We start from the raw sequence: 55964 nt of genomic DNA, 5'->3' as shown, positions 1-55964 counted from the left end.
GCAAGTCGACGTTGCTGAACGCGCTGGTAGGCCAGGCCGTCGCCCCGACCGACGCCACCGAGTGCACCCGCGTCGTCACCTGGTACCGCGACGCCGCTACCCCCACGGTCACCGCGCACGCGGTCGACGGCTCGCGCGCGAATGTGATCGTGCGGCGCGGCAGCGGCGCGCACGGACTGACCTTCGACCTGAACGGTCTGAGCTGGGATGCGCGCGGTCCCCGGGCGGTGGACCATCTCGAGGTCGGGTGGCCGTCGGCCGCGTTGTCGCAGACCACGATCATCGACACCCCTGGCACGTCGTCGCTGTCGCGTGAGGTGTCGCTGCGCACCGCGCGACTGCTCACTCCCGCCGATGTCGAGGATGATTCGCGGGCCGCGCCGCTGTCGGTGTCCGGTGCCGATGCCGTTGTCTATCTGTTGCGCCGTCTCGATGCCGCCGACGTGCGTTTTCTCGAGCAGATCGGTGCGGGCGCCGGTGGTGCGGGGCCACTCGGTGTGATCGGGGTGGTGTCGCGCGCCGACGAGATCGGCTCCGGTCGTATCGACGCGCTGCATTCGGCTCGCGATGTCGCCGCCCGGTTCGCCGACGAGCTGGAGCGAACCGGCTTGTGCCAGGCGGTGATTCCGGTGGCCGGGCTGCTCGCGTTCGCCGCGGCGACCCTGCGACAGCCGGAGTTCGCGGCGTTCGAGGCGCTGTCCACGGTGCCCGCGGAGGATCTCGGGATCGCGTTGCTCTCGGCGGACCGATTTGCTCGCGCCGATGTCGCGCTGCCGGTCGATCCGGAACTGCGTGCGCAGCTGGTCGATCGCTTCGGTTTGTTCGGAATTCGCATGGCCACCATGCTGATTCGGCTCGGCGCCCGCGATTCTTCCGCGCTGGCGGCGGAATTGGCGGCTCGCAGCGGCATCGAGGAACTGCGCTCGGTCTTGGAGGTCCAATTCGGCCAGCGCGCTGAGGAATTGAAGGCGCATTCGGCGCTGAGCACGCTGGACCGGATCCTGGCCGCCTACCCCGGTACCGAAGCCGATCGCCTGCGGCCGCGCGTGCGTGCTCGGCTCGCCGATGTGCACGGTTTCACCGAACTCCGGCTGCTCGGGCGCCTGCGCACCGACGAATTGCCGTTGCCGCCACCGGTACTCGCCGACCTGTACCGCATGCTGGGCGGCGCCGGCGTGGCGGCGCATCTACGCCTCGGGCTGCCTGCGGAGGCCGACCCGAATTCGTTGCGTGCCACGGCGTTCTCCGCCGTCCGCACCTGGCGTGCCCGAGCGGCCCACCCGCTGGCCGACCGATCGACCGCCACTGCCTGCCGCGCCGCGGCCCGCAGCGCCGAGGGAATTCTGGCCGAGCTCCCTCAGTCGCGGACCACCTAGCCGGTCAGAGGAAGTAGGCGGTTCCCGAGGAGCTTCCGGTCCCGTACCCCAGGCTCTTCGCGAACTCCCGAATCGCGATCAACGCGTTCCCCACCGGCCCCGGGTCACTGCACGATCCCCCGACCGACGAGAACGTGCACCCGTCATCGGCCACGGCGACGCCGCTGTCGGCCACGGCGCTCCCGGCGGAGGCGACCATCCCCCCGCCGGTCAGGGCGGCGATCACGGCCACCCCGCCGAACGCCCGCTTCCACTGAACCTTGCCCATCGATGCACGCATGCTTCCGAAACTAGTGTCCGGCAAGACTGTTCGCAGCCCTATCGTTGCCCCGAATAATCGGGGCAACGAGCGCTGATCACTCACCCAGTGCCGGCACTACCTCCTCCGCGAGGTACTGCTCGATCCCGCGCCCGGCGCGCTGCGCCTGGATCACGGTGGCGCCGTGCTCCTGAGCCGCAGCCGTCAATTCCTTCCGGGACTCGGCTTCCACCCCACCTCCGATCACCAGCAGGCGAACCTGTTCACGCTCGAGGATCGCGAGCGCCTCGTCGTCGGTGGTCGACCCGAGGACGCGATATCCGAGCCCGCCCACATAGCCGAGCGCGGCATCGACAACTTCGCGCCCGCGCCCGACGGTCAGCAGATCAACTGTGTACATGTGCTTCCACCCTTCATGTTTCATACTGTGACGATTTCCGGCTCATCATCGAGCACGCGCTGTTCCAGCTTTGCCTCCTTCGGCAGTGCGAAGAATCCGAGACACACCAGCAGCAGCATCCCGGCGCCGTAGAACAGCGTGTACCGGAATGTCTGAGCGAAGTTCACCGCGTTGGCCTCGGTGCCCGCTTCCGCGAGTACGCGCGAAACCGCCGCGTCGCCAACAGGATTCGACTGACAACTAGGGGGTGTCACGGCCGGGTCCTCTTCCGCCGACCGGTCGTGCACGCATGCCGCGAACCCGGCCACGATCTGATCCTGGAGCTGTACCGGCATTCCTTCGAGGGCCAGCTCGGCCCGGATCTCGGGCGTCACTGCGGCCACCCCGAGATCGGAATCCCGGTCCAGCGCGGTGAAGAACAGCACGCCGACCAACGCGACGCCCAGCGCGGTTCCCAACTGCTGTCCCGTGTTCAGCAGTCCGGAAGCCGACCCCGCCTCCCGTACCGGCACTTGACCGAGCAGCAGGTCCAGCGTGGGCGCCACCACCATCCCGAACCCCGCACCGGTGATCACCAACGGCAGCGCCATCTGCCAGGAAGTGAACTCGCTCCCGTATCGCACACCCATCGCGCCGTAGAGCGCGAACCCCGTCGCATTCACCAGCGCCCCGGCCATCAACACCCGCCGTCCGTACCTGGCGGCCAGCACGCCGACCGAAAGCCCCGCTCCCACCCCGGCACCCACCGCGAACAGCGCCGAGGTGAGCCCGGCCCGCAGCGGCGACCACCCGAGTCCACCCTGCATGAACAACGTCCACACCAGGAAGAATCCACCCATGGCGATCCAGAAGAGCAGCCAGGTCCCCAGCCCGATCGCGAACGGCCGCGACCGGAACAGTCCGAGGTCGACCAGCGGCGAACGCCCCTTCCGCGCAAGGCCGCGCTCGTAGAACAGGAACCCGGCGAACACCGTGAGAGCCGCACCCATCATCACGAAAGTCCATGCGGGCCAGTCGAGTCGACGTCCTTCGGTCAACGGGTAGACCAGCAGCAGTACCGCGGATACCGACAGCGCCATGCCGACCGGGTCGAGCCGGGGCGGTCTGGCCGACTTCGAATCGCTCATCACGAACCATGCCGCGATGAACCCCGCGATGCCGACCGGAATGTTCACCAAGAAGATCGGCCGCCAAGCCAGCCCGAACAGGTCGGCCTGCACCAGCACGCCGCCGAGCGCGAGACCGACCGCGGAGGCCGACCCGCCGACACCGCTGTAGAGGGCAATCGCTTTGGCTCGCTCCTCCTTCGGGAATGTCGTCTGGATGATGGCCAGGATCTGGGGCACCATCAACGCTCCCATCGCACCCTGCGCGAAGCGGGAGCCGATGAGCACGGTGGGATCGGTGGCCAGCCCGCACGCCGCCGAGGCGATCGTGAAACCGGCCATGCCGGTGAGGAACACGCGTTTGCGACCGTAGATGTCGCCGAGTCGGCCGCCGGTGATCAGCACGGCGGCGAAGGCGAGAACGTAAGCCGCGATGATCCATTCGAGCTGCGAGTACTCGGCGTGCAGGTCGTTCCGGATGCTCGGCACGGCCACATTGACGATCGTCACGTCGAGTAGATCCATGAAGCCGGCGGCCAGCACCACCGCGAACGCGATCCAGCGCCGCGGATCCGGGGCGGGGGGAGTGGGGGAGGTAGTCACGAGAGTCTCTCTTCGAGTAGGGGACCTCCAAACTATGCACCTCGAGTGATTATCAATCAATAGGGCAATCATGAATGGTGCGTTAATCGGCGTATCGTAGGGGTGTGACCGACCCGACGCAGCTGTCGACCCACGCCGGATTCCTCCTCGGCCAACTGGGCTTCCATACCGCCTACCGCTTCAGCGATCTACTGGCGCCGCTGGGCATCAAGCCCCGCCACTTCGGCATGCTGAAACTCCTGAGCGCCCACGACGGCCGCACGCAGCAGGAACTCGGCGAGGCGCTGGAAATCCACCGCAATGTCATGGTCGGCCTGGTGGACGACCTGGAGAAACGCAACCTCGTGGAACGCCGCCGTCACCCCAGCGATCGGCGCGCGTACGCGCTCCACCTCCTGCCTGCCGCCCATGCCCTCCTGGCCCGAGCCGAGCAGCGGGTAGCTGAGTTGGACGCCGAACTCCTGTCTCCCCTGTCTCCCGAGGACCGCGCGCTCTTCCTCGATCTCCTGCGCCGAACCGCCGAGGGCAACGGCCTTCGTCCCGGCATCCATCCCGGCCTCACCCGATAGCCCGCCGATGGTCTTCGGACCGTCACGATCGCGCATCGGGGGCTGCAGTTGAGCGCACTCGTGGCAAGAATGGCTCGGGGGCCGGGAAATTTTTTCGGGTGGCGGGAATGAATCGCCGCAGCTACTGGTTGTGCTGATCAACAACATGAGCGGACCTGACTCAACTTCGGGTTGACTCACGGTGGATCTCGAAGGCAGGATTGAGCCCACTGCGCTCAGCGTTGCAATAACCGAACGTCAAACAGGAGGAAACCACTATGGCTCGTGCGGTCGGAATCGACCTCGGGACCACGAACTCCGTCGTCGCCGTGCTCGAAGGCGGCGAGCCGGTCGTCGTCGCGAACTCGGAAGGCTCGCGCACCACCCCCTCGATCGTCGCCTTCGCGAAGAACGGCGAGGTTCTCGTCGGTCAGCCCGCGAAGAACCAGGCGGTCACCAACGTCGACCGCACCATCCGCTCGGTCAAGCGCCACATCGGCACCGACTGGAACGTCGAGATCGACGACAAGAAGTACACGCCGCAGGAGATCTCCGCGCGCACGCTGATGAAGCTGAAGCGCGACGCCGAGGCCTACCTGGGCGAGGAGATCACCGACGCCGTGATCACCGTCCCGGCCTACTTCGAAGACGCCCAGCGTCAGGCCACCAAGGAAGCCGGCCAGATCGCCGGTCTCAACGTGCTGCGCATCGTCAACGAGCCCACTGCGGCCGCGCTCGCGTACGGCCTGGACAAGGGCGACAAAGAGCAGACCATCCTGGTCTTCGACCTCGGTGGCGGCACCTTCGACGTCTCGCTGCTGGAAATCGGCGAGGGCGTCGTCGAGGTCCGCGCGACCTCCGGTGACAACCACCTCGGTGGCGACGACTGGGACGAGCGCGTCGTGTCCTGGCTGGTCGACAAGTTCAAGGCGTCCTCGGGCATCGACCTGACCAAGGACAAGATGGCCATGCAGCGTCTGCGTGAGGCTGCCGAGAAGGCCAAGATCGAACTGTCCTCGGGCCAGAGCACCTCGATCAACCTGCCCTACATCACCGTCGACGCGGACAAGAACCCGCTGTTCCTCGACGAGCAGCTCACCCGCTCGGAGTTCCAGAAGATCACCTCTGATCTGCTGGATCGCACCCGCGCGCCGTTCCAGTCCGTGATCAAGGACTCGGGCCTGAACGTGGCCGATATCGACCACGTCGTGCTCGTCGGTGGCTCCACCCGCATGCCCGCCGTCTCCGAGCTGGTCAAGGAACTGACCGGCGGCCGTGAGCCGAACAAGGGCGTGAACCCGGACGAGGTCGTCGCCGTCGGCGCCGCACTGCAGGCCGGCGTGCTCAAGGGCGAGGTCAAGGACGTTCTGCTGCTCGATGTCACCCCGCTGTCGCTGGGCATCGAGACCAAGGGTGGCGTGATGACCAAGCTCATCGAGCGCAACACCACCATCCCCACCAAGCGCTCGGAAACCTTCACCACCGCTGACGACAACCAGCCTTCGGTGCAGATCCAGGTGTTCCAGGGTGAGCGCGAGATCGCCTCGCACAACAAGCTGCTGGGCTCCTTCGAGCTCACCGGCCTGCCCCCGGCCCCGCGCGGCGTGCCGCAGATCGAGGTCACCTTCGACATCGACGCCAACGGCATCGTGCACGTCACCGCGAAGGACAAGGGCACCGGCAAGGAAAACAAGATCAAGATCCAGGACGGCTCCGGTCTGTCCAAGGAAGAGATCGACCGCATGGTCGCCGATGCCGAGGCGCACGCCGCCGACGACAAGGCGCGCCGTGAAGAGGCCGAGACCCGCAACCAGGCCGAGTCGCTGGTGCACCAGACCGAGAAGTTCATCAACGAGCAGAAGCTGAGCGAGGGTGGCGCACAGGTCTCCGCCGATCAGCTGGCGAAGGTGGAGAACGCGGTCGCCGAGGCCAAGCAGGCGCTCGAGGGCACCGACATCTCCGCGGTGAAGTCGGCCGTGGAGAAGCTGGCCACCGAGTCGCAGGCCCTGGGCCAGGCGATCTACGAGGCCAGTGCCGCCGCCGACGCGCAGTCCGGCAACGGCGCGGGCCCCAGCCAGGCCGATGACGATCAGGTCGTCGACGCGGAGGTCGTGGACGAGCCGGTCGACACGGACAAGAAGTGACCGAGGCGAACTCCTCGGAGCAGGAGTTGGTCGAGGAAATCCTGGACGACACTGCGGACGAGAACGCGGAGGCCGCCCCGGCGGACTCCGCCCTCGACGCCGAAGTCGTCGAGCCGGAGCACGACGAGCTGGCCGAGCGCACGGCCGACCTGCAGCGGTTGACCGCGGAATACGCGAACTACCGCCGCCGGGTCGAGCGTGACCGGCAGGCCAACATCGATGCCGCCAAGGCGTCGGTGGTCACCGAATTGCTCGCGGTGCTGGACGATCTGGATCGGGCGAGGGCGCACGGCGACCTCGACTCCGGCCCGCTGAAGTCCGTCGCCGACAAGCTCGAGACCGCGCTCACCAAGCAGGGTCTGGTCGAATTCGGTTCCGCCGGTGACCCGTTCGACCCCACGCTGCACGAGGCAGTGCAGCACGAGGGTTCGGGCGCCGACCCGGTGATCGGCATCGTCATGCGCAAGGGCTATCGGTTCGGCGACCGGGTGCTTCGGCACGCGCTGGTCGGGGTAACCGATGCCGAGGCCGCGGGGGCATCGGATCCGGATGCCGGCGACAGTCAATAAGAACGCGAAAGGAGGAGATGCCCGGTGAGCCAACGGGAGTGGATCGAAAAGGACTTCTACAAGGAGCTGGGTGTCTCCTCCGGCGCCTCGCAGGACGAGATCAAGAAGGCCTACCGCAAGCTCGCCCGCGACCTGCACCCGGACTCCAACCCGGGTGACACCAAGGCCGAGGAGCGGTTCAAGTCCGTGAGCGAAGCCAATGCGGTGCTGTCGGATCCTGCCAAGCGCAAGGAGTACGACGAGACGCGCCGCATGTTCGCGGGCGGCGGCGGTGGCGGACGAGCCTACGGCGGCGGGTTCAATCCCGGTGCCGGCGGCGGCTTCTCGCAGGACTTCAACATCGGTGACATCTTCGGTCAGGCCGGTGGTACCGGCGCCGCGGGCGACGGCGGGCTCGGCGATCTGCTGGGCGGGCTGTTCAACCGGGGTGGCGGCGGTGGCCGGGCGGCGGCTCGTCCGCGCCGCGGCTCCGACGTGGAGACCGAGACGACCCTGGGTTTCCGTGAGGCCGCCCAGGGCGTCACCGTTCCGCTGCGGATGACGAGTCCCTCGCCGTGCACCACCTGTCACGGCAGCGGTGCCAAGCCGGGCACCAGCCCGCGCGTGTGCCCGCACTGCAATGGTGCGGGCGTGGTCAGCCGGAATCAGGGCGCGTTCGGTTTCAGCGAGCCCTGCGACGACTGTCGCGGCACCGGGTCGATCATCGACGACCCGTGCACCGATTGCTCGGGCACCGGTATCCAGAACCGCACCCGCACCATCACCGTCCGGATTCCTCCGGGCGTCAGTGACGGTCAGAAGATCCGGCTGGCCGGTCAGGGCGAGGCGGGTCTGCGCGGTGCGCCTTCGGGCGATCTGTATGTCACCGTGCACGTCAGCCAGGACAAGGTCTTCGGCCGCCAGGGCGACGACCTCACCCTGGTGCTCCCGGTGAGCTACAGCGAATTGGTACTGGGGACAACAGTTTCCGTACCGACGCTGGACGGCCGGGTCGGCGTGAAGGTGCCCCCGGGCACCGCCGACGGGCGTATCCTGCGAGTTCGCGGTCGTGGCGTGCCCAAGCGCGGCGCGGCGGGCGGCGCCGGTGACCTGCTGGTCACGGTGAAGGTCGCGGTGCCGCAATCGCTCGACTCCGACGCCACCGATGCGCTCAAGCGCTATCAGGAGGCGGAGAAGGCCAGTGGCTTCGAACCGCGTGCAGGATGGGCGGGTGCTTGATGATGTCCGATGATCCGAAGTCCGTTTCGGGTGCTACCGCGCGTGCCGAGTTCTTCATGATCTCGGTGGCGGCTCAGCTGGCGGGGATGCACGCGCAGACGTTGCGTACCTACGATCGGCTGGGTTTGGTCACCCCGCAACGGACCTCGGGTGGCGGACGCCGTTATTCGGCCCGCGACGTCGAGGTGCTGCGCGAGGTGCAGCGCCTGTCGCAGGACGAGGGCGTCAATCTCGCCGGCATCAAGCGCATCATCGAGCTCACCAATCAGGTGGAGGCGTTGCAGCAGCGCGTCGAGGAGATGAGCGCGGAGATGGAGCGGTTGCGGGCGGGCTACCGGCCCGATCTGTCGCCGCCCGCGCGCAGTACCGCGCTCGTGGTGTGGCAGCCACGGCATCGGCGCTGAGTCGTCTTCGATTCGACGAGCCTCCGGTTCGCCCATCCGCTGTGGTGGATGCGAGCCGGGGGCTCGTTCGTCTCCGGTCAACCCCCGGCGACCGGCTGGTGACTCTCCAGCAACTCACTTATTCGTGATCTTGCTGATCGGAAGTCGCGTCGCGGCGCGCTGAGGTGGGGATTTATCACCGTGGACGTCCAAAAGTTTGCTGTCCGGATGCTGAATTCGGACCAATCGGAAGGCAATTCGCTCCCGGTTACCAGCCACTCCGGTGCGCCTACCATGCGTGTCATGGCTCGGCGCGCCGGTTTGCCGCATGCGGTCGACGTAGCGGAAGGGTCGCTCTACCAGGGCCATTGGTCACCAATTGTCTGATATTCCTGGTGGTTTCGAGAATCGTGAGCGGCTGTTCACCCGCAATTAACGGGCTTGAGGTATGTTTTCATGAGAAACTACTGGGAACCGCCTGGTATTTCGCGAATTACATGCGTGATGTTTAAGAGTACGATTCCTAAGCTGGCAAACCTCGCCTAGACTTCTCGCATCGGCTGCTGACGAGTGTCCTCCCAGCCCGTCACTCGCCGGCGCGGCTAGCGTTCGATGGCGAAACGAGGTTGTGACACATATGGATTCGCGGACTGTCGCTTTGATCCGTACTACGTTCAAGGCGGTTGCTGCGGAAGAAGGTGGACCCGAGAAGCTGTCGAGGTCGTTCTACTCGATCCTCTTCACGGACTACCCCGGTGTCCGCGACTACTTCCCGGCTGCCATGGATTCCCAGCGCGACCGGCTCGTCACGGCGATCTCCTACGCCCTCGACCGGCTGGAGGAGCCCGACAAGCTGCTGCCGTTCCTGGCCCAGCTCGGTCGCGACCATCGCAAATACGGCGTGCAACCGGCGCACTATGTGGCCGTGGCCAACTCGCTGAAATCCGCCATGCGCTTGTTCGCCGGTGCGGAGATGTGGACCGACGAGGTCGCCAGCGCGTGGGACGAAGGTCTGGCCACCATCAGCGGCGCGATGATCAGCGCCGCCGACAAGGAGACCACCCCGGCTACCTGGACGGGCACCGTCGTCGAACATCGCGAGGTGCTGCGCAATCTCTCGATCGTCCGGGTCCAGCTCGACGTGCCGATGCAGTACGCCGCCGGTCAGTACCTCAGCGTGCAGATCCCCTCGCGGCCACGGATGTGGCGCTATCTCTCACCCGCGAACCCGGCCAATCCCAACGGCGAGATCGAGTTCCACGTTCGCGGCGTGCTCGGCGGGTGGGTCAGCCCCGCCATGGTCGCGCACACCGCCGTCGGTGATCAGTGGGCGCTCGGCTCGCCGCTCGGCGGTCTCGGCGTACCGCGCAACACCAAACGCAAGATGCTGATGGTCGGTTGTGGCACCGGCATCGCCCCCCTGCGCGCGCAGATCATGGCGATGGCCCAGCGCCGGGTCAACCCGAAGGTGCACCTGTTCGTCGGCGGCCACCACCCCTGCGATCTCTACGACCTCCAGGTCCTGAGCCAACTCGCCATCGCCAACAAATGGCTCACCGTCACCCCCGTCACCGAGAGTGACGAAAACCCCTGGTGGTACTACGACTCCGGCGACCCCCAGCCGGATCTACCCGGCCTGGAACCCCGCATGACCGGCCAAATCGGCAAGGTCGTCGCCAGCTACGGCCCCTGGGCAGACCGCGACGTCCAAATCGTCGGCTCCCCCTCGATGGTCCAGACCACCAAGTTCCGCCTGATGGCGGCCGGTACCCAAGCCCAGTCGATCCGCCACGACCCCTTGTTCTGACCCGCGGGCTTGCCGCGAGCCCGTGGTCCTCAGGCGCCTTCGGAGATGATGTTGGCCGGGGGAGTTCCCGCTTCGATCAGACGGTCGACGGTGGTGCGGACCATCGCGGGCGAACCGCAGACCAGGACTTGGTGTTTGGTGAACGGGCCGTGGGCTGCGGCGACGTCAGCGAGGGTGCCGTGGAGCATTTCCTCGAGTCCGAAGCCCACGTCGGAGCGGGTCTGCTCGTGCCATTCATCGCGCACCGCAGGATCTTCCGGGCTTTCGACAACCGGAATGACCGAAAGCCACGGCAATTCGCCCGACAGCAGGAACAGCATGTCGTTGGCGTAGAGGTCGCGGGGTGAGCGGCCACCGAAGAACAGGTAGGTGCGCGGCGGAGTGTCACGACGGGCCAGGTCCAGGATCTGAGCGCGCATCGGCGCCAGCCCGGTACCGCCGGCGATCATCACCACCTCGACAGCGTCGGGATCGACCGCGAAAACCCCGTGGGGGGCGTTGATTCGCCACTGATCACCGGGTTTGGTGTCGGCGACGATGGAACTCGAACACCACCCGCCGGGCACCGTGCGCACATGGAACTCGAGCTTGCCGTCCAGCGAGGGCGGCAGCGCGGGGGAGAACCGCCGCCGCACCCCCGGATGCTGCGGCACCTCGACCTCCACCGAACCGCCCGCCTCGAACGGCACGAAATCGCCGATCAGCCGGATCACGGCGAGGTCGTGGCGCAGGCGGTGGTGACCGACGACGGTCGCCGTCCAGGCGGGGTCAGGAAAAGCGTTGCTCATCAGCCTCTTTCGCGATGTCGCGGGCGGGTTCAGACGGGGTCGGCGGCGATGATCTCGAGCGGTGTACCGGCCCGCTGGAGCGCGTAACGGGTGTTGGCGATCATCGACGGCGATCCCGCGATCTGGATCTGACGATCCGACCACGCGCCGAAGCTGGTCACCACCGCTCCCAGATTACCGACCAGGCGGCGCGGCATGCCCATCGGCGTCGCACCCGAATCCTGGGGATACCACCAGGGATTGGTGTGTTCCTCGCACACCGGCACCACGGTCAACCACGGATTGGACTGCGAGAGCTGCCACATGTTGTCCACGTCGTAGAGGTCGCCGGGATAGCGCCCGCCGATGAAGAAGTGCACGCGCGGATTGATCCCGCGCTGGCTCATCTCGATCAGCTGTGCCCGCAACGGCGCGATGCCCGTGCCGGAGCCGATCATCAGCACATCGCGGCCCGACTCCCGGTCCACGTGCAACCCACCGAGCGGCCCGGCGATCTTCCACCGGTCCCCGACCTTGGTGTCGTTGACGATCGCCGGGCTCACCCAGCCGCCACTGATCCGCCGCACATGGAATTCGATCTCGCCATACGGGTTCGCGGGGATGGCGGGGGAGAAGTAGCGCCACATATTCGGCCGCTGCGGCACCGCGACCGGCACATACTGTCCGGCCTTGAACGGAATGGGTCCGTCGGCCTGTAATCGCACGATCGCCAGATCGTCGAGCACCCGCCGGTGACCCACCACGGTCGCGTCCCAGTACGGCTGCGAGGTGTCCTCGTTGGCGCCGATCGCCATCGACGCCGAGATCAGCAGCGTGATGTCACGCCAGCCCTCATCGAGTTCTCTGGTCCAGCGATTGCCGTGGAAGGTTCGCAGCGCCGCGAGCAGCGCGCGTCCGGCCAGATCGTAGTGGTCGGCCTCGACCCCGTACTTGCGATGGTCGCGGGCGAGTTGCTCGAGGAAGCGCTGGGCGCGTTCGAAGTCCTCGAGATGGTCGAGGACGAACTGTACCGCCGTCGTGATCCGCTTGGCCTGCATGTCCATGGCAGGCGGAAACAGCTCACGCAACCTCGGATCCTGCGCGAACAGGTGACCGTAGAAAGCGCTGATCAGCCGCTCGGACCCACCGGGTGTCTCCGACACCCCGCGGAAATCGGCGCGGACCAGCGCAAGCGAACGCGCATCCACGTCGTCAAGCTCCATTTCTCTGCAATTGCCGCAATGTGGCTCACCCGTCGGTGCCGCCGTCCCCAGTATCCCCCGAAACCGTCGTCTCGGTGCAGGGATGCTCGTCACGCCCGTTCCCAGCCGCACGGATCGTAAACCCCACGTCTGCGATCAGCACGATCTCCCCATCATCGATACGCGTCGGTGATCTTGCGGGTCGCGCGCGAAGGTGCGTGAGAATCGAAGGATGGCGAGCGACAACTTCATGGAGATTCACGATCCCGAACTTCTGGCCAGGGGTGAACGGGTTCTCGGGGCCGAGTTCACGGCGATGCACGAGCGAGTTCTGCAGGTCAGCGCGTTGACGTCCCGTCTCAACGGTCTGCCCTTCGACGACGAGACCGGAAAGGCGGCGCTGCTGGGGGAGATCCTCGGCCGTCCGCTCCCCGCGGGTCTCACGATCTACCCGCCGTTCTATACCGATCACGGTCTGAACCTGGACCTGGCCGAGCGTGTGTTCATCAATCAGGGCTGCACGTTCCTCGACTACGCCGGAATCCGGTTGGGCCGGGGCGTGATGGTCGGCCCGAAGGCCACCTTCATCACCATGGGCCATCCCGTCGATCCGGAGGAACGGCGCCGATTCCTCACCGGTGCGCCGATCGACGTGGCGGACAACGTGTGGATCGGCGCGGGCGCGATGATTCTGCCCGGCGTCAGCATCGGTCGCGACGCGGTGATCGCCGCGGGTGCGGTCGTCGCGGACGACGTCCCGGCGAACAGCTTGGTGGCCGGTTCCAAGGCGGCTGTGCGTCGACGCTGGTAGTTCGGCCGTCGTGTTGCCCACGGAACGCCTGCGCTGACACCGCGTCAGCCGGTGACCTTCTGCACCGCCGCCTGCCGTGCCCCTTCGTCGACCTCCCCGATCTCGAACCCCTTGCCCACGATGTGCTGGACCAGCGCGGCCTCCGGCGGCAGCCCGTACTTGCGCAGGTAGTAGGGAACAGCGCCCGGCCAGACGAACGCGCCGTCGGTGTGGAAGTTCAACGGCACGTCGCGCTGGGTGGGGTCGAACTCGTCGGCGTCGTGGCCGCGGGCGCTCAGAATCACCGGCGCGTGCTCGAGGTAGGACAGCACCTGATCCTGGATATCGGAGTCCACCGCCGACCGGTTCACCACCGGTTTGCCCTCGGGATTGCGCCCGTCGAACGGCGCCGAAAGTCGAAGTTCGCTCATGCTCCGACAACTTACGCGGCCCCGGCTCTGGTCGGTTGACCGTGCTAATGTGCCTGGTCAAGGCAGTACTCGGCCGGAAGGGGTGGGGATGAAACGCGCAGGTACGGCGATGGTGGTTGCCGGTTTGGCGGTTGTCGGGCTGGTCGGGTGCGACTCGGGGGAGTCGACGTCGAAGGGGGCGACGACCACGGCCAAGCCGGTGTTGTGGAATCCGTGCACGGAGATTTCGGATGCTGCGTTGACGGAGGCTGGGGTTGATCCGGCTACGGAGGAGAAGGGTGTCGCGGGGGTTCCGCAGTCGGGGTGGGAGATCTGTGGATGGGAAGGTTCCAGCTACGCCCTGACCGTCTATACGACAGACAAGCCGGTCAGCTATTTCGAGCAGAAGCCGGGGAACATCAACTTCGCCGACGTCACCATCGCGAATCGGCAGGGGCGCCAATTTCGGGTACAGGGTGACACTCGAAACCTATGGTGCGATGTTGTCTTCCCGTCCGAACAGGGTGTCGTTCAGCTCGCGGTTGGTAATTCGGCAATCGCCGACGGACCGTTGGAGGACCCATGTGTCTACCTCCAGCGCGCCGGCGCCCTGCTAGTGCCGACGTTCCCGAAGTAGGGGCTGGGAATGGCGGGCGATACCCCATACAGCCAGTTGGTCGGTCAGGCGAGGGCCGGTGAGGTCTACCTGAACGACGAGGCTGCCGCATTCCACATGTTCAAGGCCTGCGATACGCGACTAGCCGACCTCCAGAAGCTGATCGGTGTCACCCAGCGCGTGCAGAACGTCACCGGGTTCGGTGATTTCGACATTGCCAGGCAGCTCGAGGCCAAATTCCGCGCTCAAGCAGTCGGCGAGCCGAACTCGATCTACGAGGTCATTCTCCAGGACATCGAGGCGGTGAAGCAGTTGCGCGAGGTCTTCTCCATCTCCTTCAAACGCATTGCGGGCAAAGACATCGAGAACGCCAACGCTCTCGACTACGTCACTGGGCAGGTGAGCTGAATGACCGGCATGCAGAGCATCAGCGGCGTCGACCTACTCGGTAACCTCCGAAACTTCGTCATGTCCCCGTTCTCGGGCGACGACGGAGAACTCGACAGCTCCGAAATCGCTGATATCCAGAACCAGTACAACACCCAGCGTGATCGCAACCGCCAGAAGGCCGGCGATCTCGGTTTCGACGGTGACTACCGCCCGACTGTGGTGACGAGGAACGACCTGTTCCCCGGCACCGTCGAGGAGCTGCGCGCCAAGGTCGACAAGATCGATCTCAACGCTGTCAACGACCTGATCGGCGCCTGGAACGAAATCTCCACGCGCAACAGCACTTCCCTGGACGAGTTCGGCAAGCAAATAGCACGGGGCATGTCCCCCGACGTCTGGGCAGGTTCCGCAGCGAACGCGGCAGCGCAAACTGTTGCGGCATATGACGCTACGGGAAAAAAGGTCACCACCGCCGCCGCGCTCACCAGCACCAAACTGGACGAACTCCGCACCGGCCTCGAACCGACAAAACGCCTCGTCCCCCACGAGCCCGAGCACCGCAGCGGTCTCGACAATGTCGGAGCCCTGCTCACCGGCCGTGGGTGGCGCAATGATGATGTCGCGCAGGAGAACGCGCGAGTCGAAGCCGTGCGCATCCTCCAAACCGTCTACGCCCCGGTCATTTACGAGTCCGACAACAAAGTCCCGGTGATCCCCATCCCGAAGACCGTCGAAGACGGCGGCGGCGAGCCTGAAAAAAAGAGCAGCACAACACAATCCACCACTCAGGGTTCTACTACGCAGCCCACTACCCAGGCGACGACGACGCAGCCCACCACCCCGGCGTCGACCACTCCCACCACCGAACCGGACGACACCGACGACTCCACAGACGATTCGACCACCCCCGAATCGACCACTCCCGAGTCGACGGAGCCGGGCTCGACCACCCCCGCCTCGACCACCCCGAGCTCGACCGTCCCCGGTTCGGGCTCGCCGTCCGGATCGCCGAGCGGCGCAGGCTCGCCCGGCGGTGGGTCGCCGGGTTCGGGCACGCCGGGCGCGGGAACGCCGGGTGGTGCGGTGGCCGGAAGCCCCACCTCTACCGGCGGCGCCGGGGGCCGTGGCACCGGCGCGGGCACAGCGGGCCGTTCCGGTATGCCCGGCATGATGAGCCCCGGCGCGGGCAAGGGTGGCGGCAAGGACGACGAATCGACCAAGGGAATCCCCGACTACCTCATCACTCAGGAGAACGGTGACGAACTCACCGGTCTGGACACCCTGCCCAAGATGGTCCCGCCGGTCATCGGCGCCGACTAGTCGCCGATCCTGATGGAACAGAGTAGATCTCCCGTGCGTACCTGGCATTTCACCGCGTTAGATTTCCGCACCCTGTGGGAAGCCGCGGGCCGCGACGTCCTCCCGTACCCACTGCATCACCGCCATACCGACGTCGAAACCCACGCCGAGGTCCTGCGCCTGCGCAGCAAGGCCGCGGAGAACCTGATGGCCGAGTTCGACAGTGATCTCGACCGTGCCATGGCCGCCCTGCTCGCCCCGCACGCCCGCGTCGAAGTGGCGGGAGCGTCCAAGGGCGTCAAAACGATCCGGGCCCACGGCGGCGCCCGCGATACTTACGCCTCCCTCGCCGTCCAAGCCCCCGGCGACGAGACCAACCCCGGCGACATCACCCTCCACCTTTTCGACCCGGACGCACTGGCCGCCGCCGTCCTGTCCACCCTCCCCAAAGTCGCGCCCGGCAAGGGCCGCGAAATCCGGGTCACCGCAGCGGAACTCGCGGCCCCTCGCCCGCACGTCCGCGACCGCTGGAACCCCACCCCCCGGGAACAACTCGAATCTTTCCTGGCCAAACCCACCACCACCCTCACCCACATCGGCGTCTACGCCCACGGCAGCGTCGACAACCGCCACACCGAAGGCCGCGACGACTTCCAACTCCACGACATCCCCGGCGACGGCCGCTACGTCTTCTACGGCGAAACCACCTTCATCGCCAAACCCACCACCCCCGCCCGAATCCAATCCACCCTCGCCACCATCCTCACCACCACGGCCACCAAGGCCCGCACCGGCACGTATCTCCCCCGCTGAGCCGGTCAGCGCCGACCGGGTCGCATCGCCGCCGTCGCTTCGCGAAGTGCGCGTTGGATATTGCCGCATTACCAAACGCCAGGAAGCTGTCGGCCGCCCGTGGATCAGATGGCGAGGACGGTTTTTCCGCGTGCGCTGCCCTGGCCGAGGACGGCGGGAGCGGCCTCCAGTGGGACCGTCATCTGCACCGGCACCACCACATCACCGGCGGATACCCGGGACAGCAGGCGGCTCAATTCTGGTGAGCGGCCTTTGGATTCGAAGTTTCCGCCGGTGATGTCGCGGTCGCGCAACATGGCTTCGTCGGCTGCCCAGATCGTCGAGTAGGCGTGTCCGCCGCGCCGGACGAGCGTGGCGTGCGAGGCGAAATCGCCTGCTGAGCTGACCAGGTCGAACAGGACGTCGATGCCGTCGGGGTGGGTGAAGCGCACGGCGTCGGTGATGCTCGAGTCCTGGCGGGTGGCCGGGTCCGGATCGTCGACATTCGGGTCGGCGGGGCGGATCTGGGTGTAGTCGACAGTCTCGGCCGCGCCGAGGCGCGCGACCTGGTCGGTGGCGTCGCCGCGGGCGGTCGCGATCACATGGCCGCCGGCGATATTGGCCAGCTGGACGAGGAAGGAACCCACACCGCCGGTCGCGCCGACGATCAGCACTGTCTGGCCGGGCTGGATATGCGCGGCGTCCACCAGATCCTGGGCTGTCACGCCGGCGACCGGCAGCGCCGCCGCGGCCACCGTGGTGACGCCGTCGGGGATGGGGACGAGGGTCGCGTCCTCGGGGACCGTGGCGTACTGCGCCCAACTGCCGTGTCCCGCAGGCGCGGTCAGGAATTTGCCGACCACCTTGTCGCCGACCTTGAACTTGGTGACGCCCGTGCCGATCGCCGAGACGGTGCCCGCGCCGTCGACGCCGAGGATCATCGGGAAGTCGGTGGGCATCTTGCCCTCCAGGATGCCGTCGGCCATTTTCAGGTCGAACGGGTTGACCCCGGCCGCGTCGAGCGCCACTTGAACCTCGCCGGGACCCGCGTCGGGTACCGGGACATCGGCGAGCTCGGGTGTGGCGCCGAACTTCTGAACCACGATCGCGCGCATGGGGGTGAACTCCTCGCATCGGGGGTGAGCCGGGCATCGCAATCCTAGGCGGATAGCCGTTCGACATGCGGTGATTGGTCGTCTTCGGTGGTGTCGCGGCGTACCGTGAAGCGCGGATTCGCAGTCGGTGAAATTTTTTGTAGTTGAGCGGAACAGGCTCAACTTTGTGAGCGTTGAACAAGTCGATATCGGACACACACAAGGGAGATTCGTGGACTCGTTCAATCCCACCACCAAGACGCAGGCGGCATTCAACACCGCCCTTCAGGCCGCCGCGGCGGCGGGCAATCCGGAGATCCGTCCGGCACACTTGCTGGTGGCGTTGCTGGATCAAACCGACGGCATCGCCGCACCGTTGCTCAAGGCCATCGGGGTCGATCCGGCGACAGTCGAACGTGAGGCAGGTGCCCTCGTCGACCGCCTGCCGCGTGCCACCGGCGCCACCACCAAACCGCAACTTGGCCGTGAGGTCCTCGCCGCGATGACCGCCGCCCAGCAGCTCGCCACCGAGCTCGGCGACGAGTTCGTCTCCACCGAAAACCTGCTGGTCGGGTTGGCTGAAGGTGATTCGGATGTCGCTCAGCTGCTACGCAAGCACGGCGCAACCCCGGAGGCCCTGCGCGACGCGTTCACCGCGGTCCGCGGCGGCAGTGGCCGGGTCACCTCTGCCGATCCGGAAGCCGGCTACCAGGCGCTCGAGAAGTACTCCACAGACCTCACCGAGCTGGCGCGCGCGGGCAAACTCGACCCGGTGATCGGGCGCGACACCGAGATCCGGCGCGTGGTGCAGGTACTGAGCAGGCGCACCAAGAACAATCCCGTCCTCATCGGCGAACCCGGCGTCGGCAAGACCGCCATCGTCGAAGGGCTGGCGCGGCGCATCATCGAAGGCGATGTGCCGGAGTCGTTGCGCAACAAGAAGGTTGTCTCGCTCGACCTCGGCGCGATGGTGGCGGGCGCCAAGTATCGCGGTGAATTCGAGGAGCGGCTCAAGGCCGTGCTCGACGACATCAAGAACAGCGCGGGCGAGATCATCACCTTCATCGACGAGCTGCACACCATCGTCGGCGCGGGCGGCACCGGCGACTCGGCGATGGACGCGGGCAACATGATCAAGCCGCTGCTGGCCCGCGGTGAGCTGCGGCTGGTCGGCGCGACCACCCTCGACGAGTACCGCAAGTACATCGAGAAGGACGCCGCGCTCGAACGGCGATTCCAGCAGGTGCTGGTCGGCGAGCCGTCGGTGGCCGACACCATCGGCATCCTGCGCGGCATCAAGGAGCGCTACGAGGTGCACCACGGCGTGCGGATCACCGATTCCGCGCTGGTGGCGGCGGCGACGCTCTCGGACCGCTACATCACCTCGCGATTTCTGCCCGACAAGGCGATCGACCTGATCGACGAGTCGGCTTCGCGGCTGCGGATGGAAATCGACTCGCGGCCCGTCGAGATCGACGAGATCGAGCGGGCGGTGCGGCGCCTCGAGATCGAAGAGGTGGCGCTCGAGAAGGAGACCGACGCCGCGTCCAAGCAGCGGCTGGAGAAGCTGCGCCAGGAATTGGCCGACGACCGCGAGAAGCTCAGCCAGCTCACCACCCGCTGGCAGAACGAGAAGAACGCGCTCGATTCGGCGCGCGGGCTGAAGGAGCGACTGGAGGCCATGCGCGGCGAGTCCGAGCGGGCAGAGCGCGACGGCGATCTCGGCAAGGTCGCCGAGCTGCGCTACAAGCGCATTCCCGACTTGGAGAAGGAACTCGCCGACGCCGAGAAGGCCAGTGCCGGGGCGTCCGACGGTGACGTGATGCTCAACGAGGAGGTGACGCCCGACGACATCGCCGATGTTGTCTCGGCGTGGACCGGGGTGCCGGTAGGCCGGATGCTCGAGGGCGAGACCGCCAAGCTGCTGCGGATGGAAACCGAGGTCGCGGGCCGCGTCGTCGGGCAGGAAGAAGCGGTGCAGGCCGTGTCCGACGCGGTCCGCAGGGCGCGCGCCGGTGTGGCCGATCCGAACCGTCCGACGGGCTCGTTCCTGTTCGTCGGCCCGACCGGTGTCGGCAAGACGGAGCTGGCGAAATCGCTCGCCGACTTCCTGTTCGCCGACGAACGCGCCATGGTGCGTATCGACATGAGCGAGTACAGCGAGAAGCACTCGGTGGCTCGCCTCGTCGGCGCGCCGCCCGGATATGTCGGCTACGACCAGGGTGGCCAGCTCACCGAAGCGGTGCGCAGGCGACCGTATTCGGTGGTGCTGTTCGACGAGATCGAGAAGGCGCACCCGGACGTCTTCGACATTTTGTTGCAAGTTCTCGACGAGGGCAGGCTCACCGACAGCCAGGGTCGCACGGTCGACTTCCGCAATACGATCCTCATTCTCACCTCCAATCTCGGCGCCGGTGGCGACCGCGATCAGGTGATGGAGGCGGTGCGGCGCGCGTTCAAGCCGGAGTTCATCAACCGGCTCGACGACGTGGTGATGTTCCACGCGCTCGACGCGAAGCAACTGGAGTCGATCGTCGACATCAACCTGCGTCAGCTGCAGAAACGGCTCTCACAGCGCAGGCTGACCCTCGATGTCACCGAGGAGGCCAAGCAGTGGCTGGCCGTGCGCGGCTACGACCCGGCCTACGGCGCGCGACCGCTGCGCAGGCTGATCCAGCAGGCCATCGGCGACAGCCTGGCCAAGGAACTGCTCTCCGGTTCGGTCGCCGACGGTGACACGGTGAAGGTGAGTGTGGACGACGCCACCGACAAGCTCGTCGTCGAAGGCGAAGTTGTCCACAGCTCGTGATTTATCCACAGCCCGGTGCGTAGGGACCTCCCAAACGCACCGGGCTGTCCTACCCTGGAGCCCATGACGAACCCGAACGATCCGTGGGGGCAACGCCCGGAGGATTCGCCGACCGAACGGCTGGGTTCGCCGGGCACCGACTCGACCACGCCGTACGGAGGCAATTCGTTCGACGAGTGGGGGCAACCGTCGAACCCGACGCAGGCGTTGCCGCCGCACGACGCGCAATGGGGTGACTACGAGAGTGGTTATCCGGCAGCTCAACCACCGCCGCAGCAGGCGCCGCCGGGGTACGACCAGGGTTACCAGGCGCCGCCACCCGGCTACGGCCAGGGCTATCCCGCCGCGCCGCCGCCGGGGTATCCACCGCGGCCGCAGGACGGTGACCAGGAGGAACCTCCCAAACGTCACATCGGTTTGTGGATCGCGCTCGGCTTGGGCGTGCTGGCGTTGATCGCGGTCGGCGGGGTGCTCGCCGGTCTCGTGCTGAGCGGTAACGACTCGGGCGGCAACACCGCATCGGCACCGACGACGAGCCAGCTGCTCGTCCCGCCGACACCGAAACAAACCACGCCGGGTTCTCCGCCGAGCACGAGCGGGCTCCCCGGCTTGCCCGGTCTCGGCGGCGGCGAAGATCTCGGCGCCACCATGGGCAGTATCACCGCCAATACCGGCACCGAGATCACCATGAGCACCCTCGGTGGATCCGATGTGCGAGTGCTGATCGACGATGCCACCCAGGTGATCTCGCTGACCAGCACGAAGGCGAGCGAGCTTCCCGTGGGCGACATGGTTATGGTGCAGGGCGACAAGAACCCAGACGGGTCGATCCACGCCAAGATCATTATCAGTACGGCGTTGCCGGGCGGCCCCCGATGAGCGACCCGCGCGTCGAATCCCCGGTGCTACCGGGCAATCACGGCGACGGCTGGATAGGCTAGGCGACGATGACGGCTATGTGGTTCGGGTTAGCAGCGATCGCACTCGTGGGTGCGGTCGTCCTGCTGTATTTCGATCGGGTCCAGCGGCAGCGCACCGGACACGCGAGACAGGTGTGGGCGAAGTCCCAGGGCTACACCTACGTGTCGGTGGAGCCCGCGCTCGCCTCGACGTGGCGCCGTGGCGCGCTGGCCAAGCTCGGCTATCTCTCGGCGGTCGACGTGGTCTCCGGTATTCGCAAGGGCGAGAAGTTCGTGCTCTTCGACCTGGAGGACGCCGCGACCCTGGTGGCCGTGCGACGCCAGATCGGCTCCGAGATCGATGTCGACATGCGGCTCAAGACCGCCGCGCCGCCGAAGGACCACGATCTGGAACTGCTCGGCGCCATCGGCGACCGGGTCGTGTTCGCCACCGACCCCGAGATCGCGCGCCACGCGGTGGACCAGCGGATGGTCGGCTTCATCGAGTCGCTGTCCGACACCGTGCAGATGCTGTGGAGTGAGGGCAACTGGACCCTCGGCATGCTCCCCGTCGGCAGCGGATCCAAGGATTGGGAGACCGCCATCGACGTGGTGCTCCGCCTATCCGGCCTGCTGCACGTGCTGCCCCCGGTGGCCGAGCCGAACGAGTTCACCCGGCCGCGGTCGAGTGCCAATCTCGCACCCGGTTTCCGACCCGAGTACGACGACGAAGACGACGATCGCGAATTCGCCGCGGGCCGTGCGGAATACGCCGACGTGGAAGAACGTGGCCGCGCCCGTTTCCCCGGCCCCGACGAACTCGACTCCGATGACGAGCCCTTCGCCCCGCGTGGTTCCGCGGCCCGCCTGCCCGATGACGACGAGCCCTACCGTGGCGCCCGCTTCCCCGAAGTCGACGCGCCCTCCGCGCCGCGTGGCTCCGCGACCCGCGACGTAGACGATCGCGCACCGATCGGCGGCCGCGCCCCCGCTCTGCCCGCCGACTACGACCCCGATCTCGACGACCCCGAGTTCGAAGACCAGCCCGCGCCCGGCCGCCGCCCGCTCGGCGAACCGCCGAAGCGCCCGTCGCTGGCCGTCGTCCCCGAGCCGCGTCCCCGCCCCGAGCCACCGCTCGACGACGCGGAATCGGGTCAGCCGGGCGGACCGTTCCACCCCGGATTCCGCCCCTACCAGGGCCCTGTTCCGAAGTGATCCACCTGCCGCGGTAGTCGTCGCGGCACCCCGTCGACCGGAATCGACCAGCGATGTCTGATAGTCCTTCAAGTCTGCCCGGCGTGCACCGCCCCGTCGCGATGATCACCGGACCGACGTCCGGCATCGGGCAGGGTTTCGCCCACCGTCTCGCCGCCCTCGGCTACGACCTGGTCCTCGTCGCCAGGAACGAGGAACGCCTGCGCGCACTCGCCGACGATGTGGCCCGCCGTTTCGCCACGTCGGCCGAAGTCGTGGTCGCCGACCTGGCCGATGACGACGATCGCGCTCGCGTCGCGGCCAGAGCCGCCCAGGGCATCGAATTCCTCGTGAACAACGCGGGTTTCGCGCATTCGGGTGAGTTCTGGACCCTCGAGCCCGCGGAGCTGCAGGCCCAGCTCGACGTCAACGTCACCTCGGTCCTGCAACTCACCAGGGCGGCCCTGCCACCGATGGTCGCGGCGGGCGCGGGTTCGATCGTGAATGTGGCGAGTGTGGCCGGGTTGATCCCCGGACGGGGGTCGACCTACTCGGCCTCCAAGGCCTACGTCGTATCCTTCACGGAGGGTTTAGCGGGTGGATTGGTGGGCACCGGTGTCCGCATCCAAGCGCTGTGCCCCGGATTCGTGCACACCGAGTTCCACGAGCGCGCGGGCATCGAGATGAGTTCGCTGCCCGAGCGCCTGTGGCTCGACGTCGACCAGGTCGTCGACGGGTGCCTGCAGGATCTGGACTCCGGCCGGGTGATCAGCGTGCCCGGCGTGCAGTACAAGGTGCTCACCGCGGTAGCGGGCTTCATCCCGCGCACCCTGGTGGCCCGCATGAATCGCGGACTCTTCAACGCACGCGGAAGGACATGACTTAGATGATCGACCAAGCACGTCAGGCGCTCACGAAGGCCGATCGCGACCAGCTGGCCGCCCTCGTGCGCGAGCTCGCGGTCGTGCACGGCAAGGTGACGCTGTCCTCGGGCAAGGAAGCCGACTACTACGTCGACCTGCGCCGCGCGACCCTGCATCACCAGGCGGCGCCGCTGATCGGGACGCTGCTGCGTGAGCTCGTCGCCGACTGGGACTTCGACGCTGTCGGCGGGCTCACCATGGGCGCCGATCCGGTCGCGATGGCCGTGATGCACGCGCCGGGCCGTCCGATCGACGCCTTCGTGGTCCGTAAGGCCGCCAAGGCGCACGGCATGCAGCGCCAGATCGAGGGCCCCAATATCGTCGGCAAGCGCGTGCTCGTCGTCGAGGACACCACCACCACCGGCAACTCGCCGCTCACCGCGGTGCGCGCGTTGCGCGACGCGGGCGCGATCGTGGTCGGCGTTGCCACCGTTGTCGACCGGGAAACCGGTGCTGACCAGGTGATTGCCGAGGAGGGGCTGGAATATCGATCCATCCTCGGTCTCGATGATCTCGCCCTGGGATAGCCTGAACAACGCCGAACCCGGATGACGACGTGGTCTGTCCGGAAAGTCTGAAGGACGTGTGAGTCACCTGTGGTGAGCATTGCAGTAAACAAAGGTCGCGACAACGTTGCGATGCTCGGGATCGGTGCCTACCGTCCGCAGCGCATCGTCACCAACGCCGAAGTGTGCGAGACCCTCGACTCGACGCCCGACTGGATCTTCGAGCGCACCGGTATCCACAACCGGCGCTGGATCAGTGGCGACGAGACGATCCGGTCGATCGCCGCGGCCGCCGGTGAGCGCGCGCTGAACAACACCCCGATCGATCGATCCAAGATCGGCGCGGTCGTCCTGTGCACGTCGAGCTGGCTCAAGCTCACCCCGCACGGCGCCCCCTCGGTGGCCTTCGACCTCGGGCTCAACGGGGTTGCCGCCTTCGATTTAACGTCCGGCTGCGGTGGCTTCTGTTACGGGCTCGGTGTCGCCGCCGACCTGATCCGCGCCGGCTCGTTCGACTATGTGCTGGTGATCGGCGCCGAGACGATGACCGTCGGCCTCGACCCCACCGACCGCGGCACCGCGATGATCTTCGGTGACGGCGCGGGCGCTGTGGTCGTCGGTCCGGCCGAGGACAACGGCATCTCCCCGACAGTCTGGGGCAGCGACGGTGAGAACGCCGAAGCCATCGCACAGGACGTCGATTTCCTGGAGTACATGAACAAGGCGCAGGCCCTGCAGGGCACCGATCCGGCGGTCGAGGCCGTCGGCCGGATGTCGCTGCACATGGAGGGCCCCAAGGTCTTCCGGTGGGCCGCGGTCACGTTGCCGCGCGCGCTCTCCGCGGCGCTCGAGACCTCCGGCGTGGCCAAGGAGGACATCGAGGTGTTCGTCCCGCACCAGGCCAACGCCCGGATCAACGAGCTGATGAAGAAGAACCTCGGCCTGGCCGAGAGTGTCCCGATCGCCAACGACATCGAGAACACCGGCAACACCTCCGCCGCCTCCGTGCCACTGGCGATCGAGGAAATGCTGGTTACGGGCAAGGCGAAGGGCGGTCAGCTCGCGCTGCTGCTCGGCTTCGGCGCGGGTCTGAGTTACGCGGGCCAGGTAGTGACGCTGCCGCCCGCCCCGAAGGAACCGAGCTTCTGACATGCGAGGGCTGCGCGCCGCTTATCTAGGGGCGGCGGCGGTCACCGTGTTCGGTGCCGTCACCGGCCGCGACCGCCTGCAATGGGTCGCCAAGCCACTGCTGATGCCGCTGCTCGCCGCCGACACGGTGGCCGGCGGCGTCGATCTCGATCCGGCCGAACGCCGGCTGCTGCTCGGCTCGCTGGCCGCCGCGACGGTCGGCGATGTGCTGCTGCTCGACCCCGACGACGACCGCCGCCTCATCGCGGGCGCGTCGTCGTTCGCGGTCATGCAAACCGGCTACTCCCTGCTGTGGTGGAAGCGCGGTGCCCGGCCGCGCCCCGAGATCGCCCTCCCGCGCGTGGTGGCCTGGGTCGGCGCGGCAGGCTTGCTGCGCGCCAAAGCCCCGAACCTCGTTCTGCCGCTCACCGCCTACGGCGCGACATTGGGAACGGCCGCGACCCTCGCTTCGGACCCGGCTCTCGCCCCGGATGCGAAAAACATCGCGGGCCTGAACATTCCGAACTCCGACCCGCGCAGTCGCTACGGCGTCGGGGCCCTGCTGTTCACGATCTCGGATGCGCTGATCGTCGTGCGCCGCCTCTTCGCCCGCGACGACCGCACCCGCCGGATCGCCGAGGGCGTCATCCTGGCGACCTACGCCTGCGCGCAATACCTGCTCACTGTCCCGCCTCCCCGTGATCGGGGCCGAACGTAGGATCTCGCACCGGTAGCGTCTCGCGTTCCCGCTCGCCGGCGAGTTCGTGATACTCGGTGTCACACGGCGCTAACTCAGGTGTCGCCGGGCCGCAACACCTCGCGCGCACGCTTCCTAGATGAGTGGGGAAGCGCAGTTCATCGAGGTGCACGGGTATCGCCGGGCGTTCCGGATGGCCGGAACCGGTCCGCCGCTGCTGCTCATCCACGGCATCACCGACAGCTCGGGGACGTGGGCGCCGGTCTTCGACGCGCTCGCCGAGCACTACACCGTGATCGCACCTGACCTGCTGGGCCACGGCGAATCGGACAAACCGCGCGGCGACTACGCCGTGGCGGCCTACGCCAACGGCATGCGCGATCTGCTCAGCATCCTCGGCATCGAGCGGATCACCGTCGTCGGGCACTCGCTCGGCGGCGGTGTCGCGATGCAGTTCGCTTACCAGTTTCCCGAGAAGGTGGAGCGGATCGCACTGGTGTGCCCGGCGGGAATGGGTGCGGGGGTGCACCCCGCGTTCCGGCTCGCGACACTGGCAGGCGCAGGCCCGGCGCTGATGGCGATCACCAGCTGGCCGGTCCGCACCGCGGTGACGGCCGCGGTGCCGATCGTCACCGCACTGGGTGGCCTCGGCCTCGGTCCCGACGCCGAATACGTGCTCCGCCTCTACGGCCACCTCTCCGACTCCGGCGCTCGCAACGCCTTCCTGCGCACCATCCGCGCGGCCGCCGACCGCCGCGGCCAGACGATCACCATGCTCGACCGCGGCTATCTCGCCGCCCACCTGCCCACGCTGGTCGTCGGCGGCACCCGCGACACCGTCATCCCGTCGGGTCACGCGGATCGCGCGCACCGTGCCTTCCCTGGCAGTCGCATCGAAATCTTCGCGGGCGCAGGTCATTTCCCGCATCATTTCGACCCCGACCGCTTCGTCGCGCTGATCCGCTCGTTCATCGAGGAGACCGATCCGGCCGTCTTCGACCCCCTGCGCTGGCAGCGCACCCTCCGCCGTGGTCGCCCGATCGTCGGTCTCCCGTCACCCGCGCCGTCGAACAACCCGGAGCCCGCTGTCGACCCCGCGCGGACGAACGGACACGCCCCGCTCACAGCGCCAGGATGATCCGATCCCGGTCCTGCGGGTCCACCCGAATCGGAACTGTCTGTCCGACAACCATTCTGGGCTTGTGCACCGGCATAACGTCCACCACGATCGTCCCGTGGTAGCTCTCGGACCCGGGCACCGTGAGCTCCACCTCGAACTCGGTGAGCTCACTCGCGTGATCGGTCCGGCTCAACGGGTGCACCCCGTCGATGCGCGCCCACCCTTCGAGCCCGTGCCTGAGCAATCGCCGATCCGCCCGCGTCGGCATCGAAGCCCACGTCATCGCGATCCCGCACGCCGAACCGAACAGCCCGACCATGATCATCACCTGAAACGGTGCGGTGCCCGGCGGCGCGTGCGGAGCCAACCACCCCAACCACACCGCGAGCGCGATCAGATACCCCGCCACGACGCCGATCAGCGCCCGCGATACTCGCGCATGATCCATCACGCTCACCACCGAAAAGACTCTGTCCCTCCAGGATAAACGGCGATTCGGGGCGGTCGCGATTACGCTTCGGTCATGAGTTACCCGGACAACGGGCCCCAGGGCTACCCGCAGGGCTATCCCCAGGGCTACTACGGCCCGCCGCCCGAGCATCCGCAGGCCACCACGGTCCTCGTCCTCGGCGTGCTCGGCATGTCGCTGTGTGGGTTGTGCGCTCCGTTCGCCTGGCTCAAGGGTCGCGGCGTGCTCGCTGAAATCGATGGCTCCGGTGGGCAGATCGGTGGTCGCACGCAGGTGTACGCCGGCTACATCCTCGGCATCGTCGGTACGTGCTTGCTGGCCTTCACCGTCCTGATCTTCGGCGTCGCCCTGGTGCTGATGATCGTCGGCGCGATGGCCGATTCCTCGTCGTAGCGAGGCCCCGCCTAGCATTGCCGGGTGAATGAAGCAGAGGTCGCGGGCCCGACCGAGTGGGGCGAGCACCCGCACGGCCTCGGTCCGTGGGAGCAGGAATACGACACCCCCGTCCCCACCGACGCGCGCTATGACCCTGTTCTGCTGGCCGAGGGCGATCGCCGCAACGTCGTCGACACCTACCGCTACTGGACCCGCGAGGCGATCGTCGCCGACATCGACGCCCGCCGTTTCCCCTTCCACGTGGCCATCGAGAACTTCGGCCACGACGCCAACATCGGCACCGTGGTTCGTACCGCCAACGCCTTCGCCGCCGCCGCGGTGCACATCGTCGGCAGACGGCGCTGGAACCGGCGTGGCGCCATGGTCACCGACCGCTACCAGCACCTCGTCCACCACAGTGACCTCGCCGAACTGCGTGAGTTCGCCGCGCGCGAGGGCTTGACGGTGGTTGCCGTCGACAATGTGCCCGGCGCGGTCCCGCTCGAGACCGCCGAACTGCCACGCGAGTGCCTGCTGCTGTTCGGCCAGGAGGGCCCCGGCGTCAGCGACGACGCGAAAGACGCAGCGGCCCTGACCGTTTCGATCGCCCAGTTCGGCTCGACCCGCAGCATCAACGCCGGTGTCGCCGCGGGCATCGCCATGCACGCCTGGATCCGTCAACACGCCGACCTGTCTGCGGCCTGGTAACGGAATGGGCACGGAATGTCGGTACCACCTGGCACCATGGAGCCATGACCTCGCGCAGCGGCCGGCGCCCCCAGCCCTCTGATCGCGCCGGATCCGTGCCCACCCCGGCGCTGTGGTCCGAGCGTGCCGACATGGCCGAGTCCGCGATCGTCTCGCGGCATCTGCGGACGCTGTGGGGTTGTCCCGGAACGGAATTGGGTGTTGTCGGCTGGCCGGCGACTCGTCGCGAACGAGCGTTCGCGGGCTGGCACTACTGGTGGCAGGCCCACCTGCTCGACGTCGCGGTCGACGCCGCCAATCGTGTCCCCACCCCCGCCCGCCGCAGGCGCATCGGCGCGATCGCCCGCGGCATCCGGCTACGCAACATCACCGGCTGGACCAATCGCTACTACGACGACATGGCCTGGCTGGCCATTGCCCTGGAACGCGCCGAGCGCACCCAGGAACTCACCTCGGCGCGCAGCGGCCTGCTCGCCCTCGAACAGAAGCTCTATGGCGCCTGGGAACCCGAGGTCGGCGGCGGTATTCCGTGGCGGATCAAATCGGACTTCTTCAACGCCCCCGCCAACGGCCCGGCGGGCATCGCGCTCTTACGCCTCGGCCGGGTGGAGCGCGCCCGAGAGATGGCCGACTGGCTCGACGCCACCCTCCGCGACCCCGAATCCGGCCTGATCCTCGACGGGATCCACCTACCCTCGGGCGAGGTCGAACGCCCGGTGTTCAGCTACTGCCAGGGAGTCGTGCTCGGTCTGGAAACCGAGCTGGCCGTGCACACCGACGACGACGAACGTCACATCGAACGAGTCAGCGGCTTGCTGGCCGCGGTGGAAGAACACATGACCACCCGCCTGGTGATCAACGGTGGCGGCGGCGGTGACGGTGGGCTGTTCAACGGTGTATTGGCGCGCTACCTCGCGGTGGTCGCCCTGATGTTGCCCGGCGAGGGCAAGCAGGCCGAAACCGATCGGCGCACCGCCGCGGCCATTGTCAAAGCCTCGGCCACCGCCGCCTGGGCCAATCGGCTCGAGTTCGAAGGCGAGCCGCTGTTCGGATTCGACTGGAGCAAGCCGGCCCGGCTGCCGGGTGGCACCGCGGGCGCGGGCAAATTCACCGCGGGCGGTTCGGTGACGGCCTCGGCGGTGCCCGAACGCGACCTGTCCGTGCAGCTGGCCGGCTGGATGTTGATGGAAGCGGCCTACCAGGTCACCGCGGCCGGGCTGTAGCTCAGCGCTCGGACTCGACCGCGACGCTCGGCTCGAGGTCGTAATCCTCGACCGGCCGCGCCATCTCCTGGCGATAGTGCCGGATACCGAGGACGGTGCCGACGATCAGACCGACCACCAGCGTGCCGATCACCGCGGGCATCAGCCACGGAACCTGTTCGAGGAACTCGCCCGCGTAGTACCCGATCAGCAACAGCACCGGCGCCCAGATAACCGCGCCGAGCGTGCTGGCGACGGTGTAGCGCCGATGATCCATCCCGGCCGCGCCCGCCACCATCGGGCACAGCGTGCGCACCCACGGAATCCAGCGGGCCACCAGTACCGCGAGGAATCCGTGCCGTTCGAGCAGATCGGTGACCTTGGCCAGATTCTTGGTGTTGATATATCGGCCGTTCTTGCGCGCGACCAGGCGGTGCCCGGTTCGCGCCCCGACGACATAACCCACCTGATTACCCGCGATCGCGGCGAGCATGGTGCCCACCGACAACGCCCAGACCTGCGCTTCGCCATTGGCGTGCGAGGCGAGCACGATGCCCGCGGTGATCAGCATGGAATCACCGGGCAGGAACAGCCCGATGATGAACGCGCATTCGAGAAAGACGAAAACTAGCACCACCGTGCAGACCACAGCGGGGCCTGCTGAGATCAGCGGATCGAAGCTGCCCATAGCGAGGGTCGACGGTACTGCGGTCACAGGGATCAGTGCGTCTCGTTCGTCGAAGCAGCCAGCTCGCCGCTCTGCGCCGACGCGCCCGGTGCGTTGCGGCGCTCGAGCACCTTCTTACCGACCGTGATGATCGCGGGCAGGATCGAGACGAACACGATCAGCAGGAAGATTCCCTCGATGTGGTCGCGGATGAACGGCACATTGCCGAGGAAGTAGCCGAGGATCGTGACGCCGCCACCCCACAGGACCGCGCCGACGATGTCGAACGCCACGTACTTGCGGTAGCTCATCTGCGACACACCGGCCAGCACCGGCATGAACGTGCGCACGATCGGCACGAACCTGGCCAGGATGATGGTCTTGGGGCCGTGCTTCTCGAAGAACTCGTGCGTCTCGGTGACGTAGTGCTTCTTGAAGAAGCGGCTGTCTTCCTTCTTGAAGATGGCCGGACCGATCTTTCGGCCGATCCAATACGCACACTGGTCGCCTAGGAAGGCTGTGAGAATCACCAACGGCACGAGGACCCAGATCGAGAGGGTCGAGCCCGGTTGCGCGGCGAGCATGCCGCCGGTGAACAGCAGCGAGTCACCTGGCAGCAACGGGAACAGCAGACCGGTCTCGATGAAGACAATCGCCAGGATGGCGGGCAGCACCGCGTTCGCGAGCCAGGTCTCCTGGAGTAGATACATCGGGTCCAGCAACTGGGTCAACGCAAGGTTGGTCGTCACCGCATCGGATACCGCCAGCAAAGTCACGGCCCCCACAGTACCGGTCCGATCTGTGACATGAGTGCCCTGCGGGTGAACCTCAGCCCACCGGGTGATCTCGCGTTCGCCTTCCTAATTTAGGGTGTGGCCTGACAGAATTGGTTTTTGCTCCCCACAAGACGGAGGTCACTGCTGTGCCTATCGCGACCCCGGAGGTCTACGCCGAGATGCTCGGCCGGGCCAAGGCGCACTCGTTCGCGTTCCCGGCTATCAACTGCACGTCGTCGGAGACGATCAACGCCGCCATCAAGGGCTTCGCCGACGCGGGCAGTGACGGCATCATCCAGTTCTCCACCGGTGGTGCCGAGTTCGGCTCCGGTCTGGGCGTGAAGGACATGGTCACCGGCGCGGTGGCACTGGCCGAGTTCGCGCACATAGTCGCCGCGAAGTACGACGTGACGATCGCGCTGCACACCGACCACTGCCCCAAGGACAAGCTGGACACCTATGTGCGTCCGCTGATCGCGATCTCGCAGGACCGCGTGAACGCCGGTCTGAACCCGCTGTTCCAGTCGCACATGTGGGACGGCTCGGCCATCCCGATCGACGAGAACCTCGAGATCGCCCAGGAGCTGCTGAAGGCCTGTAAGTCGGCCAACATCATCCTCGAGGTCGAGATCGGTGTGGTCGGCGGCGAGGAAGACGGCGTCGAGGCCGAGATCAACGACAAGCTCTACACCTCGCCCGAGGACTTCGAGAAGACCATCGCCGCGCTCGGCGCGGGCGAGAACGGGCAGTACCTGCTGGCCGCCACCTTCGGCAACGTGCACGGTGTGTACAAGCCGGGCAACGTGGTGCTCAAGCCCGAGGTGCTGGCCGAGGGTCAGCGCGTCGCGGCCGAGAAGCTGGGCCTCGAGTCCGGTGCGCAGCCGTTCGACTTCGTGTTCCACGGTGGTTCGGGCTCGCTGAAGTCCGAGATCGAGGACTCGCTGCGCTACGGCGTGGTGAAGATGAACGTCGACACCGACACCCAGTACGCCTTCACCCGCCCGGTCGCCGGTCACATGCTCGCCAACTACGACGGTGTGCTGAAGATCGACGGCGAGGTCGGCAACAAGAAGGTCTACGATCCGCGCAGCTACCTGAAGAAGGCCGAGACCTCGATGGCCGCGCGCGTGACCGAGGCCTGCAACGACCTGAAGTCGGCCGGACGCTCCGTGAGCAGTTTCTGATTTTCGTACCAACCAACGGGGCCCGAGCTCATGAGTCTTGATGTCCGTGTGCTCGGGCCCGTCCGACTGCTCGTCGGCGGCGAGCCGGTAGCGGTCGGCGGGCCCAAGCCGCGCGCCCTCCTTGCCGCGCTCACCGTCAATCGGCGGCGCGCGGTGTCTTCTGCTGTGCTCGCCGAGATGGTCTGGAACGAGGACCCGCCGGATTCCTACGCGGCCAGCCTGCAGGTGTTCGTGTCGAACATCCGTAAAGCGCTGCGCAACGCCGGGATCGATTCCGCGCAGGTGCTGCGGACCGAGGGTGCGGGTTATCGGCTCGAAATCCCCGATACCGCATGCGATCTCGGACGTTTCGAGAGTGCGCGCGAAGCGGGCTCGCGGTGTCTGGACGTCGGTGACCACCCAGGTGCCGCCAACCTTTTCGGTGCGGCGCTGCGGGAATGGACCGGGCGGGCACTGGCCGACCTGGCCGGATTGCAATTCGCCGACGGGTTCGCCACCGCGATGAACGAGGAGCGGCTACTGGCCGTCTCCGCGCGCGTCGATGCGGAAATCGCCTGTGGCCGGGCGTCGTCGGTGATCGGCGAGTTGGTGTCGATGACCAACGAGCATCCGCTGCGCGAGCCGCTGTGGGGGCAGTTGATCACCGCGCTGTATCTGTCCGGGCGGCAGGCGGACGCGCTGGAGGCGTGCCGGCGGGTGCGCAACGTGCTGGCCGAGGAGCTGGGAATCGACCCGGGGGCCGCGCTGATCGAGCTGGAGCGGCAGGTGCTGCGCCAGGAGCCGTTGAATGTGCTGGCGTCCAGGCGATCTGACCAGGTGGCCGCGGCGATGACCGAGACCGTCACCGAGGTGCCGCAGTCGATTCGCAACGGCAATCTGCGGTTCGCCGATGGGCGGACGCTGCCGATTCCCCACGGGGGGATCAGGATCGGCCGGATGACGGATAACGAACTCGTTCTCGATGATCCGAAAGCGAGCCGGTATCACGCGCACATCATGCCCAGCCGTGCCGGGCTGCTGATCAAGGATCTGCACTCGGCCAACGGGGTTTATGTCAACGAGGTGCCGATCGACAACGGGGCACTGCTGGCCGACGGGGACGTAATCCGTATCGGCGGAACGGTTCTGGTGTTCATCGCGGTGAAGTAGGGGTGGGTCCGCTCGGCCTGGGTCGACGGTCGGGTGCGGCGCAGCTCGATTGATTGCCACTCGGGATCAGGGGCTGGTCACCGCGCTCTGTCGGTTGGCTCGGTAGCGGCCAGGAGTACTGCCGATGATGTTCGTGAAGGCGGTGATGAAGCCGCTGGGGTTGGCCCATCCGCAGGCGTAGGCGGTTCGAGTGATGTCGTATCCATCGGCGAGAAGCACGAGGGCGTGGTAGATGCGTAGCTGGGTGCGCCACTCGTAGAAGGTCATGCCGAACTCGTTGTGTAACAGCCGGCTGAGGGTGCGGGCGCTGGCACCGATCGCCCTGCCGAGCTCGGCCATCGAGCTGTTGTCCGCCGGGTTGTCGGACAGTTTTCGCGCGAGGGCCCGCAGGCGGTCGTCCCGTGGTTCCGGCAGGTAGAGGGGCTGCTCCTGCGTCTCTCTGAGTTCGTCGACGAGGACCCGAAGGAGACGGGTGCGCGCCGAAGGGCTATAGCCCGGCGCGGCGTCGCCGTATATGTGCGGCCCGGTCAGGGCGAGCAGGAGCTCACGCGCGAGGTCGGTGGCCGAGAACACCGCAGGCCGGTCCGGTATGCGCCTGGCCAGGGACGCCGAGACGAAGACGATCCGCATGTCCGTGTTGCCGTGGGCGCTGTGCCGGTGGGAGATTCCAGCGGGTGTCCACGCAATCCGGTCGGCGGGAACGATGGAGATGCCGTGGTCGGTGTGGACGGTCAAAACGCCGGTGGCAGCGTAGACCAGGTGCCCGCGTGCGTGCGACTGCACGGAGCTGGAGCCGCCCGACAGCCACAGGTGCCGTCCGCCGGACGGCCACACAAGCGAGGTCACGCCCGTGGGATCGGTCGGTTGGCGAGGAATGGGCATCAGGAGGCAGTTTATCGGTGGCGCGCCGGCCTGCGGAAGTGGTGATCTGGTCTGGTCCTTCGTGAGTGATCCAAAAAGGGAGATCTGCCATGGCAACGTTCATCCTCGTCCCCGGCGCGTGGCACGGATCCTGGACGTTCGAGGCGGTGACTCCGCTGCTGGAGGCCGCCGGGCACACCGTCCACGCCCTGACCCTGACGGGACTGCGGCCCGACGAGGATGGCGTGACTGTGGCGCGCGCCAACCTCGACACACACGCCGATGACGTCGTGCGCCTGCTGGAGACCGCGCAGATCACCGACGCGACGCTCGTCGGACACAGCTATGGCGGGATGGTGATCTCAGCCGCGGCCGACCGCGCCGCGGGCCGCATCTCTCGTCTGGTTCATCTCGACGCCTACGTTCCGCGCGACGGCGAATCGTGTTGGTCCTTGACCACCGAGGCCTACCGGCAGTCGTTCGTCGAAGGCGCGGCAGACACGGGTTACGCCGTGCGCCCACCGTTTCGGGCCCCGCACGGCGGCGAACCTCGCCGCCGCCCCCACCCACTGGCCTCCCTTGTCCAGAGCATCCGGCTCACCGGCGCCGTCGACCGCGTCCCCCGGCGCGACTTCATCTATTGCTCCGGGTGGGAAGACGACACTCCCTTCGCCGGACTCCGCGCCCGGCTCCGAGCCGCGCCCGGCTGGCACGTCCACGACATCCCATCCGGCCACAACGCGATGCGCGAGGCCCCAGGTGCCGTCGCCGATCTACTGCTGAGGTGAAGAGTGGGCGTGCCGCACCGCAACAGCCCGCCGACCGCAGAAGGTCCGAGCGGCCGGTGGGGCTGCGTGCGCCCAGGAGTCGTGGGGGCGGGCCGGGTGATGGGTTACGTCAGGCGGATTTCGGCTGCCGCTCGGCCGAAGAGCTTGCGGCCCTCCGAGATTCCGCTCAGCAGGACGGTTGCCGCGCGGCGATCGCTGTCGATCGACTTGATCTTTCCGGAGAATTCGATGACGCCTGCCTCGGCGGGGGGAACCGGAACGAATCCCGAGAAGCGGACGCTCAGTTTCTCGATGGCGGTCGGGTCGCCCAGCCAGTCGGTCAGGTACTGCGCGGCCAGGCCCATGGTGAGCAGGCCGTGCGCGACCACGGTGGGGAGCCCGGCCAGTTCGGCGGCGCGGTCGCTGAAGTGGATCGGGTTGGGGTCGCCGGAGACGCCCGCGTAATTGGCCAGGTCGCCGCGAGTCAGGCGGGCGGTGGCGGGGGGAAGTTCGGTTCCCTTTGTCAGAGAGTCGAATTCGGGGGTGGTGTTGACCGCGACGGTTTCGCGCGCGGGGAGCGCGGGGGCAGGGCCGGTGTGGCGGATCAGGAGATCGCCCGCGCCGACGCCGCCGATGGTGTCGGGGCGCGGGTGCATGCTGATGTTCTCGACGGCCTCGACGATATTGGGGTCGACCTCGATGCCGCGGCGGGCCACGATCGTGGTGGTGCCCTGCACGGCGACCTGGTCGTGCTGGTTGCGCAGCTTGAAGCCGACGTTGATGAAGTCGTTGTCGCCGAACTGGCGGATCGACTCGATCTCGATCTCGGTGCTGATCCGGTCGCCCGCCAGCATCGGGTGGAACAGCTCGAAGACCTGGTCGGTCTGCAGCACCTGCGACAGGTCGTACTCGGTGAGCACGCTGTCGAGCAGGGCGCGGGTGGCGGTCATGCCGATCACCGACGCGAAGGTCGGCGGGGCGATCACCCCGTCGTAGCCGAGCTTGCGCGCGTCGACTTCCTGCTGATGGGCGGGGTGCAGATTCTGCACCGCGCGAGCGAATTCCCGGATCTTCTCGCGGCCGACTTCGTAGTGATCGCGGAACGCGAAGCGCTGACCGACCAGCGTCGCATCCGGGACCACAGCATCGATGTCCGGCTGCTCCACTGTCTGTTCCCTGCTCATGATCCGGAAAACTTTACTTGTTCACCCATCTGGATCACCAGTTATGTGTGACCCGTCATAGCAGGCAGAACTGCCCACTACGACGGGTCTACGCACGATCAGGGAGTGCCCGCGGGATCACACACCTTCCAGCTACCGTCGGTGCGCTGCAGGTCGAACGTCCGCGCGGTCCGTTTCGACGGATCCGCCGTGGTGTACACGGTGGCCTGGGCCAGGGCGGTGTCACCGGTGATCCGGACCGCGTCCACGCTGTCGACGACCGGAATGGAACCGCGCTCGGTCGAGACGTCGTGCACGCCCTTGAACTGCTCGGGACTGATGCCCTGATAGAACGTGTGCAGATCGCCACACGTGCTCGCCCGCAGGTCCTCCAGGTCACCGCTGCGCAGCGCGTCGGTGTAGTCCCCGATCACCGCTTTCACCTGTCCCTCGGGCGAATCGTCCGCACCGCCCATCAGTGCCACGACCGTCGCGATCAAGGCGACGACCAGCACCGCGGCGCCACCGGCAGCCAGCAGCCACTTCTTGGACCGCTCGGCGCCGGGCGCACCGGCCTCCTCGCCCTGCTCGAACCCGATCCGCTGCGGCGGCGCCACCTGCCGCTGACCCTCGGCCAACTGCTGGGCGGGTCGAGTCGGCTGGATATCCGCGGGCGAAGGCGCCGATCCACCTGTCCGCTGCGGCGCACCCGGGCCGCGAGGCGGCGACGGCTGAGTCTCCTCGACTCCCTGCTGGTCGGAATCGGCCGGGGCGGTGCCACCGGGGGACTGGTTGCCCGCAGCCGCGAGTCCTGACAGACCGGCCGCAGCGGGCCCGAACTGCTGGGGACCGGCGGGTCCTCGCTCGCCGGCAGCCGCCGGGCCTTGCTGACCGGCGGGCCCGTGCTGGCTTCGGCCCTGTTGTCCTGGACCGACAGGCCCGGGTCCGCCGGGCCGCGAGCCGGCAGGCCCTTGCTGGCCGCGTGCTGGTCCCTGCCCGTATTGGCCGGGACCCGACGGTCCCTGCTGTCCCGGACCCGCGGGGTGCTGTCCGGGGCCGGTAGGACCGCCGAGCCCGGGCTGTCCGGCCTGTCGGGGACCGGCGGGACCGCGGGGAGTATTCGGCGGCGGCGTCATCGCGGGCCGCCCACCGGCGGGTGGCACCACCCGGTCGGTTCCACCCGGCCCGGCGGTCTTCGCCCGCTGCACCGGCATCGCGGTGGTCGGCGCATCCGCCGCACTCACCGTCCGCATCGCCACGGTCCGATCCTCGGCCCCGGAGCCCGCGTCCTCGGGCCCACTGGTCTGGAACTTCTCGGTCGCGTCGACATCAACCGGCTTGTCGCCCCGCGAGTCACCCTGTCCCGCAACAGCACCGGACTGCACGGCCCCGGACTTTGCTGCCCCGGACCCTGTGGCTACGGACCCGGCGGCTGCGGACCCTGCCGCCGCGGACTGTGCGGCTGTGGATCCTGCGGCCGTGGATCCTGCTGTCGTGGACCCTGTGGCTGCGGACCCGGCGGCTGCGGACCCTGTCGCCGCGGACCGTGCGCCTGCTGCCTCGGCGTCCGCCGCTTGCTCGGCAGGTGAGGGTGCGGTGCTCGCGGGCCGTGAAGCTGTGGACCCGGTGGTCGTGACAGAGTCGGCTTCGGTGTTCGTCTTCGCCGCGGCGGTCGGGTCGTACTTCTGCTCTGCGGTGGCGGACGCATTCGAATCAGCTTCGGCTGCGGTCCCTTCCGCGGAGCTGTCGCCGTCCTGCGCCCGTGTGTCGGAGCTGTCCTCGGCGTTCGACGTCGAGCCTCGCGCATCCGACGTCTCGTCGGATCCGCCGCTCGCCGCCGCGGCACCTGCGGCGACGGCGCCTGCCGCCGCTGCTCCCGCCACCGCGCCACGTGCGGTGGCGTCGTTCGGTGTGGGTTCGTCGCCGTACTCCGCATCCGACGCCGCCGCGAGATCGGCCCTGTTCATCGCGGCAGTCGGCACATCGGCCTGAGCCGATTTCGCCTGGGAGCCACCCATTTTCACTGTGCGGTCATCTGCCGAACCCCCGCGCCCCACCGACGGGTTCCGCCCGGGAATCGGCATCGCGGTCGTCGGCGCGTCCGGTCCGGCGATGTCGGAACCCTGCTCGTCCCGAGCCGCTGGGCCCGAAACCTTCGCTCGGTCGTCCCGGCTCCCGCCGGGCAACCCCTTCGACAATCCGGCCAACGGCGAGCCGCCGTCAGCTGAATCCTGTTCCGCCCCTTGGTCCGCTGATCGGCCATTCGATCCCGAGGGCGCGTTCCCCTGCCGCCCGGCGGAAGGCGAGCCACCACCGGGTCCGCCGACTCGCGCCTCGCCACCCGATCCGGCGGGCTGCGATCCACCGCTCACATTGCTCGGTGCGCCCGCCTGCCGAGCGCCGGGCGCACCGGCGTTTCCACCCTCGACGCGAGGTCCACCGGCCCGCTGCGAATCTGGACCACCGCCCGGTCCGTACCCCGGATTCGGTCCACCACCTTGAGGGCTGGGCCCGCGCCCCGCTTGCGGCGATCCCGGGCCACCCGGCCCACGGCCCGCGGGCGGTCCACCCGCTTGCGCTGAACTGGGCCCGCCGCTCGGTCCGCGTCCCGCCTGCGGTCCACCCGCTTGCGGCGAACCCGGGCCGCTCGGCCCGCGTCCCGCTGGTTGTCCACCTGGCTGCTGCGAACCGGGACGACCGCTCGGCCCGAAACCCGCCTGGGGTCCACTCGGCCCGCGTCCCACGTGTGGTCCGCCGCCCTGCGGCGAACCGGGCCCGCCGGCCGGGCCCGCGGCACGCGGCCCGTTCTGGCCCGAATACGGTTGTGCACCGGGCGTATTGCCCGGGCGGCCTGAAGGTTGTTGAGTACCAGCAACATTGCCCGGCTGTCCCGTTCCCGGCCGCGCCCCATCGGGCGTGAACCCCGGGCGGCCCCACGACTGCTGTGCACCCGGTCCCGAAGACTGTTGCCCGCCAGGCACAGTGCCTTGTCGCGCGGAACCCTGTCCGGCGCCGGGCGCAGTGCTGTCCGGCCGCCCACCAGCGGCGTTACCCTGCGGCGCGCGAGGTCCTTCTTGTACAGATCCACTCTGCGCCCGCGATCCACCGGAAGCCACGGGCCCACCCGGGCGCTGAGGAGCACCGGGTGCATCGGGACCACTCGGGCGCTGAGCACCACCAGGTGTATCGGGACCACCCGGGCGCTGAGCACCTCCGGGTTGATCGCCCTGCCCCGCGGCGGGCTGCGTCCCACCGGAACGTGCGTCCTGCACGCGCGCACCGTCATCGGGTCGACCCGGCAGATCTCCTCGCCGGATCACCACTGTCTCATCAGGACCCACCGGCGGTCTCGTCGCCCGGTCCGGCTCGGTGACCGACTCCGGTGCGCCGGGAGGGGACGCGGACGAATCGTCACGCTGGCCGGGCGCGCCGGGACCGGCGGACTCTGCTGCCGGGTTGTTCTCGTCGGTCGGGTCGGACACCTCTGTACCCCTCGCTCAGGCTCGAACGTTGCACTCTGCGCTCAGCCTAATAGGCACAGCGGCGAAGCGGTCCCAAGTCTCGCGCGCACGGCGGCGGCGAAGAGACAGGCAGGCTCCCGAGGTGCGACCGCCGAGTGGTCGCGAGCCTGCGCGCGCGATCGGAGCGAAGGGCGACAGCCGACGTCGCAGGGCGGGGTTCCGGGCGTGCCGCGCACAGCCCGAGCGAAGGTGAAGGCATGCGTGACGGGCGCTGCGCGGGCGAGACCGCCGGTCGCTGAGCGGCGGGCCGGTCGGCGACTGCCACAGCCTCGGTGCACAATGAACCCATGACCTCCTTCGGTGACCTGCTCGGACCGCAGCCGGTCCTCCTTCCCGAACTGATCGACGCCGAGGACGCCATTGCCGCGGGCACCGACCCGGTCGATGTCGCCGCGCAGTTCCCGGCCGCGTCGATCGCGTGGGCCCAGCTGGCGGAAGCCGCTCTGCAGCGCGCCGGCGGCGAGGTGAACCACGACACCGTCGCGGCATACGCCTTCGCCCGCACCGGCTACCACCGCGGCCTCGACCTGCTGCGGCGCAACGGCTGGAAGGGTTTCGGCCCCGTCCCGTGGAGTCACGAACCCAACCAGGGCTTCCTGCGCAGCGTCGGCGCGCTGGCGAGCGCCGCGAAGACGATCGGCGAGACCGAGGAGTACGCGCGCTGCCTCGACCTGCTCGAAGACTGCGACCCGCGCGCGGCGAACGAACTCGGCCTGGACTGAGCCAGTGGCCGGGTCCGAGTCGTAGGTGAGCGAACACAAGCCTTTCGTCGCCGTCGCCACTCCGGTTGTCGCGGCCGCCAAGGTCAGCACCGTCGGCCGGTACCGGGCGTCGATCGAGCGCCTGCGGCTCTCGGCGATTCCGATCATCCAGTGCGCGCTCGGCGCCGGGCTGGCGTGGTTCATCGCCCACAACCTCGTCGGCCACATCGAACCGTTCTTCGCCCCGACCGCCGCGGTGGTCTCCATCGGTATCTCGTTCGGTGCGCGAGTGCGCCGGTCGGTGGAACTGGTGGTGGGTGTCGCGGTCGGCATCGGCATCGGCGACCTGTTCATCGCGCAGGTCGGGACCGGCGTCTGGCAGGTGGCCCTGGTGGTCGGCGGCGCCATGTCGGTGTCGGTCTTTCTCGGCAGCGGCGCGCTCATGACCATGCAGGCGGCGGGTTCGGCCGTGCTGGTCTCGACCTTGAATCAGGCGCCCGGCGCGGGTCCGAACCGCATGATCGACGCCTTGATCGGCGGACTCGTCGGTGTGGTGATGGTCGCGCTGATCCCCCTGCACCCGGTGCGCCGCGCCCGCGAACACGCTGCCGGCGTGCTGTCGGTGATGAGCAAATCGATGATCACCTGCGCCGAGGGCCTGCTCGAACAGAACTCGACGAAGGTCTCCGACTCGCTGTCGGCGGTGCGCGACACCCAGCCCCAGATCGACGCCCTGCGCGACGCGCTCGCGGGCGGCCGTGAGATCAGCCGCATCTCACCGCTGTACTGGAACTCCCGAAAGCGTTTGGAACGCATCCACAACGCGGCCGATCCGCTCGACAACGCCGTTCGCAATACCCGCGTGCTGCTGCGCCGTTCGCTCACTCTGGTCCGTGACGACGAGGTCCTCGATCCGCGCCTGATCGACCTGGTCGACCAGCTGGGCCACGCCACCGACGTGGTCCGCAAGATGATGCTGGCCGATCCGGGCGAGCAACCCGATCAGGCCGAAGCTCTCACCTCGTTGCGCGGCGTCGCCAAGGCTGCCCGCCCCGAACTCGTTGTCGGGGCGGGATTGTCGGCGCATGTCGTGTTCGCGCAGCTGCGCTCGATCGTGGTGGATCTGATGGTGGTGTGCGGAATGCAGCGCATCTCGGCGATCGCTCTGCTTCCGCCCACTGTGCCCAATCCGTATGTGACGCCCGAGGAGTGACTTCAGTTGCCGACGGGGGAAACGCGCGGGCGCCCCGATCGCAGCGAGAAACGCTTGCGATCGAAATCCCACGCCCGGTAGATCGGCCACTGCGAGGTGTGCATGATCCAGGCGCCGGTGATCACCGCGCGGTGGAACGGCACGATGGCGTAGCCCTGATTGGCGATGGTCTGCAGGCCGCGCAACTGGTACTGCCACCACACGTCCGGCGGGGTCTTGCGACGGCGCGCGGAGATCTCGGCCCGCAGCGCAGGCAGCTGGTCGATGCGCAGCTTCGCCTTCGACAGGCACAGCGCCAGGTCGAGGTCTTCGTGCAGGTCGCGACGGGTGGTGGTGGCGGCACGCACCTGGTCCCACGCCGAGCGCCGGATCGCCATATTGGCGCCGTGCACATTGCCGACGGGCTGGGTCTTGATCATCCCGAGCCGTTCCTGGCCGCCGATCGCGGCCGCGAGGAAGATGCCGATCGGGGAGTCGTGATAGGTGCTGATGCCGGTCACCGCCATGGTGTCCGAGTAGGAGTCGAGGTGGGCGCGCACGGTGGCGCCCCACTCGGGGGAGACGAGGGTGTCGGCGTCGATGCGGCCGAGGTAGTCGCCGCGAGCCTTGTCGAAGCCGGTGTTGCGAGCGAACGCGACGCCGGGCTGCGGCTCACAGATCAGCTCGATCTTGGGATGTCGGGCGGCGAGTTCGGCGACGATCTCGCGGGTGTTGTCGGTGCTGCCGTTGTCGACGACGACGATCTCATCGATCGTGTCCTGGTCGACGAGGCGCTCGAGGCATGCGGTGATGCCCGCTGCTTCGTCGAGCGCCGGGATGACGACGGACAGGACAGCGGACGATCCGGTGGAGCTCATACGCAATTTCCGTTCCAGGGTCGATGCTGACCCGAGGCTAACGCCAGAATCGGGTCAATTGGCCACCATAGGCGGCCCACACCTCAGGTACCCCGGACAGTTCGAACAATGCGTAAACACCGTTGAAAAACACCTGACTCAGCGGGGTGAAAAAGATGACAGCGAACAGGATCAACATGCCGTAGGGCTTGAACTGATCGAGCGAGCGCCGGGTCTGGTAACTCAGCGACGGCTCGATGATGCCGTAGCCGTCCAGCCCCGGCACCGGCAGAATGTTCAGCAGAAACGCCGTGATCTGCAGAAACGCCAGAAAGCTGAGCCCGCACCAGAACGCGGGATGTTCGGCGACCGAGCCGAAAGCCCGGATCACGATCAGCAGCACCACCGCGCACAGCGCGTTCGACGCGGGTCCGACCGCGCTCACCAGGCGCTGCACACTCGTCTTGAACCGTGTCGTGTCCACATACACCGCACCGCCGGGCAACCCGATGCCACCGAGCGCGATGAACACCAGCGGCAGACCGATCGACAGCACCGGGTGGCTGTACTTCAGCGGATTCAGCGTGAGATACCCACGCACCTCCACCTCGTGATCGCCTGCCCGCCACGCCACGTACGCGTGGGAGAACTCGTGCAGGCACAAGCTGATGATCCAGCCGAACACCACGAGCACGAAGACGCCGACCTTGGCGCGCACCGAATCGATGTCGGCGTCCCAGGCGAGCGCACCGCCGCCCACGGTGATCAGGACGATCAGCAGGAAAACCGGGCTCGGCCGGACCGCGCTGTGCCCGGACCGCCGATCCGAGGGGAAGGAATAGGTCATCGCACCAATAGCCAGGGTTGTTCGAATCGATAGAAGGTCGAGCGGGGGACGGGACGTTCGGCGGTGATCCCGTCGCGGGTGACGACCGCCCCCGGCGTCCCGAGCTGGGCGGCGCGGCCGGACACCCAGGTGCGCTTGCGCAGGCCCTTGCGCACTCGCGCGCGGACGCCGGGCATGGTCATCGTGGGCGAGATCAGCATCGTGGTGACCTTGCCGGTGAACAGCAGCGTGTCGTCGACATAGGCTTCGCCCTCGAGCTTCGCGCCGTCGACACCGGTGATGCTCGCGCGGCCGACCAGCACGGTGCCGGTGTCGTCGCGGATCAGCGGGGTCTCGATCGCCCGGCCCTCCACCGCGCGCTTCGCGGCGCCGTTGCCGGTTCCGGTCTGATAGACCCGCGAGGCGTAGGTGGTGTCGACCGGGACGAAACCGACTTCGACGTGCAATCGCTCGGTGCGCATCAGATGGGTGAGCACGGCCGCGAGCGAGGCATCGGCGCCGAGCACGATCAGGCGCGGCAGGCTGTCGGCAGCCAGCACCGGAAGCAACTCGTCGATCACCGCGACATCGGGGACACGCCCGGTCTGGGTGTTGGGTAACGAGGAGAGCGCGATCGGGACCGGCATTTCACCGCATCGGAGAACGTGGGTACTCAAACTGCGGTACACCCTCCTCGGTCACGCAAAATCACTGCCGACTGGTAACCGTAACCGATCAGGGCAGGTGCGGTAGGGCGGGGTCGAACCGCTCCGGCGGGGCAGGTCGACGGGACCTGATCAGGCGTCGGCTAGACTGTGTCTCCGGCCACCGCCTCAGTACGGCAGGTAGCTGCAGTGCCGCGTGTGCTGCCGTCGATCTGTAGGAGACTCCGAAATGCCGGCAATCGTCCTCATCGGTGCCCAATGGGGCGACGAGGGTAAGGGCAAAGCTACAGACCTGCTCGGTGAGCGGTTGCAGTGGGTGGTCCGATACCAGGGCGGCAACAATGCCGGCCACACGGTGGTTCTTCCCAATGGCGACAAGTTCGCGCTGCACCTGATTCCGTCCGGCATCCTCACCCCCGGTGTGAAGAACGTCATCGGTAACGGTGTCGTCGTCGACCCGGGCGTGCTGCTCGACGAACTGGCCGGTCTGGAAGAGCGCGGAGTCGACACCTCCGGCCTGCTGCTCTCCGCTGACGCGCACCTGATCATGCCGTATCACGTGGCCATCGATAAGGTCACCGAACGCTTCCTCGGCAACCGCAAGATCGGCACCACCGGTCGCGGTATCGGTCCCTGCTACCAGGACAAGGTCGCCCGCGTCGGCGTCCGCGTGGCAGACGTGCTCGACGAGAAGATCCTCACCCAGAAGGTCGAAGCCGCCCTGGAGTTCAAGAACCAGGTGCTGGTCAAGATCTACAACCGCCGCGCGCTCGACCCGCAGCAGGTGGTGGACGAGGTGCTCGAGCAGGCTGAATCGTTCAAGCACCGCATCTCCGACACCCGGCTCGAGCTGAACCTGGCGCTCGAGCGCGGCGACACCGTGCTGCTCGAAGGCTCGCAGGGCACGCTGCTCGACGTCGACCACGGCACCTACCCGTTCGTCACCTCGTCGAACCCGACCGCGGGTGGCGCGGCGGTGGGTTCGGGTATCGGACCGAACAAGATCGACACGGTGCTCGGCATTCTCAAGTGCTACACCACCCGCGTCGGCTCCGGGCCGTTCCCGACCGAGCTGTTCGACAACTTCGGTGAGTTCCTGGCCAAGAACGGCGGCGAGGTCGGTGTCACCACCGGTCGTGCGCGGCGTTGTGGCTGGTTCGACGCGGTGATCAGCCGGTACGCCACGCGCGTCAACGGGGTCACCGATTACTTCCTCACCAAGCTGGACGTGCTGTCCGGGCTGGATACGGTGCCGATCTGCGTGGCGTACGAGATCGACGGCAAGCGGGTCGAGCAGATGCCGACTACGCAGACCGAGTTCCACCACGCCAAGCCGATCTACGAGGAGCTGCCGGGTTGGTGGGAGGACATCTCCCACGCCCGCACCTTCGAGGAGCTGCCCGCCAACGCCCAGGCGTACGTGCTGCGGCTGGAAGAGCTGTCGGGTGCGCGGATCTCGTGCATCGGTGTGGGTCCGGGTCGCGACCAGACGATCGTTCGGCACGACGTGCTCGGGTGATGTGAGCCTGGGAAACCAGTCGGAGGTCCGGTGCCGGTTACGGCACCGGACCTTTGTTTTGGGTGGGGTTCCGAGTATCGGTACTGGTCAGGGCGGTGTGCGCGAATTATGTGGACTCGCTATCGATTTGTGGCATCCAGCTGGCTAACGCTATCGTCGCGGGGCGGCACGCGGGGACGTGCCGTTCTCCTCGAGTGTTAGCGGGTGTCGGCGTGATCCGTCGGTCTGTGAATGTGAACTCTTCGACGGTGCGGCGGGTCGCTCGGCCGGTGATCGGGGTGGTGCCCATGGCATTGGCCCTCGCCTGTGCGGGTGTCGCTATCGCGGTGCCGCAGCCGGGTGTGAATGTGGCTCCGGTGCAGCCGGGTGTCACCACCGAGTCGCCTGCCGACGAAGGCGGTCGCTCGGATCTGGCGAAGTTCGACGGTCCGGATTCGCTCGGGCATCTCACGCCTGAGCGTCCGGAGTCGCGCCCGGTGCCCGAGTACACCACCCCGGCCCCGCCGATCGTCATCGAGGAGCTCCACCTTCCGGAGCCGGTCGAGCCGGTGGCCCCGATCGCCCCGCCCGAGCGGACACTGCGCATCGGCGACTTCACCAGCCCGGTCCCGGACGAGGTTCCGAACGACGTCCTCGATGGTGTGAACGGCACCGCCGCCGACGCCGAAGCCGCGATCGCCACCCAGGGCCGCTCGGTCGGCATCAACCCGAGCCGCTCGGACAAGATCGCCGCGGCGACCGTCGGTGGCGCGCTGGCCGGAGCCGCGATCGCGGGTGTTCCGGCTGCCGCGGTCGGCGCGGTCGGCGGCGGCCTCATCGGCGCCGGCATCGGTGCCGGGGTCGGCTTCGCGGTGGGCGCCGCGGGCACCGCGGGTGCGGCCGCGATTCTCGGTGCCGCGGCCGCGGTCCCGACCGCGGGCGCGAGCGCCTTGGCGGCGATTCCCGCGGGCTTTGCCCTGGCGTGGCCGATCGCAGCCGCCAGCACCGGTGCGGGCGCTGCCATCGGCGCCGCGGCGGGTGCGGCTACCGGCGCCGCAGTGCTCGGCGTCCCCGCAGCCGCGGCGGGTGCCGTCGCAGGCGGCGTGCTCGGCAGCGGTTACGGCGCGACTCTCTGATCGGTTGTCGGCCGGGCTCACCCATCGCCCGGTCCGGTCGGAACTCCGGCCGGACCGGGCGCTCGGCGTAATAGGTCCCCAACCGCACGGCCGTAGTCCTGCGATCCCGGTGGGATCGGCCCCCGGCGACCACTTCGGCGTCGGAATACTCGCCGGGGTAGCGTCGAGAAGGGTTTCGGACGGAGGTGGATGATGGCTCTGCGACGTGGGTCAGCCGCGGCGGCTCTGCTCGCGCTGGCGGTCCTGCCCGCTTGCGCCGCCCCGGACGACCCGGCTCCCTCGCCCAGCGTCTCCCCGGTGAGTTCAGCGCCGCCGCCCGCGCAGACTCTCGCCCCCTCGCAGCAGCGCAACGAACGCATTCGCGGGATGCTCTATACCGTCGGTTGCACGAGTAACAGCTGCGTCCAGGTCTATTTCGCGTGTCTGGACGGCTACCTCACCGGTGAGCCGTGCCAGTTCTTCCGCGATCACCCACCACCGCCCTGATTACTGTGTGCGGGTGAGGAATTCGCCGACGGCGGGGGCGAGGATCGAGATCTTGGGGTTGTGGCTCACGCCGGGGAGTTCGGCGAATCGCGCGTTCGGGAGCACCTGGGCGGCGGCCTTCGAGCCCTTGATGAGCAGCGGTGCGGTGCGGTCGCCCGCCAGTACGAGCACCGGCACCTCTACTCCTCGCCAGTCGGCGGGGTCCAGCTTCTTGCCCTGCATGTACGGCTTCATCACGGCCCAGTCGTGCGCGGTCGAGTTCGACGTTGCCGTCAGCGTCTTCCAGAAGGGTGTCACCCGCATCGCCGCCACCATGAGCAACGGCATCCCCATCGCCTTGGTCATGTAGTACCGCACGGTCTTCCCGCGATCGCCCGCCGCGATCATCGGGTGCAGCTTGGCTGCCAGATCCTTCGGTGGCACATGGCCTTTCGCGTCGACCACGAACGGTGGCTCGAACGCCACCACCTCGCTGACGCCGGGCACGGACCGCGCTGCCAGCAGCGCCAGCGCGGCGCCGGAGGACCAGCCGAACAGCGCCGCTTTCCCGCCCGCGGCCTCGACCAGCGCCGCGATATCGGCGATCTCGTTGGCCGCGTCGTACACGCCGGGGGAGTCGGTGCTGTCACCGCGCCCACGCCGGTCGTAGTTGAGCACCGTGAGCCCGTAGTCGTCGGCCAGCGCCTGCGCGAGTTCGACCATCGTGGGGAACGCGCGGTAGCTGAAGGCGCCACCGATCAGGATGACGGTCCCGGCGGTCCCCTCACCGATCCGGTCGTAGGCGATCGTGGTGCCGTCGGCCGACGTCACAGTCTGCATGGGGGAATTCCTCTCGATAACGGGCCGCCGCGCTCGACGGTACGCGATCATCTCGACCGCAGGTCCGCGTGGGTTTCGCGGACCCGGCAGCTGGTACGAGCCGGGCGAGTCCGATCTTGTTCGTTGAGACGGGACGCGTCGCGAGAATTCATCGGTGCGCTGCTGAACGGGTTGCCGATCAGAACAGCATCGGTTCACCGAAGCCCGGCGTCCGTTCGATCTCCAGCAGCCGCGCCTTGGTGCCGATCCCGCCCGGCGCCGAGAATCCGTGCAGCGCGTGATCGGCCGCGAGCACCCGATGGCAGGGAATGATGAGCGGCACCGGGTTGCGCCCCAACGCTTGTCCGACGGCCTGCGCGGAGCCGGGAGCCCCGATCCGGCCGGCGATATCGCCGTAGCTGAGCGTGTGACCCGGGTCGATCTCGCGCGTCACCGCGTATACCGCGCGATGGAATTCCGGTGCACCCCGCAGGTCCACCTCGATCCAGCGCAGTGCGTCGACCGCTCCATCGAGGTGGGCGCGAATTCCCGCTATCGCCTCGACGATCACGGGCCCCGGCGCGCTCTCCGGCACCGGTGACCCGGCGAACGGCCGGGTGATCCGGGCGAGGGTTTCCTCCTCGCTGGCCTCGGGCAGCTGGAACCGGACAACGGCGTCACCGTGCCAGGCGATCGCGCACAGCCCGATAGCGGTGTCGAACAGTGCCGAGACCACCGTCTCGGTCTGCGTCGAGTCACTCATGGTCACAGTGTGCGCCGACCCACCGACAAAGACACACTCACGCGGCGAGCGACCCTCGCTGCGTGTCTGTCGACTGGACTTCAAGGCCAGTTTCGGGCGACTGGACTGCATAGTCGCCCACCTCGTAGGAACGCATCGCATCGAGATCCCGGTAGAGGCGTTGCTCGTCGTAGGTGCCGAATGCCCGGTCATGGGGCAGATATTGGAAGGGCCAGAAGGGTAGTTCGCCCTTCTTGGGCGAAAAGTGGTAGACCGCCAACCCGAAGGCAACGGCAACGGTGAGGGCTAGGAAAGTGGTCATGCCAGTAAGAATCCACCCACTGGCCTTGCTTCAAAATATCCACTTAGGGAATACTGGACTTTATGGCGACAAGAGTGATCGGTGCGGCAGGCTTGGCTCGCGACCTCGGCCGGTGGCGTGATCCCGAAACCGGCGGCGAGGCCGAACGCCGCCCGCACCGGCCCGCCTACCTGGCCCTGGCCGAAGCCATCCGCCTGCTGATCCACGACGGCCGCGCCCCACTCGGCGTGGCCCTGCCCAGCGAGCGCGATCTGGCGGGGACTCTCGGCGTCAGCCGCACCACCATCACCTCCACCTATTCGCTGCTGCGCGAACACGGCTACCTGATCAGCCGCCAGGGTTCTCGCAGCACTGTCGCGCTGCCGCCCGCGATCCAGCACGACGGCGCCAAGCCCAGCCGCGGCATCATGGCCCTGATGGCGCAGCCGGAACTGCCGACCATCGACATGACCTATGCCGCGATGCCCGCGTCCCCCGAACTCCACGACGCGTATTCGACAGCGCTGCAAGGAATCCCGTCCTACCTCGGCACCCACGGGATGGACCCGGTCGGCATCCTCGCGCTGCGCGAAGCACTGGCCCGCCGCTACACCGCGCGCGGTCTGCCGACGGAACCGGACCAGATCCTGGTGACCCTCGGTGCGCAGCACGGACTTCGGCTGCTCCTCAACGTGCTCGCCTCGCCCGGCGCCCGGGTTCTGATCGAGCACCCGTCCTACCCGAACGCCATCGAAGCCATCCGCGACGTCGGCGCCCGCCCCATTCCGATTCCGCTACGGCCCGAATTCCCTGATGCCGGTTGGGATCTCGAAGGTCTGCGCAGTACGGCGCGGCAGACCGCGGCCACCCTGGCCTACCTGGTTCCCGACTTCAACAACCCCACCGGACTGCTGCTCGGCGCCGAGGGCCGCGCCGAACTGGCCGCCATCGCCCGCGACACCAGGATGACCGTCGTCGTCGACGAGTCGATGGGCGAGCTGAACCTGTCGGACGGGACCATGCCCCCGCCGGTGGCCGCGTTCGCGAAGGGCTCGGAGATCGTCACCATCGGTTCGGCGTCGAAGTCGTTCTGGGGTGGCCTGCGGGTCGGCTGGATCCGTACCAGTCAGCCGCTGATCACCAAACTGCTCGGCATCCGCTCCACGGTCGACCTCGGCACCCCGGTGATGGATCAGCTGGCCACCGTCCACCTGCTCGAGAACGCCGAACCCATTCTCGAGCGTCGTCGCGAACAGCTGCGCGCCCAGCGCACCGCCCTGCTCGACGCCGTCGCCGAAGACCTCCCCGGCTGGCACATCACGGTCGGCGCGGGCGGTATGTCGGTGTGGGCCCAGCTGCCGAGCCCGGTTTCCACCGCGCTCGCCGCCACCGCGCCCAATCACGGCGTATTGCTGGCCGCCGGACCACGTTTCGGCGTCCAGGGCGCGTTCGAGCGTTTCGTCCGGCTGCCGTACACCCACCCCGAAGCCGAGCTACGCATCGCCGTCAAATCCATCGCCGCGGCCTACGACGCCCTCACGCCCCGCGCCGCCGATCCGCTCCAGCCACTCACCTGCTACTGAACGCGCACGGGTTGTGCCCGGTGGAAGCCGGTTCGGGGCGCACGGTTTCGTACCCCGCCCCGAACATGAACAGCACCGAGGCCACCAACCCCAGCGCGGTCAGCGGCACCGCGACGGCGCCGCGTTCGGACGGATAGCGGAACAGCAGCACCAGCAGACACAGCAGCGAAACGGCGGCGGCCAGCAGCATCCCGGTCGCCAGCCCGTTCAGCACGCTCACCATCACCGGCACCGGTGCCGCACTGTGGCAATGGTTTTCGGCGATCTGCGCGGTACGGGTGTCGAACAATCCCTCGGCCAGGATGAAGCACAGCACTGCCGCGCCGAAGGTGGTGACCGCGATGAGGGCGGCGAGCACCTTCGGTGGGGTTCTGACGGTTCGGAACCTCGGCCTGTCGTCGATAGTGGAAAACTTTACCGACGACAGGCCGCCAAATCAGTCAGCCCAGACCGTTTCGATCGGTGTCGCGACGTTCGGCGGGGGAGTGGGTGTGCCGCCCGGTGTGCGCGAGAAGCGCGGCGCGGGCGCGTGCTGGACCACACCGTCGATGTCGATCAGGCCGGTACGGGCCACGATGTGCGGGTTCTCGGTGGCCTCGGTGAAGGTCAGCACCGGTGTGGTGCAGGCATCGGTGCCGTCGAAGATCGCGGCCCACTCGTCGCGGGTCTTCGTCAGGAACTTGTCGGTGAACAGCTTGCGCAGCTGTTCCTGACCGTTCGGGTCGATCTGCATCGGCAGACCTTCCGGGTCGATCTCCAGCCCGGCCAGCAGTTCGGCGTAGAACTGCGGCTCGATCGCGCCGACGGCCATGTACTTGCCGTCGGAGGTCTCATAGGTGTCGTAGAAGGCCATGCCGGTATCGAGCAGGTTGGTGCCGCGCTCGTCGGACCACAGGCCGACCCCGCGCATACCCCAGATCATGTGCGAAAGGGCAAGCGCGCCATCGATCATCGCGGCGTCGATCACCTGGCCCTTGCCGGAATTCTGCCGCTCCACCAGCGCGGCGAGCACGCCGAACACCAGGAACATCGAGCCGCCACCGAAGTCGCCGACCATGTTCAGCGGCGGCACCGGCCGCTCGCCCTTGCGCCCGATGGCATTGAGCACACCGGTGAGCGAGATGTAGTTGATGTCGTGTCCCGCGCGATCGGCGAGCGGGCCGTGCTGGCCCCAGCCTGTCATCCGGCCGTACACCAGGCGCGGGTTGCGGGCCAGCGCCTCGTCGGGTCCGAGGCCCATGCGCTCGGTGACGCCGGGGCGGAAGCCCTCGAGCAGCACGTCGGCCTTCTCGACCAGGTCGAGGATCTTGGCGACGTCGGCGGGGTCCTTCAGATTCGCCTCGACGATCGTTCGCCCGCGCCACTGGGGGCGTTCCATGAAGCCGGGCAGCTGGTTCGGGCGCTGCACGCGCACCACGTCGGCCCCGAGGTCGGCCAGCAGCAGCGCGGCGTGCGGACCTGGCCCGATGCCTGCCAACTCGATGACCTTGATGCCCGCAAGGGGCCCCTGCTTGGCGGTGGACTCCGTGCTCACGCGGTGACCTCAGTTCGTCGTCGAACGGTATTGACACTCCGACAATAGCGCTGGGGTGGCGGCTCGGGTAGAGCATGGGCGAGAATTCGCACGAGCGCGACTCGGCGTGGCAACGGGAGGACCCGATAGTGGGCGTGTGGGGTGAGGTCGTTGTCGGCCTTGTCATTCTGGTCGGCATCGTCGGCGTGATCGTACCGATTCTGCCGGGCGTGATCCTCATCTTCGCGGCAATCGCGGTGTGGGCGTTCATGACCGGCGGTACGACGGCCTGGACGGTGCTGGCGATCGCCACCGTCGCGCTGGCGCTCTCCGGCATCGTGAAGTACACCTGGCCGGGCAAGCGGATGCGCGAAGCCGGAGTGTCGAACCGTGCGCTGCTGGCCGGTGCGGTGCTCGGCATCGCCGGCTTCTTCGTGATCCCGATCGTCGGCCTGTTCATCGGCTTCGTGCTCGGTGTGTACCTGGCCGAGCTGTACCGCTTGAAGACCAACGACCTGGCCTGGCCCGCGACCGTGCACGCGCTCAAGGGCGTCGGCTTGTCGATGCTGGTCGAGTTGTTCGGCGCGCTGATCGCGTCCGGTGTGTGGCTCACCGGCGCGATCATCAGCTGACTACTCGATGATCGGCAGCGGACGGGTGTGGTCGTCCGCGCCGGGGAGCTGATTGCGCGGGATCGGGATAGTCGGATTCTCGGTGCGGGGTAGCGGCTCGGATTTCGGGCGACGCACCGCGGGCAGCCGGTAGAACTCGCGGGCATTGTCCTCGAGCACCGCGTGGATATCGGAGCCGACCACCTGCGAGATCAGGTCCACATCGCGCTCCTCGAACGGCCTGCCTGCGCGCGTGCCGGGCAGATCGCTGCCGAACATCAGCGCACCCGGGTTGACGGTGTGGATGCGTCGCAGCGTCTCGGCCACATCCATCTCGACCCGGCCGAACCCGGTCGCCTTCACCCTGGCGCCGCGGTCCACCAGGTCGAGCAGGTACGGCAGACCCTCGTCGGACATGCCGAGATGGTCGATCGAGAGCGCGGGCAGCTTCGAGATCACCGGTTGCAGCGAGGCCAGCATCTGACCGTCGATGTAGAGCTCCACGTGCCAGCCCGCCAGTTCGTGGGCGCGCAACGCCTGCAATGTCATCTCGGTGATGTCGGCGGCGGCGCGCTTGAGGTTGAACCGCAGGGCGCGTACGCCTGCCCGGTTCAGCGCGAGGATCTCGTCGTCGGTGGCGTCGAGATCGAGCCGGGTCACGCCGACCCAGTCGGGACCGAGCGCGGCCAGTGCTGCCTTCAGGTACGTCTGATCAGCGCCTTGGAAAGACGCGCTGACAACAGCACCGCCGCGAACATCGAAGTGCGCCATACGCTTTCGATAGTCATCGATCACGTAGGGCTCGGGGAGATAGCCTTCGTTCTCGATCAGCGGAAACCGCGGATCGATGATGTGGACGTGGGCATCGAACACCAGTACAGAATGCCTTATCTCTGCGGCGCGAGCGCGCTCAACGTCGCGCCCCCACTAGGACGGGACCACTGAAACCCCGAGTTCTGCCATGACAGCACACCCAACTCCCGCACATCCCGACCCCGAGGAGGGATCGGCGGGCCATTCAGGGCCGCGAACACGCGCGCGCCAGCGCGCCGAAAACTCAGGCCTTGTTCGGCTCGGAGGCGCGCAGCATGTCCTCGCGCTCCACGACCTTCACGCGCTCACGGCCTTCGGGCTCGCCGAGGGCGCGCTCGTGGGCGTCGAGGCGGTACCAGCCCGCCCAGGTGGTGAACGGGATGCCCTTGCCCTCGAGGAACTCGGTGACGGCGTCGAGCTCGGGCTTCGGCGCGGGGGCGAAGGCCTTGGCGTCGTCGAGCAGGCAGGCGATGGTCTCGTTGGCGTCGCCCTTGGTGTGGCCGATGAGGCCGACCGGGCCGCGCTTGATCCAGCCGGTCACGTAGGTGGCGGGCATGAATCGGGCGTCACCTTCGGCGGTGTCGTCGGCGATCACGCGGCCGGCCTCGTTGGGCACCGTGCCCGCCTGATCGTCGAACGGCAGCTGGGTGACGTTCTGCGAGAGGTAGCCCACGGCGCGGTACACGGCCTGGATGTCCCAGTCGGTGAAGTTGCCGGTGCCCTTGACGTTGCCGGTGCCGTCGAGCTGGGTGCGTTCGGTCTTCAGGCCGACGACCTTGCCGTCTGCGCCGAGGACCTCCGAGGGCGATTCGAAGAAGTGCAAAAACAGCTTGTGCGGGCGGTCGCCGTGGTCGCGGATGGCCCACTGCTCCAAGGTGTTGGCGACCATGTCGACCTGCTTGGAGTTGCGGCGCGCGGCTTCGGAGCCCTCGTCGTAGTCGATGTCCTCGGGGTTGACGATGACCTCGATCGTCGGCGAGTGATCCAGTTCGCGCAGCTCGAGGGGCGTGAACTTGGCCTGCGCGGGACCACGACGACCGAACACGTGGACCTCGAGGGCCTTGTTGCCCTTGAGACCTTCGTAGACGTTCGGCGGGATCTCGGTCGGCAGCAGTTCGTCGCCGGTCTTGGCGAGCACGCGCGCGACGTCGAGGGCGACGTTGCCGACACCGAGCACGGCGACCTTCTCGGCGTCGAGGGGCCAGGAACGCGGGACGTCGGGGTGGCCGTCGTACCAGGACACGAAGTCCGCGGCGCCGTAGGAGCCGTCGAGGTCGATGCCGGGGATGGCCAGGGCGCGGTCGGCGTTGGCGCCGGTGGAGAAGATGACCGCGTCGTAGAACTGGCGCAGGTCGTCGAGGGTGATGTCGGTGCCGTAGTCGATGTTGCCGAGCAGGCGGACCTGGTCCTTGTCGAGGACCTTGTGCAGGGCGGTGATGATGCCCTTGATGCGCGGGTGGTCAGGGGCGACGCCGTAGCGGATCAGGCCGAAGGGCGCGGGCATACGCTCGTAGAGGTCGATGCTCACGTCGGCATCGGACTTCATCAACGCGTCGGCGGCGTAGATACCGGCCGGTCCCGCACCCACGATCGCAATGCGAAGTGGGCGAGTCGCTGCACTCTGTTCGGTCATTTCTACGCGCACCCTTTGGTCGAGAACTGATTTGACGGCGTCAACTTAGCTTAGGCTAAGTCGGACATCCGCTTACTGGCAGCTGCCATCGACGTCGGCAGCCGACCGCAATCAAGGCGATTCTAGCTGCGGCGTTGCAGCCACCCGGCGCGCGGTGTAGCTGCCCGCGCGGGTCTGTCAGGATTACAGCATGAACGAGGAGCAAACAGGCTCGGATGACCAGCCCGTAGTGGTGGATCAGACCGACAAGCGTTCCATCGTCCCGTTCGTCGCGGCCGCGGTGATCGCGATCATCGTGCTCATCGGCATCGTGGCGGGTGGACTGCTCTCACCCGCTGAGAAAAATGTCACAGAGGCGGACCGTCTCGCGGCCGCCGTCACCAACTATATCGACGCGCGCTCGCGCAGCGACCTCCGTCCGCCGACCGGTGTGGCCTGCCCCGGGTTCGACGAGGAGAAATCCGGCCTCGGCGAACAGCTCGGTGGCCCGAAATCCACTGTCACGATCGACGGCAAGGGTTTCGAGAACGCCACCGTCAACGGCGACCGCGCCAAGATCGACGCGGCGCTCGTGGTCAACGGCAACCCGGCGGCGAGCAACTGGAAACTGACCCGCGTCGACAGCGCGTGGCTGGTGTGTTCCTTCTGAATCGTTTGACACGATGACCGGTGCCGAGGCAATCTCAGATCGCAAGGTCATGAGTGCCAGCGTCAAGCC

General features: G+C 67.7%; 58 protein-coding genes and 1 riboswitch (2 of these 59 cut by a window edge). Of the genes, 35 read left to right on the top strand and 23 right to left on the bottom strand.

Annotation, left to right across the window (positions count from 1 at the left end):
- On the top strand, window positions 1-1376 hold the 3' portion of the coding sequence (locus ACWDXS_RS21100; RefSeq protein WP_387445401.1) for a dynamin family protein. The gene continues 193 nt to the left of window position 1, outside the view; the window shows 1376 of its 1569 coding nt (coding positions 194-1569); its start codon lies off the left edge, out of view; it ends in the stop codon at window positions 1374-1376.
- Between the two features lie 4 nt (window positions 1377-1380).
- Here ACWDXS_RS21100 and ACWDXS_RS21095 read toward each other — a convergent pair whose 3' ends face one another.
- The 3 genes from ACWDXS_RS21095 to ACWDXS_RS21085 form a co-directional block, all read right to left on the bottom strand.
- Window positions 1381-1656 carry a hypothetical protein gene (locus tag ACWDXS_RS21095; protein WP_378995824.1) on the bottom strand — a complete coding sequence of 92 codons (276 nt, stop codon included), beginning with the start codon at window positions 1654-1656 and terminating at the stop codon, window positions 1381-1383.
- Between the two features lie 76 nt (window positions 1657-1732).
- Window positions 1733-2035 carry a hypothetical protein gene (locus tag ACWDXS_RS21090; protein WP_387445403.1) on the bottom strand — a complete coding sequence of 101 codons (303 nt, stop codon included), beginning with the start codon at window positions 2033-2035 and terminating at the stop codon, window positions 1733-1735.
- Between the two features lie 20 nt (window positions 2036-2055).
- On the bottom strand, window positions 2056-3744 hold the full coding sequence (locus ACWDXS_RS21085) for an MFS transporter (protein ID WP_449967932.1): 1689 nt from the start codon (window positions 3742-3744) through the stop codon (window positions 2056-2058).
- Between the two features lie 104 nt (window positions 3745-3848).
- On the opposite strand from ACWDXS_RS21085, the gene ACWDXS_RS21080 reads away from it, so the two are divergent.
- The 6 genes from ACWDXS_RS21080 (at window position 3849) to ACWDXS_RS21055 (ending at window position 10413) form a co-directional block, all read left to right on the top strand.
- Entirely contained in the window at window positions 3849-4313 is a 465-nt protein-coding gene (locus ACWDXS_RS21080) for a MarR family winged helix-turn-helix transcriptional regulator (RefSeq protein WP_378995830.1), read from the top strand.
- A 257-nt stretch (window positions 4314-4570) separates the two neighbouring features.
- Complete coding sequence (gene dnaK / locus ACWDXS_RS21075) at window positions 4571-6436, top strand: molecular chaperone DnaK (RefSeq protein ID WP_378995832.1); 1866 nt, start codon at window positions 4571-4573, stop codon at window positions 6434-6436.
- A complete protein-coding gene (gene grpE / locus ACWDXS_RS21070) occupies window positions 6433-7005 on the top strand; it encodes a nucleotide exchange factor GrpE (protein WP_449967927.1) in 573 nt (190 codons plus the stop codon). Before dnaK ends, grpE begins: the two co-directional genes overlap by 4 nt.
- 24 nt (window positions 7006-7029) lie before the next feature.
- The gene (dnaJ, locus tag ACWDXS_RS21065) at window positions 7030-8223 is read left to right on the top strand and encodes a molecular chaperone DnaJ (RefSeq protein ID WP_378995836.1); all 1194 of its coding nucleotides are present in this window, start codon (window positions 7030-7032) and stop codon (window positions 8221-8223) included.
- A 2-nt stretch (window positions 8224-8225) separates the two neighbouring features.
- On the top strand, window positions 8226-8627 hold the full coding sequence (locus tag ACWDXS_RS21060; RefSeq protein WP_378633530.1) for a heat shock protein transcriptional repressor HspR: 402 nt from the start codon (window positions 8226-8228) through the stop codon (window positions 8625-8627).
- A gap of 616 nt (window positions 8628-9243) precedes the next feature.
- Window positions 9244-10413 carry an FAD-binding oxidoreductase gene (locus tag ACWDXS_RS21055; RefSeq protein WP_378995838.1) on the top strand — a complete coding sequence of 390 codons (1170 nt, stop codon included), beginning with the start codon at window positions 9244-9246 and terminating at the stop codon, window positions 10411-10413.
- 29 nt (window positions 10414-10442) lie between these two features.
- On the opposite strand, the gene ACWDXS_RS21050 is transcribed toward ACWDXS_RS21055, so the two are convergent.
- Both ACWDXS_RS21050 and ACWDXS_RS21045 read right to left on the bottom strand, forming a co-directional pair.
- Entirely contained in the window at window positions 10443-11201 is a 759-nt protein-coding gene (locus ACWDXS_RS21050; protein ID WP_378995840.1) for an FAD-binding oxidoreductase, read from the bottom strand.
- Between the two features lie 29 nt (window positions 11202-11230).
- On the bottom strand, window positions 11231-12388 hold the full coding sequence (locus ACWDXS_RS21045; RefSeq protein WP_378995843.1) for an FAD-binding oxidoreductase: 1158 nt from the start codon (window positions 12386-12388) through the stop codon (window positions 11231-11233).
- A gap of 226 nt (window positions 12389-12614) precedes the next feature.
- Here ACWDXS_RS21045 and ACWDXS_RS21040 point away from each other — a divergent pair, with 226 nt between their 5' ends.
- Complete coding sequence (locus tag ACWDXS_RS21040) at window positions 12615-13193, top strand: DapH/DapD/GlmU-related protein (RefSeq protein WP_379313340.1); 579 nt, start codon at window positions 12615-12617, stop codon at window positions 13191-13193.
- A 44-nt stretch (window positions 13194-13237) separates the two neighbouring features.
- Here the strand turns inward: ACWDXS_RS21040 and ACWDXS_RS21035 are convergent, their stop codons facing one another.
- Entirely contained in the window at window positions 13238-13603 is a 366-nt protein-coding gene (locus tag ACWDXS_RS21035; protein WP_378995847.1) for a hypothetical protein, read from the bottom strand.
- 88 nt (window positions 13604-13691) lie between these two features.
- Here ACWDXS_RS21035 and ACWDXS_RS21030 point away from each other — a divergent pair, with 88 nt between their 5' ends.
- The 4 genes from ACWDXS_RS21030 to ACWDXS_RS21015 are packed head-to-tail and all read left to right on the top strand — an operon-like array spanning window position 13692 to window position 16700.
- On the top strand, window positions 13692-14219 hold the full coding sequence (locus tag ACWDXS_RS21030; RefSeq protein WP_449967920.1) for a DUF3558 domain-containing protein: 528 nt from the start codon (window positions 13692-13694) through the stop codon (window positions 14217-14219).
- Between the two features lie 9 nt (window positions 14220-14228).
- Complete coding sequence (locus tag ACWDXS_RS21025; RefSeq protein WP_449967917.1) at window positions 14229-14606, top strand: hypothetical protein; 378 nt, start codon at window positions 14229-14231, stop codon at window positions 14604-14606.
- Window positions 14607-15908: a hypothetical protein gene (locus tag ACWDXS_RS21020; protein WP_449967914.1), complete on the top strand. Its 1302-nt coding sequence runs from the start codon at window positions 14607-14609 to the stop codon at window positions 15906-15908.
- Between the two features lie 33 nt (window positions 15909-15941).
- Window positions 15942-16700, top strand: a complete 759-nt coding sequence (locus ACWDXS_RS21015; RefSeq protein WP_449967911.1) for an ESX secretion-associated protein EspG — start codon at window positions 15942-15944, stop codon at window positions 16698-16700.
- Between the two features lie 104 nt (window positions 16701-16804).
- On the opposite strand, the gene ACWDXS_RS21010 is transcribed toward ACWDXS_RS21015, so the two are convergent.
- Entirely contained in the window at window positions 16805-17794 is a 990-nt protein-coding gene (locus tag ACWDXS_RS21010; RefSeq protein WP_449967908.1) for an NADP-dependent oxidoreductase, read from the bottom strand.
- Between the two features lie 211 nt (window positions 17795-18005).
- Between ACWDXS_RS21010 and clpB the strand changes: the two genes are divergently transcribed.
- The 8 genes from clpB to ACWDXS_RS20970 all read left to right on the top strand — a co-directional run bounded on the left by clpB (window position 18006) and on the right by ACWDXS_RS20970 (window position 27067).
- On the top strand, window positions 18006-20582 hold the full coding sequence (clpB, locus tag ACWDXS_RS21005) for an ATP-dependent chaperone ClpB (RefSeq protein ID WP_449967905.1): 2577 nt from the start codon (window positions 18006-18008) through the stop codon (window positions 20580-20582).
- 63 nt (window positions 20583-20645) lie between these two features.
- The gene (locus tag ACWDXS_RS21000) at window positions 20646-21461 is read left to right on the top strand and encodes a DUF5666 domain-containing protein (protein ID WP_378995862.1); all 816 of its coding nucleotides are present in this window, start codon (window positions 20646-20648) and stop codon (window positions 21459-21461) included.
- Between the two features lie 68 nt (window positions 21462-21529).
- Complete coding sequence (locus ACWDXS_RS20995; RefSeq protein ID WP_378995864.1) at window positions 21530-22696, top strand: type III secretion system chaperone family protein; 1167 nt, start codon at window positions 21530-21532, stop codon at window positions 22694-22696.
- 53 nt (window positions 22697-22749) lie between these two features.
- A complete protein-coding gene (locus ACWDXS_RS20990) occupies window positions 22750-23556 on the top strand; it encodes an SDR family NAD(P)-dependent oxidoreductase (protein WP_449967901.1) in 807 nt (268 codons plus the stop codon).
- Between the two features lie 5 nt (window positions 23557-23561).
- Complete coding sequence (gene pyrE / locus ACWDXS_RS20985; RefSeq protein ID WP_358061648.1) at window positions 23562-24125, top strand: orotate phosphoribosyltransferase; 564 nt, start codon at window positions 23562-23564, stop codon at window positions 24123-24125.
- A gap of 69 nt (window positions 24126-24194) precedes the next feature.
- A complete protein-coding gene (locus ACWDXS_RS20980; RefSeq protein WP_378633570.1) occupies window positions 24195-25253 on the top strand; it encodes a beta-ketoacyl-ACP synthase 3 in 1059 nt (352 codons plus the stop codon).
- A gap of 1 nt (window position 25254) precedes the next feature.
- Window positions 25255-25950 (top strand): lysoplasmalogenase family protein, encoded by a 696-nt coding sequence (locus tag ACWDXS_RS20975; protein ID WP_379313158.1) that lies wholly within the window; start codon window positions 25255-25257, stop codon window positions 25948-25950.
- A 118-nt stretch (window positions 25951-26068) separates the two neighbouring features.
- Window positions 26069-27067: an alpha/beta fold hydrolase gene (locus tag ACWDXS_RS20970; RefSeq protein ID WP_379313159.1), complete on the top strand. Its 999-nt coding sequence runs from the start codon at window positions 26069-26071 to the stop codon at window positions 27065-27067.
- Here the strand turns inward: ACWDXS_RS20970 and ACWDXS_RS20965 are convergent.
- Complete coding sequence (locus ACWDXS_RS20965; RefSeq protein ID WP_379313160.1) at window positions 27051-27497, bottom strand: hypothetical protein; 447 nt, start codon at window positions 27495-27497, stop codon at window positions 27051-27053. The genes ACWDXS_RS20970 and ACWDXS_RS20965 overlap by 17 nt on opposite strands.
- 75 nt (window positions 27498-27572) lie before the next feature.
- Between ACWDXS_RS20965 and ACWDXS_RS20960 the strand changes: the two genes are divergently transcribed.
- The 3 genes from ACWDXS_RS20960 to ACWDXS_RS20950 all read left to right on the top strand — a co-directional run bounded on the left by ACWDXS_RS20960 (window position 27573) and on the right by ACWDXS_RS20950 (window position 29824).
- Window positions 27573-27911 carry a DUF4190 domain-containing protein gene (locus ACWDXS_RS20960; protein ID WP_379313161.1) on the top strand — a complete coding sequence of 113 codons (339 nt, stop codon included), beginning with the start codon at window positions 27573-27575 and terminating at the stop codon, window positions 27909-27911.
- Window positions 27912-27935: 24 nt separating this feature from the next.
- Window positions 27936-28601 carry a TrmH family RNA methyltransferase gene (locus ACWDXS_RS20955; protein WP_387445450.1) on the top strand — a complete coding sequence of 222 codons (666 nt, stop codon included), beginning with the start codon at window positions 27936-27938 and terminating at the stop codon, window positions 28599-28601.
- Between the two features lie 131 nt (window positions 28602-28732).
- Window positions 28733-29824, top strand: a complete 1092-nt coding sequence (locus tag ACWDXS_RS20950) for a glycoside hydrolase family 76 protein (RefSeq protein ID WP_379313162.1) — start codon at window positions 28733-28735, stop codon at window positions 29822-29824.
- 1 nt (window position 29825) lies between these two features.
- Here ACWDXS_RS20950 and ACWDXS_RS20945 read toward each other — a convergent pair whose 3' ends face one another.
- Window positions 29826-30491 carry a DedA family protein gene (locus ACWDXS_RS20945; protein WP_378995916.1) on the bottom strand — a complete coding sequence of 222 codons (666 nt, stop codon included), beginning with the start codon at window positions 30489-30491 and terminating at the stop codon, window positions 29826-29828.
- A 32-nt stretch (window positions 30492-30523) separates the two neighbouring features.
- Complete coding sequence (locus ACWDXS_RS20940) at window positions 30524-31180, bottom strand: DedA family protein (RefSeq protein WP_378995918.1); 657 nt, start codon at window positions 31178-31180, stop codon at window positions 30524-30526.
- Between the two features lie 212 nt (window positions 31181-31392).
- On the opposite strand from ACWDXS_RS20940, the gene fbaA reads away from it, so the two are divergent.
- A complete protein-coding gene (gene fbaA, locus ACWDXS_RS20935; RefSeq protein WP_378633585.1) occupies window positions 31393-32430 on the top strand; it encodes a class II fructose-bisphosphate aldolase in 1038 nt (345 codons plus the stop codon).
- A gap of 30 nt (window positions 32431-32460) precedes the next feature.
- Window positions 32461-33579: a BTAD domain-containing putative transcriptional regulator gene (locus ACWDXS_RS20930; protein ID WP_378995878.1), complete on the top strand. Its 1119-nt coding sequence runs from the start codon at window positions 32461-32463 to the stop codon at window positions 33577-33579.
- Between the two features lie 66 nt (window positions 33580-33645).
- Here ACWDXS_RS20930 and ACWDXS_RS20925 read toward each other — a convergent pair whose 3' ends face one another.
- Complete coding sequence (locus tag ACWDXS_RS20925; RefSeq protein WP_449967892.1) at window positions 33646-34461, bottom strand: AraC family transcriptional regulator; 816 nt, start codon at window positions 34459-34461, stop codon at window positions 33646-33648.
- Window positions 34462-34550: 89 nt separating this feature from the next.
- On the opposite strand from ACWDXS_RS20925, the gene ACWDXS_RS20920 reads away from it, so the two are divergent.
- Entirely contained in the window at window positions 34551-35228 is a 678-nt protein-coding gene (locus tag ACWDXS_RS20920) for an alpha/beta fold hydrolase (protein ID WP_449967889.1), read from the top strand.
- A gap of 104 nt (window positions 35229-35332) precedes the next feature.
- Here the strand turns inward: ACWDXS_RS20920 and ACWDXS_RS20915 are convergent, their stop codons facing one another.
- A complete protein-coding gene (locus ACWDXS_RS20915; RefSeq protein ID WP_387445458.1) occupies window positions 35333-36391 on the bottom strand; it encodes a fused (3R)-hydroxyacyl-ACP dehydratase subunits HadA/HadB in 1059 nt (352 codons plus the stop codon).
- A 98-nt stretch (window positions 36392-36489) separates the two neighbouring features.
- The gene (locus tag ACWDXS_RS20910; protein WP_449967886.1) at window positions 36490-37755 is read right to left on the bottom strand and encodes an Rv0361 family membrane protein; all 1266 of its coding nucleotides are present in this window, start codon (window positions 37753-37755) and stop codon (window positions 36490-36492) included.
- 109 nt (window positions 37756-37864) lie between these two features.
- Between ACWDXS_RS20910 and ACWDXS_RS20905 the strand changes: the two genes are divergently transcribed.
- The 3 genes from ACWDXS_RS20905 to ACWDXS_RS20895 all read left to right on the top strand — a co-directional run bounded on the left by ACWDXS_RS20905 (window position 37865) and on the right by ACWDXS_RS20895 (window position 41805).
- On the top strand, window positions 37865-38362 hold the full coding sequence (locus ACWDXS_RS20905; protein ID WP_449967883.1) for a hypothetical protein: 498 nt from the start codon (window positions 37865-37867) through the stop codon (window positions 38360-38362).
- Window positions 38363-40178: 1816 nt separating this feature from the next.
- Window positions 40179-40613, top strand: coding sequence for a DUF3151 domain-containing protein (locus ACWDXS_RS20900; protein WP_378633595.1), 435 nt, complete (start codon window positions 40179-40181; stop codon window positions 40611-40613).
- A gap of 25 nt (window positions 40614-40638) precedes the next feature.
- Window positions 40639-41805 carry an FUSC family protein gene (locus ACWDXS_RS20895; protein WP_378995891.1) on the top strand — a complete coding sequence of 389 codons (1167 nt, stop codon included), beginning with the start codon at window positions 40639-40641 and terminating at the stop codon, window positions 41803-41805.
- Window positions 41806-41807: 2 nt separating this feature from the next.
- Here the strand turns inward: ACWDXS_RS20895 and ACWDXS_RS20890 are convergent, their stop codons facing one another.
- Genes ACWDXS_RS20890 through ACWDXS_RS20880 form a run of 3 tightly spaced genes read right to left on the bottom strand, consistent with a single transcriptional unit; the run spans window position 41808 to window position 44114 of the window.
- Window positions 41808-42662: a glycosyltransferase gene (locus ACWDXS_RS20890; protein WP_449967880.1), complete on the bottom strand. Its 855-nt coding sequence runs from the start codon at window positions 42660-42662 to the stop codon at window positions 41808-41810.
- Window positions 42663-42699: 37 nt separating this feature from the next.
- On the bottom strand, window positions 42700-43488 hold the full coding sequence (locus ACWDXS_RS20885) for a site-2 protease family protein (protein ID WP_378655872.1): 789 nt from the start codon (window positions 43486-43488) through the stop codon (window positions 42700-42702).
- Window positions 43485-44114 carry a hypothetical protein gene (locus ACWDXS_RS20880; RefSeq protein WP_449967876.1) on the bottom strand — a complete coding sequence of 210 codons (630 nt, stop codon included), beginning with the start codon at window positions 44112-44114 and terminating at the stop codon, window positions 43485-43487. The genes ACWDXS_RS20885 and ACWDXS_RS20880 overlap by 4 nt, the downstream gene beginning before the upstream one ends.
- 247 nt (window positions 44115-44361) lie before the next feature.
- Between ACWDXS_RS20880 and ACWDXS_RS20875 the strand changes: the two genes are divergently transcribed.
- From ACWDXS_RS20875 to ACWDXS_RS20865, 3 genes are all read left to right on the top strand, one after another.
- On the top strand, window positions 44362-45651 hold the full coding sequence (locus ACWDXS_RS20875; RefSeq protein ID WP_378995895.1) for an adenylosuccinate synthase: 1290 nt from the start codon (window positions 44362-44364) through the stop codon (window positions 45649-45651).
- Between the two features lie 287 nt (window positions 45652-45938).
- Complete coding sequence (locus ACWDXS_RS20870; RefSeq protein WP_449967873.1) at window positions 45939-46766, top strand: hypothetical protein; 828 nt, start codon at window positions 45939-45941, stop codon at window positions 46764-46766.
- Window positions 46767-46958: 192 nt separating this feature from the next.
- Complete coding sequence (locus ACWDXS_RS20865; RefSeq protein ID WP_387445469.1) at window positions 46959-47252, top strand: hypothetical protein; 294 nt, start codon at window positions 46959-46961, stop codon at window positions 47250-47252.
- Here ACWDXS_RS20865 and ACWDXS_RS20860 read toward each other — a convergent pair whose 3' ends face one another.
- The 3 genes from ACWDXS_RS20860 to ACWDXS_RS20850 form a co-directional block, all read right to left on the bottom strand.
- Window positions 47253-48071: an alpha/beta fold hydrolase gene (locus tag ACWDXS_RS20860; protein ID WP_449967870.1), complete on the bottom strand. Its 819-nt coding sequence runs from the start codon at window positions 48069-48071 to the stop codon at window positions 47253-47255. It lies immediately after the preceding gene.
- Window positions 48072-48249: 178 nt separating this feature from the next.
- Window positions 48250-48813 carry a methylated-DNA--[protein]-cysteine S-methyltransferase gene (locus ACWDXS_RS20855; protein WP_378995904.1) on the bottom strand — a complete coding sequence of 188 codons (564 nt, stop codon included), beginning with the start codon at window positions 48811-48813 and terminating at the stop codon, window positions 48250-48252.
- Between the two features lie 37 nt (window positions 48814-48850).
- Window positions 48851-49114 carry a hypothetical protein gene (locus ACWDXS_RS20850; protein ID WP_449967867.1) on the bottom strand — a complete coding sequence of 88 codons (264 nt, stop codon included), beginning with the start codon at window positions 49112-49114 and terminating at the stop codon, window positions 48851-48853.
- 62 nt (window positions 49115-49176) lie between these two features.
- Between ACWDXS_RS20850 and yczR the strand changes: the two genes are divergently transcribed.
- Window positions 49177-50676 carry a MocR-like transcription factor YczR gene (yczR, locus tag ACWDXS_RS20845; RefSeq protein ID WP_378995908.1) on the top strand — a complete coding sequence of 500 codons (1500 nt, stop codon included), beginning with the start codon at window positions 49177-49179 and terminating at the stop codon, window positions 50674-50676.
- Here yczR and ACWDXS_RS20840 read toward each other — a convergent pair.
- The gene (locus tag ACWDXS_RS20840) at window positions 50663-51034 is read right to left on the bottom strand and encodes a hypothetical protein (RefSeq protein WP_379314018.1); all 372 of its coding nucleotides are present in this window, start codon (window positions 51032-51034) and stop codon (window positions 50663-50665) included. The two genes, yczR and ACWDXS_RS20840, sit on opposite strands and share 14 nt — an antisense overlap.
- A 78-nt stretch (window positions 51035-51112) precedes the next feature.
- Window positions 51113-52210: a CaiB/BaiF CoA transferase family protein gene (locus ACWDXS_RS20835; protein WP_378633631.1), complete on the bottom strand. Its 1098-nt coding sequence runs from the start codon at window positions 52208-52210 to the stop codon at window positions 51113-51115.
- 128 nt (window positions 52211-52338) lie between these two features.
- Between ACWDXS_RS20835 and ACWDXS_RS20830 the strand changes: the two genes are divergently transcribed.
- Complete coding sequence (locus tag ACWDXS_RS20830; RefSeq protein WP_379314021.1) at window positions 52339-52821, top strand: DUF456 domain-containing protein; 483 nt, start codon at window positions 52339-52341, stop codon at window positions 52819-52821.
- On the opposite strand, the gene ACWDXS_RS20825 is transcribed toward ACWDXS_RS20830, so the two are convergent.
- Window positions 52822-53673, bottom strand: coding sequence for an amidohydrolase family protein (locus ACWDXS_RS20825; RefSeq protein WP_378995910.1), 852 nt, complete (start codon window positions 53671-53673; stop codon window positions 52822-52824).
- A gap of 184 nt (window positions 53674-53857) precedes the next feature.
- The gene (locus ACWDXS_RS20820) at window positions 53858-55246 is read right to left on the bottom strand and encodes an FAD-dependent oxidoreductase (RefSeq protein WP_449967861.1); all 1389 of its coding nucleotides are present in this window, start codon (window positions 55244-55246) and stop codon (window positions 53858-53860) included.
- A gap of 190 nt (window positions 55247-55436) precedes the next feature.
- Between ACWDXS_RS20820 and ACWDXS_RS20815 the strand changes: the two genes are divergently transcribed.
- Entirely contained in the window at window positions 55437-55895 is a 459-nt protein-coding gene (locus ACWDXS_RS20815; RefSeq protein ID WP_378996041.1) for an Rv0361 family membrane protein, read from the top strand.
- Between the two features lie 45 nt (window positions 55896-55940).
- A riboswitch (SAM riboswitch) is annotated at window positions 55941-55964 on the top strand (it continues 96 nt past the right edge of the window).

Source organism: Nocardia sp. NPDC003183 (assembly GCF_053590715.1).
Note: the sequence above shows the minus strand (reverse complement) of the source record. Positions and strands in the feature narration are given on the sequence as shown.

Coding starts and splice junctions, on each gene's coding strand:
- ACWDXS_RS21095 (WP_378995824.1), bottom strand. CDS start 1,656: ATGCGTGCATCGATGGGCAAGGTTCAGTGGAAGCGGGCGTTCGGCGGG.
- ACWDXS_RS21090 (WP_387445403.1), bottom strand. CDS start 2,035: ATGTACACAGTTGATCTGCTGACCGTCGGGCGCGGGCGCGAAGTTGTC.
- dnaK (WP_378995832.1), top strand. CDS start 4,571: ATGGCTCGTGCGGTCGGAATCGACCTCGGGACCACGAACTCCGTCGTC.
- ACWDXS_RS21060 (WP_378633530.1), top strand. CDS start 8,226: ATGTCCGATGATCCGAAGTCCGTTTCGGGTGCTACCGCGCGTGCCGAG.
- ACWDXS_RS21055 (WP_378995838.1), top strand. CDS start 9,244: ATGGATTCGCGGACTGTCGCTTTGATCCGTACTACGTTCAAGGCGGTT.
- ACWDXS_RS21050 (WP_378995840.1), bottom strand. CDS start 11,201: ATGAGCAACGCTTTTCCTGACCCCGCCTGGACGGCGACCGTCGTCGGT.
- ACWDXS_RS21040 (WP_379313340.1), top strand. CDS start 12,615: ATGGCGAGCGACAACTTCATGGAGATTCACGATCCCGAACTTCTGGCC.
- ACWDXS_RS21035 (WP_378995847.1), bottom strand. CDS start 13,603: ATGAGCGAACTTCGACTTTCGGCGCCGTTCGACGGGCGCAATCCCGAG.
- ACWDXS_RS21030 (WP_449967920.1), top strand. CDS start 13,692: ATGAAACGCGCAGGTACGGCGATGGTGGTTGCCGGTTTGGCGGTTGTC.
- ACWDXS_RS21025 (WP_449967917.1), top strand. CDS start 14,229: ATGGCGGGCGATACCCCATACAGCCAGTTGGTCGGTCAGGCGAGGGCC.
- ACWDXS_RS21020 (WP_449967914.1), top strand. CDS start 14,607: ATGACCGGCATGCAGAGCATCAGCGGCGTCGACCTACTCGGTAACCTC.
- ACWDXS_RS21010 (WP_449967908.1), bottom strand. CDS start 17,794: ATGCGCGCGATCGTGGTTCAGAAGTTCGGCGCCACACCCGAGCTCGCC.
- ACWDXS_RS21000 (WP_378995862.1), top strand. CDS start 20,646: ATGACGAACCCGAACGATCCGTGGGGGCAACGCCCGGAGGATTCGCCG.
- ACWDXS_RS20995 (WP_378995864.1), top strand. CDS start 21,530: ATGACGGCTATGTGGTTCGGGTTAGCAGCGATCGCACTCGTGGGTGCG.
- ACWDXS_RS20990 (WP_449967901.1), top strand. CDS start 22,750: ATGTCTGATAGTCCTTCAAGTCTGCCCGGCGTGCACCGCCCCGTCGCG.
- pyrE (WP_358061648.1), top strand. CDS start 23,562: ATGATCGACCAAGCACGTCAGGCGCTCACGAAGGCCGATCGCGACCAG.
- ACWDXS_RS20975 (WP_379313158.1), top strand. CDS start 25,255: ATGCGAGGGCTGCGCGCCGCTTATCTAGGGGCGGCGGCGGTCACCGTG.
- ACWDXS_RS20970 (WP_379313159.1), top strand. CDS start 26,069: ATGAGTGGGGAAGCGCAGTTCATCGAGGTGCACGGGTATCGCCGGGCG.
- ACWDXS_RS20965 (WP_379313160.1), bottom strand. CDS start 27,497: ATGGATCATGCGCGAGTATCGCGGGCGCTGATCGGCGTCGTGGCGGGG.
- ACWDXS_RS20960 (WP_379313161.1), top strand. CDS start 27,573: ATGAGTTACCCGGACAACGGGCCCCAGGGCTACCCGCAGGGCTATCCC.
- ACWDXS_RS20950 (WP_379313162.1), top strand. CDS start 28,733: ATGGCCGAGTCCGCGATCGTCTCGCGGCATCTGCGGACGCTGTGGGGT.
- ACWDXS_RS20945 (WP_378995916.1), bottom strand. CDS start 30,491: ATGGGCAGCTTCGATCCGCTGATCTCAGCAGGCCCCGCTGTGGTCTGC.
- ACWDXS_RS20940 (WP_378995918.1), bottom strand. CDS start 31,180: ATGTATCTACTCCAGGAGACCTGGCTCGCGAACGCGGTGCTGCCCGCC.
- ACWDXS_RS20930 (WP_378995878.1), top strand. CDS start 32,461: ATGAGTCTTGATGTCCGTGTGCTCGGGCCCGTCCGACTGCTCGTCGGC.
- ACWDXS_RS20925 (WP_449967892.1), bottom strand. CDS start 34,461: ATGCCCATTCCTCGCCAACCGACCGATCCCACGGGCGTGACCTCGCTT.
- ACWDXS_RS20920 (WP_449967889.1), top strand. CDS start 34,551: ATGGCAACGTTCATCCTCGTCCCCGGCGCGTGGCACGGATCCTGGACG.
- ACWDXS_RS20915 (WP_387445458.1), bottom strand. CDS start 36,391: ATGAGCAGGGAACAGACAGTGGAGCAGCCGGACATCGATGCTGTGGTC.
- ACWDXS_RS20900 (WP_378633595.1), top strand. CDS start 40,179: ATGACCTCCTTCGGTGACCTGCTCGGACCGCAGCCGGTCCTCCTTCCC.
- ACWDXS_RS20890 (WP_449967880.1), bottom strand. CDS start 42,662: ATGAGCTCCACCGGATCGTCCGCTGTCCTGTCCGTCGTCATCCCGGCG.
- ACWDXS_RS20885 (WP_378655872.1), bottom strand. CDS start 43,488: ATGACCTATTCCTTCCCCTCGGATCGGCGGTCCGGGCACAGCGCGGTC.
- ACWDXS_RS20880 (WP_449967876.1), bottom strand. CDS start 44,114: ATGCCGGTCCCGATCGCGCTCTCCTCGTTACCCAACACCCAGACCGGG.
- ACWDXS_RS20875 (WP_378995895.1), top strand. CDS start 44,362: ATGCCGGCAATCGTCCTCATCGGTGCCCAATGGGGCGACGAGGGTAAG.
- ACWDXS_RS20870 (WP_449967873.1), top strand. CDS start 45,939: ATGGCATTGGCCCTCGCCTGTGCGGGTGTCGCTATCGCGGTGCCGCAG.
- ACWDXS_RS20865 (WP_387445469.1), top strand. CDS start 46,959: ATGGCTCTGCGACGTGGGTCAGCCGCGGCGGCTCTGCTCGCGCTGGCG.
- ACWDXS_RS20860 (WP_449967870.1), bottom strand. CDS start 48,071: ATGCAGACTGTGACGTCGGCCGACGGCACCACGATCGCCTACGACCGG.
- ACWDXS_RS20855 (WP_378995904.1), bottom strand. CDS start 48,813: ATGAGTGACTCGACGCAGACCGAGACGGTGGTCTCGGCACTGTTCGAC.
- ACWDXS_RS20850 (WP_449967867.1), bottom strand. CDS start 49,114: ATGACCACTTTCCTAGCCCTCACCGTTGCCGTTGCCTTCGGGTTGGCG.
- yczR (WP_378995908.1), top strand. CDS start 49,177: ATGGCGACAAGAGTGATCGGTGCGGCAGGCTTGGCTCGCGACCTCGGC.
- ACWDXS_RS20820 (WP_449967861.1), bottom strand. CDS start 55,246: ATGACCGAACAGAGTGCAGCGACTCGCCCACTTCGCATTGCGATCGTG.
- ACWDXS_RS20815 (WP_378996041.1), top strand. CDS start 55,437: ATGAACGAGGAGCAAACAGGCTCGGATGACCAGCCCGTAGTGGTGGAT.